Below are 57,231 nucleotides of genomic sequence, written 5' to 3'. Positions count from 1 at the left end.
CGGCGGTAATCGCATTCCCTTTGCGCGCTCGGGCAGCGCCTATGCCACTGCATCAAACCAGGACATGCTGACCGCCGCCATAGATGGGCTTGTTGCCCGGTTCGGGCTGGCCGGAGAGCGGCTCGGCGAGGTCGCGGCGGGTGCGGTGCTCAAACACAGCCGCGACTTCAACCTCACCCGCGAGTCGGTGCTCGGCTCCCGGCTCGACCCGCGCACGCCCGCCTACGACGTGCAGCAGGCCTGCGGGACCGGCCTCGAGGCCGCGATCCTGGTGGCCAACAAGATCGCGCTCGGCCAGATCGAGGTGGGCATCGCCGGCGGCGTCGACACCACCTCCGACGCGCCCCTCGGCGTCAACGAGGACATGCGCCGGATCTTCATGGAGCTCAACCGGGCCCGCTCGGTCGGCGCCCGCCTGCGCGCGGTCGGCAAGCTGCGCCCCACGCAGCTCAAGCCGGACGTCCCGCGCAACTCCGAGCCGCGCACCGGCCTGTCGATGGGCGAGTCGGCGGCGCTGACGGCGCTCGACTTCGGCATCACGCGGGCCGACCAGGACGCCCTCGCCCTCGCATCCCACCTGCAGCTCGCCGCCGCCTACGGGCGCGGGTTCTTCGACGATCTCATCACGCCGTACCTGGGGCTGGCCCGCGACCAGAACCTCCGCCCGGACACGTCCCTGGCCAAGCTGAGCTCGCTGAAGCCGGTGTTCGGCCGCGGCCCGTCGGCCACCATGACCGCCGGCAACTCGTCCCCGCTGACCGATGGTGCGGCAGTGGTACTGCTGGCGTCCGAGCAATGGGCGGCGTCGCGCAACCTGCCGGTGCTGGCGTGGTTCGAGACGGCCGAGACGGCAGCCGTCGACTTCGTGCACGGCACCGACGGCCTGCTGATGGCCCCTGCCTACGCGGTGCCGCGGATGCTCGCCCGCGCCGGCCTCAAGCTGCAGGACTTCGACTTCTACGAGATCCACGAGGCGTTCGCGTCGCAGGTGCTGGCAACGCTGAAGGCCTGGGAGGACCCGGCCTTCTGCAAGGAGCGGCTGGGCCTGGACGAGCCGCTCGGCGCGATCGACCGCTCCCGCCTCAACGTGAACGGCTCCTCGCTGGCCGCGGGTCACCCGTTCGCGGCGACCGGCGGCCGCATCGTGGCAACCCTGGCCAAGCTGCTGTCCGAGCGGGGTTCGGGCCGCGGCCTGATCTCCATCTGCGCGGCCGGTGGTCAAGGGGTGACGGCGATTCTGAGCCGCTAATGGCTTTTGTGAATATCCTCAGGGCATGACCGGCATCCAGCCCACCATGCTCCGCCCGGCGCCGCCACGACCCACCTGGCAGACGGTCCTGGGCTTCGTGCTGGCGTTGCCGGCGTTCGTGCTGCTGCTCCTCACGTACGTCGAGCCAACAATTTGGACAATTCGGTCAAGCTTCAGCTCGTTCACGGGGGTTCGCTTCAGCCCGACCGGCTCGGACGCAGGCTTCGACAACTACTCCCGAGCGTTCGACGCCGGGCTGGGCGGCGACATCCTGTTCGCCCTCAGCCTGGCCGCGCCCCAGCTGGCGCTGGTCCTGATCCTGGCCCCGGCGCTGGCCTGGGCCGCGTCCCGCGCGGGCCGGGTCGGCCGCTGGTCCACCCGGGCGGTCCTGACGATCCCGCTGGCCGCCTGCGCCCCGATGGCGATAGCCCTGGCTCTCCGGCTCTCGTACTTCGAAGACGCTTCGAGCGCCCGCGTCGCCTACTGGCTGGGCACCTTCGGCTTCGTCGTGGCCACGTCGACCCTGCTCTACCTGGCGGCCTTCCGCAGCCGCCGCCCGGTGGCGCCGCTGCTCCTAGCGGCGGTGATCCTGGTCCTGGCGATCCTGTCGGCGGCGCTGCAGGAGTTCACCTACTCCTACATCTCCGCCTTCGGCGACCGCACCGACCAGACCCCGGCGGGCGCCGCGGTCCAGCAGAGCCTGGTCTTCGTCCGCCCCGGCGTGGGCGCCGCGATGTCGGTGATCATGCTGCTGCCGCTACTCCTGTTCGGCGCGCTGGCCACGGTGCTGGTGGTCCGCTCCGGCCTCCGCCTGGAGACCGCTGTCTCGCCGGACGCCCCGCCGCGGTCCGCGGCCCCGCGGGCTGTCGTAGCGATTCTGCTGGTGGTGGTCCTGGCCGTCACCCTGTCCGCACTGTGGCCCTGGCTGTCGGACATCACCGACGAGTCGTTAAGCTCCCGCTCGACCGCGGTGAACACCTGGGTACCCCCACTGATCTCAACGACGGTGGGCGTCACCGTCGCGGCCCTGGCGGCGTTCGGCATCAGCGGCCTACGCCCGCTGGGCCGCCACAGCGAGTGGCTCCTGCTGCCCTTCGGCCTGTTCCTCTTCGTCGGGGTGGCCCCCCTCGCGTTGCGCGCCTTCGCGAGCGGCCAGACGGCACACCGCCTGAACAGTTTCCTGGCCCTGATCCCGCCGTCGCGGGTGGCGATCCCGGCCCTGTTCGTCCTGGCCCTGCTCTTCAGAGGCCAGGCAATACGCCGCGAGGTGTCGTTGCAGGAGGGACGCCCGGCACCGTGGACCTCGCTGATCCTCCCAGCGCTGCCGATGCTGGCACTGGCCTACGTGGTGACCTGGCTGGTCCAGGTCCAGAACGTCCTGTGGCCGTACATCACGTCGGCCCCACCCAACCACATGACGGCCCACGTGGAGATGATCCAGGTCCTGCAAACGCTCGACGTGGACCACCTGCCGTACGGCAAACTCCTACCGCTCCCACTCCTCATCGTGCTGCTACTGGCAGGCGCGGCAGCCCAACTCTTCTACTTGGACCGCGTGGCCCTCAGAGCCGGCCTCCCCGAACGCGACCACCCACCCCGCACCTGACCCGCGACGCCGGCGGACCAGATTGAGGGCGGAGGGCGCTACCGCCCGTTCAAGGCCAGGAGAGCTAAGGCGATGTCGCCCATGCTGGTGATCACCACGTCGGCTGAGGCGTTGGTGAAGCGTTCGATCTTGGGTGGTTTGTTGGCGTAGGCGATGACCGGCACGCCGGCCGCCTGGGCGCCCTCGATGTCGAACAGCGAGTCGCCGACCAGGACGCAGCCGGCCGGTTCGACGTCGATCGCGGTCGCCGCGCGCCATAACGGCTCTGGGTTCGGCTTCATTCGCTCGGGCTGGGTGTAGGCGCGGCCGGCGATGTACGCGATGTGCCCGGCGAGCCGATGCTTGACGAGGTACGCGTCGATCGCGCCGGCTGAGTTGTTGCTGACGATCGCCACCGGCCGGCCCGCGTCGCGGGCGGCAACGATCACCTCACGCCCGTATGGTGCGGGGATCGCGGACTGCGCGGCGAGCAGTTCGGCGCGACACAGGCCGTCCTCGACCTCGCGGAGCAGCTCGGGCTTGCCGAGCGTCGCCGACCACCGGAGTACCTCCATCGGGTCGGCTTCGTCGCGGATGTCGTCGGTGAGGTCGACGCCGCGGGACTCCACCAGGTTGAGCAGCTCGGCCGCGACCATCGGCGCCGGGTAGCCGCCGAAGATGCTGCACACCGGCCCGTCGAAGTCGAGCAGGATCGCCTGGCTGCGCGACAGCAGCTCGCCAAGGACCGGGCTCATCCCTGGTACTCCCGGGCGATGCTGTCCCACACCGAATCGGCGAGCGCGTCCGGAACCTTCACGCGCTCATGAATACCACCGAGTGGCAGCGAGTTTCGGTGAGACCGGGCGAGCCAACCAGCCGACATACCAAGACCCCATCGACCGGCGCTCCGGCTGATCTTTGGCGGAGGGCGTGGGATTCGAACCCACGGAGACGCGGAACGCCTCACCGGTTTTCAAGACCGGCGCCATCGGCCACTAGGCGAGCCCTCCCGACGAGCGTTGCTCAGTTTGCCAGACTCCCGCCATCGCCGTTCGATCACCCGGGTGGGGTTGGTCGTCGGGGTGGCTGACGTGGGCCGAGCCAGGGAACACGTACGGGTGGGATTCGCCGGACCTGGCGGTGCCGCTGCTCGACGTGGGAAGCGCCACCGGTACCACCAAGGCACCCCGCAAGGCGAAAGCCCGGCCGAAGGTCACCGAGTCCGCCGCGCGACCGGTGATTGCGGCGCCCCGTTCCACTGCCACTGGTGGCGTCAGTGGGCTCCGGCGGCAGAATGAAGCCGTGCATGCGATCACGATTGCGGAGCCCGGTGGGCCTGAGGTGCTGCGGTGGACCGAGGTTGCCCAAGCGGTGGCTGGCCCTGGTGAGGTGCTGATCGACGTCGTGGCGGCCGGGGTGAACCGGGCCGATGCGTTGCAGCGGCAAGGGGCCTATCCGCCGCCCCAGGGGTCGCCGCCGTACCCGGGCATGGAGGTCTCGGGGCGGGTCGCCGCGGTCGGTGACGGGGTGCACGCCTGGCGGGTCGGGCAGGAGGTCTGCGCGCTCATCGGTGGTGGTGGGTACGCGGAGCGGGTCGCCGCGCCCGCCGCGCAGGTGCTGCCGGTGCCCAGAGGGGTCAGCGTCACGGACGCCGCGGGGCTGCCGGAGGTGGCGGCCACCGTCTTCTCCAACGTTGTCGACCTGGCGCGGCTCAAGCCGGGGGAGACGCTGCTCGTCCACGGCGGCGGGAGCGGCATCGGGACGTTCGCCGTGCAGCTGGGCAAGGCGCTCGGCGCGTACGTCGTCGCGACGGCCCGGAAAGGCAAGCATGAGCGCCTCGAGCGGCTCGGCGCGGACCGGGTGATCGACTACACGGCGGAGGACTTCGCCGAGACGGTCAAGGCGGACGTCATCCTCGACATCATGGGGGCGGCGTACCTCAAGCAGAATGTCACAGCGCTCAACGACGGCGGCCGGCTCGTGGTGATCGGCCTGCAGGGTGGGCGGAAGGGCGAGCTGGACCTCGGCGCCCTGCTGGCCAAGCGTGGCACCGTGGCCGCCACCGCGCTGCGGTCCCGCACGGCGGCGCAGAAGGCCGCGATCATCCGGGGCGTGCGGGAAGAGGTGTGGCCGCTCGTCGAGGAGGGGCTGATCAGGCCGGTCATCGACCGGACGGTGCCGATCGAGAACGCCGCCGAGGCGCATCGGGTGCTCGAGTCCAACGAGCACTTCGGCAAGATCCTTCTTACGAAGGCTCGGTAAGGATCACCGGGCCCGGGCCCCTGGTCGCCAGGCGGTCGGCGTGGTTGGCGAGGCTGCAGCTCTTCAGCGAGAGGCAGCCGCAGCCGATGCAGTCCGTCAGCGTGTCGCGGAGGCGGCCCAGCAGCGCGATCTGCTCGTCGAGGTGGCCGCGCCAACTGCTCGACAGCCGTGCCCAGTCGGCCTTGGTGGGCGTGCGGTTGGCCGGCAGGGAGGCCAGCGCGTCCCTGATCGTCTCCAGCGGGATGCCGACCTGTGCCGAGATCCGGATGAAGGCGACGCGGCGCAGCTCGGTGCGTTCGTAGCGGCGCTGGTTGCCGGACGTGCGGGTGGCGTGGATCAGGCCGAGCTTCTCGTAGAAGCGCAGCGCGGAGGGGGCGACACCGCTGCGAGCCGAGAGTTCACCGATGGTGAGCAGCTCAGCGGGCACGCGAGGAACCGATGGTGAGCAGCTCAGCGGGCACGAGAAGACTGGTTCGGCTTGCGGACGCGCTCACGGGAGAGGATCCACAGCGCCTCGACGCCGTCCTTCCACGTGATCTTCTTGCCCTCCTCGCGGGTGCGCGCCCGGTAGCTGATCGGCACCTCGTAGGGGCGGTGCCGGTTGCGCAGCAGCTTGCCGGTCACCTCGGCCTCCATGCCGAAGCCGGCCGACTTGATGTGCAGCGAGCGGTACAGCTCGATGGGCATCAGCTTGAAGCACGTCTCCAGGTCGCCGAGGTAGCAGTTGAACAGCATGTTCGCGGCGGTGGTGACGGCCTTGTTGCCCATGACGTACCAGAACGAGAAGGAGCTGTGGCTGCCGAACGTGCGGTTGCCGTAGACCACGGTCGCGCGGCCGTCGAGCACCGGCTCCAGCAGCTTCGGAATGTCCTGCGGGTCGTACTCGAGGTCGGCGTCGAGGATGACCATGTAGTCGCCCGTGGCGCTCTCCACCGCAGTACGAATGGCGGCGCCCTTGCCCTTGTTCCTCGGGTGGATGAAGACGCGGAGGCGCTCGTCGTGCAGGCTGCCGAGGATCTCCGCCGTGCGGTCACGGCTGCCGTCGTCGACGATCACGAGCTCGATCTCGGTCGGGTAGTTGACGTCGAGCGCCTGTTTGACGGCGTCAGCGACGCGTTCTTCCTCGTTGTAGACCGGCATCAGGATCGACAGCTTCATTACGATCTCCGAAGGATTCGGGCTGGACCATCAGACTAGCCTTTCATCACCCTTGCGTGTGATGGCCCGATGGTGTGCCGTATGAGCGTGCTGGACGAACTCGGCGAGGCAGAGTACATCCTGGTGACGACATTTCGCAGGGACGGTACGCCGGTACCCACACCGGTGTGGGTCGTGCGTGACGACGACGCGCTGCTGATCTGGACGGTAGGCGCGTCCGGAAAGGTCAAGCGCATGCGCCGCGACGGTTCGGTGACCGTGGCGCCGTGCAACGTTCGTGGCGTGCCCCGAGGGCCCGCCGTCAAGGGGCAGGCGACGGTGCTCGGCCCGGAGGGCGGGCGCAGGGCGCGCGAGCTCATCAAGCGGAAGTACGGGCTCCGGGGCCGGATGTTCGTGTGGATGAGCATCCGCCGGCGCGGCGAGGCCGCGACGGTCGGGGTCCGGATCACGCTGGTGTGACCGCATACAGCAACGCGCTCGGACCGCCGGGGGGTGACGATCCGAGCGCGTTGCGGATACAAGCGTGTCGTTTGGCACCAGGGAGCGGGGCGATGTACTGTCTTGCTTCAGTCGCCCTGGCGCTGCTGAGGGATTTGGCCCTGGAGTAGGGCCCGCACCTCAGACTCGCGGTAGCGCCGGTGGCCACCGAGTGTCCGGATAGCGCTGAGCTTGCCCGCCTTCGCCCAACGGGTGACGGTCTTCGGGTCGACGCGGAACATCGACGCGACCTCAGCCGGCGTTAGCAACGGCTCAGGTTCATGCGTGCGAGATGGCATCGGTCACTCCTCCACAGGTACCCAGGAACGTCGGACGGGGTCCCGCCGGCCGACGCGTTTCCTATGGTCCGGCTAGTCCCCGATGTCCGACATGGGCCGAACGGCTGAAGGTCCCTGTATGGACGGATGATGAATAAGTGAATTTTCCCGTTTTGCTACTACGAAATGGGATAAAGGGTGACCGATTGCAACGCTGGGTGAGTGATCCGATACGAATTTAGCTCACCCATTCAGTGATGGGTAGCTCACAAAGACTGTCCAATGCGTCATAACGGACGTCGTCGGGGAGCGATTCGGTTGCTGAGGGTGACACTCGATCGGGTGTCCCGGAAACCGGACATTTACGTCCGTGGAACCCGCACTTGGCACGGTCGCCACGAGCGCTCGGCCGCTCCGGCTTATGCGTGACGATCCCCTGCGAGCCGTGCGAATTTCTCTCGCTACGCAGCGCGATCAACTCAACGAATCACCCGAATTGGTGGCGTCCGCCCTAGTTGCAGCGCTCCAGAAGTTGGACGGCACGCCAGCGCTCGACGAGCTTCTCGTACACCTCGGTGGCCGCGTCGGCGTCGCCGCGGGCCACGTTCGACAGCCCCGCCGACACCAGGCCCGGCGAGTCGTCCGTGGCGAGGGCGTCGTCCGACATCAGGTGCACGAGGCCGCCGTAGTCCAGTTCGACGATCGAGCGGGAGTGGAACTCCTCCAGCCACCGCGCCGTCTCCTCCACGGCCACCGTGATCGGCGCGTCTCCTATGGCTCTGCGCAGCACGGCATAGGCCCGGTGGGCGCGCCGGCGGGCCTTCGAGATCTCGGTGCGGTAGCGCAGCACGCGCCGGCCGGGGCGCAGCGAGAGCTCGCGCTCCTCCAGGTCGACGAAGACGAACCAGCGCAACGGGACGCCCCAGGTGGCGACCTGTTCGTGCACGCGGGGCAGGCCCCGCTCCAGGACGTGGTCGCCGCTGCGCCAGTCGTCGACGATGGTCTGCGCCAGGCCGGCCAGCACCGGCGGTACAAATGCGTCGGCAATGACGCTGGGAACACCGTCGCGGGCCGTGAGCGCCGCCTCGGCCACCCGGATGCGCAGGTTCCACGGACAGACCAGGAGCGTGTCGTCCGCCTCCAGCACGTAGGCATCGTCCGGCAGGTCGGGCAGGCGCGTCCAGCCGGCACCGAGGGCCTCCAGGACCGCGGTGCGCTGACGGCCGGGGCCGTCCGAGAGCGCGACCGCACGACCCTCCTTCACGTAGCGACGCCAGTACAACTGGTGGTCGCGGTCGAAGGCGGCCAGCGGCTCGTACACCCGCAGGTATGACGCGAAGAGCGACGGCACGCGCCGATCGTCGCACGAAACGGCCGAACGGCGCGAAGCCGCCCGCGGGGTAAGGCCGGATCCGGAGCCGACAGGCCCCGACCAAAATCATCCTGGGGTATTAGGGTCGGATCACCGCACCTCAGCCAGGCGCCGTCTCACGAGGACGGCGCGGGAACACCTCAGGAGCATCCATGGGTGTCTTCACCACCAGCCACGAGCAGGTCGTGTTCTGTCACGATCGGCAGTCCGGCCTGCGCGCCATCATCGCCGTGTACTCGACCGCCCTCGGTCCGGCGCTCGGCGGGACCCGGTTCTACCCCTACGCCTCGGAGGAGGACGCGCTCCACGACGTCCTCGAGCTGTCGCGGGGCATGGCCTACAAGAACGCCCTCGCCGGGCTCGACCTCGGCGGCGGCAAGGCCGTCATCTGGGGCGACCCGGACAAGGACAAGAGCGAGCCGCTGCTGCGGGCCTACGGGCGGTTCGTGCAGTCGCTCGGTGGGCGCTACTACACGGCGTGCGACGTCGGGACGTACGTCCAGGACATGGACGTCGTGGCCAAGGAGACCCGGTTCGTCACCGGCCGCTCGGAGTCGCACGGTGGCGCCGGCGACTCGTCGGTGCTGACCGCGTACGGCGTGTTCCAGGGCATGCGGGCCGCCGCCGAGCACCGCTGGGGCAGCCCGACGCTGGCCGGCCGCCGGGTCGGCATCGCCGGCCTGGGCAAGGTCGGCAAGCACCTCACCAAGCACCTGCTCGACGACGGCGCCTCGGTCGTGGCCACCGACGTGTCCGCGCGCGCGCTCGACTGGGCAAGCTCGACGTACCCCCAGGTCGACCTGGTCGACAGCAGCGACGAGCTGATCCGCCAGCAGCTCGACGTCTACGCCCCGTGCGCGCTGGGCGGCGCGCTGGACGACGAGACCGTCCCGCTGCTGACCGCCAAGATCGTCGCGGGAGCCGCCAACAACCAGCTGGCTCACCCCGGGGTGGAAAAGTTGCTCGCCGACCGCGATGTGCTCTATGCCCCCGACTACGTGGTGAACTCCGGCGGCGTCATTCAGGTCGCCGACGAGATCGAGGGCTTCAACTTTGCCCGAGCGAAGGAGCGGGCCGGGCGGATCTACGACACCACGAAGCAGATTCTGCAGCTCGCGACCGCTGAGGGCGTGCCTCCTGCGGTCGCCGCCGATCGGCTCGCCGAACGGCGGATGGCCGAGGTCGGACGGCTCCGTACCATCTTGGTGTGACCGTCGCGGGCCCGTGACGACCAGTGCGGGACGGTGGTGCTTACCCAACCAGACCGGTCGGGTAAGCAACGCCACCGAAATGGTCGGTAGGGGCGAGATGCCGAAAGGTGCCCGCGACATGTACCGTAAGAGCCACGAGAGATGCCTGACGTTGTCGGGGCCTGCCGGTAATGGCTGCCCCGTAATTCTGTGCGAGGGGGTCGAGCCATGGGGCGCGGCCGTGCGAAGGCCAAGCAGACTAGGGTGGCCAGGGAGTTGAAGTATCACTCCCCCAACACCGACCTCGACGCTTTGCAGCGCGAGCTCGCGTCGGGCAGCCCTAAGTCACGCGACGACTACGCCGAGTATGGCGATCAAGTCGACGAAGAGGCTGACGACGAGGACGACGGCAACTACACCGACCCCTCCAGTGACGACGATTGGCGCTCACGGGGTCGTTGACCATTGGGTCAACCCGGCTCACGGGCACGTGGACAACCACGTGCCCGAGTCGTGTCGCAAACACCCGCACGCTGCACCGTTCTCTCGACGGTCAACGTGCGGGTGTCTCGACGTAGCTGGTGACCGTCAACGGGGACGGTTGTTCCAGTTGTAGAACGTCGGGATGTTCTCGAAGTGGTTCCAGGCACAGACGGCGCTCGCGCCGTCCTCTCCGCTCGCCTCTGCGCGGGCGGCCCGTGCCGCGGCGGCCTCCTCGAGCAACACACGAAGGCCGCTCGCGGCCTCGTAGACGCGCTCGGTGACCGGGTCAGCGTGCTCCGGCATGGTCCAGCACTCCCTCCAGAAGGCGAATCTTGCTGTTCCGGCAGTGATTCGTCACGGTGGTGTCGAACCTGCCGTGCTCGAAGTAGCGGTTGGCCGCGTGGGCGCCGCCGCAGAACCCGAAGTACGGGCAGCTCGCCCGGCACGCCTCGACGCCCCGCAGATACTCCGGCACCCACGGCGCCGACGTGGCCGCCTCGGCCAGGATCGTCGCCAGCGGGGTCGTCAGCACGCTGCCGGAGGAGAAGTCGCCGTAGCGCGGGTCGGTGAACCCGGCGAGCTCGGGCGAGAGCAGGAACACCCGCCCGTCGGTGGCGACCGTCGGGATCGGGTCGAGCGTGGCCGGCAGGATGCCGTCGGCAGTGCCGTCGAGCACGGCGCCGGCGTACCGCAGCGTCCACTCGATCTCGCGCACGTGAATCCGCGGGTCGCGCCGCCAGGCCGCGACGAGCTCGGCCCAGAACGCCCGGACGGCGTCGGCGCCGAACGCGTTCGCGCGGGCGTTGACGCCCTCCTGCTCCTCGATGTTGATCCCGAGCACGTCGCAGCCCAGGTCGAGGAAGTAGGCGTAGAGCCGCTCGGCCAGCCCTTCGCGTGGTTGGCTGACCACGCAGAGTGCCGAGAACGGCACACCGTGCCGCTTGAGTGTCTCGATTCCCGTGATGATGCTCCGGTACGCCGGGGAGCCCGCACGGTTCACCCGGTCCCCGTTGAGCTCGGCCGGCCCGTCCACGCTCACGCTGACGCGCATCCGGTGCTCGGCGAAGAACTCGCACCACGCGTCGTCGATCAGCGTGGCGTTGGTCTGGACGTGGTGCTCGACGCCGGTGAACGGCGCCATGAGCTCGGCAAGGGCCGCCCGGCCGGCGGTCAGCGGCTCGCCGCCGTGCCAGACCACCGAGAAGCGCTCGTCGGCCGCCGCCCACGGGTTCACCGACTCGGCGACCGCCGCGGCGACCGCGGGGCTCATCCGGTTGTTACGCGCACGGAAGGGAAGGTAACAATACGTGCAGTCGAGATTGCACAGGGTTGTGGGCTGAAGCACGACATAACCCGGGATCGGCGAGATTCCCCGCATGCCGCTCCACGACACCGCCCCGTCCTCCTCCTGGATATAGGGACGTGTCGCTTCAGCCTAGGTCCAATGCTCTCTCGCGGTAAGCCCCGGATGATCAAACAGGCGTATCTCGCGCATTCCGGCGGGGCGGGTTGCGCCCCGCCGGTTCGCTTCGTCAGCCGCGCGTGTGGGAACCGACCATCTGGACGGTCCCGGTGCCCTCGATGACCTCGCCGACCTGCCAGGCGTCGATGCCCCGGCCGGCCAGGAAGGCCAGCGACCGGTCGGCGTCCTCGGCCGAGACGACGGTCATCATGCCGACGCCCATGTTGAAGGTGCTCTCCATCTCGGAGTCCTCGATGCGCCCCTTGGTGCGCACGAGCTCGAAGATGGGCTGCGGGCGCCAGGTCGCGCGGTCGACGACCGCGTCGAGGTGCTCGGGCAGGACGCGGACCAGGTTGCCCGGGATGCCACCGCCGGTGACGTGCGCGAACGCGTGGATGTCGGCCTCCTTGATGAGGTCGAGGCAGTCCTTCGCGTAGATGCGGGTCGGGGTGAGCAGCTCCTCGCCCAGGGTGCGCTGCTTGCCGAACTCGTCGATGACGCTGTCGAGCCGCATCCGGCCGGCGCCGAGCAGGACGTGGCGGACCAGCGAGTAGCCGTTGGAGTGCAGGCCGGTGGAGCGCAGGGCGATGACCACGTCGCCGACCTCGACCCGGTCGCGGCCGAGGATCGCGTCCTCCTCCACGACGCCGACACCGGTGCCGGAGATGTCGTACTCGTCCGGGCGCATCACGCCGGGGTGCTCGGCGGTCTCGCCACCCAGCAGCGCGCAGCCGGCGTAGCGGCAGCCGTCGGCGATGCCGGCGCCGATCTCGGCCACCCGGTCCGGCACGACCTCGCCGCAGGCGATGTAGTCGAGCAGGAACAGCGGCTCGGCGCCGCAGGCGACCAGGTCATCGACGACCATCGCCACCAGGTCGATGCCGACGGTGTCGTGGATGCCCATGGCCTGCGCGATGGCGAGCTTGGTGCCCACGCCGTCCGTCGAGGAGGCGAGGATCGGGCTCTTGTACTTCTTCAGGTCGAGCTTGAAAAGCCCGGCGAACCCGCCGATGTCGCCCATCACCTCGGGCCGGTGCGTCCGGTGCACCTTGGTGCGGAGCAACTCGACGGCCTTCTCGCCGGCGTGGATCGACACGCCCGCGTCCGCGTAGGTCACGGTGCGTCGGCGGCTCCTGCCGTTGCCGGCGGTCCACAGCTGCCGCTCGGGGGTGCTGCCCTGGCCGGTCTCACCGGCCTTCTCGGCGCGCTCATCCACGTGCGTCACGTTCTCCCCTTAGATCGGGTCCAGAGCCGAAAGGCCCCGACCAAATCAAGCTAGATTGCCTCGCGGCGGCCACCGCGCTTGCTTCGGGTGGGTGGATCACGGGCGCAGCAATGCGCCTGCGCCACCCGGACTGGCGGCGAAGCTCACCGAGCCGCCGTCGGTCGTGGTCGGCGTGGCCCCCGCGGCACGCGCGACACCTTCCAGGACGTGCTTGCCGATCACGTTGTCCGCGGGCAGCTCGATCGGGTACTCCCCGTCGAAGCAGGCGCTGCAGAGACGCGAGGCCGGCTGCTCGGTCGCCGCGACGAGGCCGCCGAGCGACACGTAACCGAGCGAGTCCGCACCGATGGACCGGCGGATGCCCTCCAGGTCGAGCCCATTGGCCAACAGCTCCGCGCGGGTGGCGAAGTCGATGCCGTAGAAGCAGGGCCATTTGACCGGCGGGGAGGAGATGCGCACGTGTACTTCGATCGCTCCAGCTTCGCGCAGCATGCGCACGATCGCGCGTTGCGTGTTGCCGCGCACGATGGAGTCGTCGACGACGATCAGCCGCTTGCCACGCACGTTGTCGCGCAGCGGGTTGAGCTTGAGCCGGATGCCCAGCTGGCGGATCGTCTGGGACGGCTGGATGAAGGTGCGTCCGACGTAGGCGTTCTTGATCAGGCCGTGGCCGAACGGGATGCCGGACTCGGTGGCGTAGCCGATCGCGGCCGGCGTGCCGGACTCCGGCACCGGGATGACCATGTCGGCCTCGACCGGGTGCTCCTTGGCCAGGGTGCGGCCGATGGCCACCCGGGCGGCGTGCACGTTGCGCCCGACGATGGTGGTGTCGGGGCGGGCGAGGTAGACGTACTCGAACAGGCAGCCCTTCGGGTCCGGGGTGCCGAACCGGCTGGACCGCAGGCCGTGCTCGTCGATGGCGATCAGCTCGCCGGGCTCGATCTCGCGCACGACGCTGGCGCCGACGATGTCGAGCGCGGCGGTCTCGCTCGCCACGACCCAGCCGCGCTCCAGGCGGCCCAGGACGAGCGGGCGGACGCCGTTGACGTCGCGGGCCGCATACAGGGTGTCCTCGTCCATGAAGACGAAGCTGAACGCGCCGCGCAGGGTGGGCAGCACCTCCAGCGCCGCGGCCTCGACCGACAGGTCGGGCCGGGCGGCCAGCAGGGCGGTCACCAGCGCTGTGTCGTTGGTCGAGCTGATCACGTCGCGGTCGCCCAGCTCGGCGACGCGGCGGGCCAGCTCGGCGGTGTTGACCAGGTTTCCGTTGTGCGCGAGCGCGATCGTGGTGCCGCCGCGGTCGTCGCCGGGGCTGGTCGAGCGCAGTGTGGGCTGCGCGTTCTCCCAGGTCGAACCGCCGGTGGTCGAGTACCGCGCGTGGCCGATCGCGATGTGGCCGCGCAGGCTCGCCAGCGTTGGCTCGTCGAAGACCTGCGACACCAGGCCGAGGTCCTTGTACACCACCACGCCGGACCCGTCGGACACCGCGATGCCGGCCGCTTCCTGACCACGGTGCTGCAGTGCATACAGCCCGTAGTAGGTCATCTTCGCGACCTCTTCGCCCGGCGCCCAGACGCCGAACACACCGCACTTGTCCTGGGGACCTGGACGCTGGGGGTCGAGCTCGTGGCTCAACCGGCCATCGCCTCGGGGCACGTGCCGCTCCTGTCGTCAGTTTGCCTGGGCTGATCTAGAGGATCCGGGGCCGTAGCGGTTGGTCGGCCTGCGGCTGATCGACGCCGCAATCTGGTCGCCGTCGCGGGAAACAGTGTACGCGAGGTTTCGGGCATGACGGAGAGCCACATTTTGCGTGCTGTTCGTAGGCAGTCTGCCGCAGGTTTTCTCCAGTTACAAGGGAAGATAGGGGGACAAATCCGCCCGAACTCCGCTCGCGCGGATCTTCCCCGCCGTGACGGCTTCGTGCCACGATTTCCGACCCGTGGCGATCTCCAGCCAGGTGATCGGATCGGTCTCGACCACGTTGGGTGGCGTACCTCTCGTGTGACGCGGACCCTCGACGCACTGAATCGCGCCGTAAGGAGGAACGCGCACCTCCACCGAACGTCCGGGCACGCGCGACCGCAGGTCGGCCAGAAGGTCGCGCACCGCATCGCGCAGTAACAGACGGTCAGGATCCTGTCCGGCATCCAGTACATCCAGGACGGCTCGTACCGTGCCGGAATATCGGGGCGCATTGGACATGACGGGACGATACGACCCGGTGTGGGACGGTCGCAACAGCGTCCGCCTTTCGCCGACCCCTGTGGACAAGGCATAGTTTGCTGCGGCGCACCATGCAAGGCGAGTCTCGCTCGCATGTTGGACCATAGACAGACATGCTCGGCAGTGAAGCTCGGGTGAAAGTCAAGATCCGGAGGGGTGTGGACGTGACTGCGCACCGACGAGCCCTGCTGTTTCGGGCAGGGGCGGTGGCTGCTCTCGCGACGGGTGGTCTGCTCACCGTCGCAACACCGGCCTTCGCGGACACAACAATGCAGGTGTCCGCCTCGTCGTTCGACATGAACCCGGGCGACGCCAAGTCGTTCGACGTCACATTCGGTGGCGATGAGAAGCCGAACATCAACGTCACCGTCACCGTGCCATCGGGCAGCGGCAACCTGACCGTGAACGCGACCAACATCCCCGGCAGCGTCGACTGCGGCGCTGGTGGCGGCACCACGATCACCTGCTCCAACATCAGCGTGACCGCGGGCAACACGGTCAAGATCACTTTCCAGATCCGGGCGAAGAGCCCCAGCTCGCTGCAGCCGGGGACCAACATGAACGGTCTGGAAGGGTCGGTGAACGCTCCCGGCGTCGGCCAGAACCGCTTCACCGTGAACCTGAAGGGCCCCGCCGCGGCGCCCACCACACAGGCCGCCAACTCGCTGACCGATGTCAACGGCTCGGTCACCGACTCCAAGACGGGCAATCCGCTCAAGGGTGCCCAGGTCGTCATGGAGGACGGCGCCGGCAAGACGCGCTCGACCCAGACCGACAACAGCGGCAAGTACCGCTTCGCCGGCTCCGAGTCCAACCCCATCGCGCCCGGCACCATCAAGGTGACCGCCGGCTTCGAGGGTTATGAGAACGGCGAGAAGTCGGCATCCGGCGCCGCCGGGCGGTCGCTGGCCATGCCGAAGATCGGCCTGGTCGAGCTGGCCCCGAGCGCCTCCGCCGAGCCGTTGCCCACCGCCGGTGAGGCGACGCCGGAGAACTCCACCAGCGGCGGTGTCGTGCCGCAGGAGAACACGACCAACACGTCCGGTGAGGGCAGTGGCGGCTTCTCCTCCTGGATCCTCATCGCACTCGGCGCGCTGCTGGTGATCTTCGGCATCGTGGCGATCGTCCTGCTGCTGCGCCGGCGGGGCGACGACGATGACGACGAGGCCGGCGACGAGCCGGGTCCGCGCCGCGGCGGCCCGGGCGTGCAGCGCCCCGCGTACGCGCAGGCCGGTGCCGACCGCACCATGGTCGGCTCGCCGACGATGGTCAACCGTGCCGCGGCCAACGACGCGACGGCGATCGTGCGGCCCGGCGGGTTCAACAACTTCGACGACGTGCCCCCGGACCCGTATGGCGCACCCCCGCCGCGCACCGGTGGCTTCGCGGCGGCGCCGCCCCCGAGCGCGGGCGGCGGCTACGGCCCGGCCTCCCGGCCGCCGGTCGACCCCTACGACCAGAACTACGGTTCGGGCGGCGGCTACGACCAGCGCGGCGGGTACGAGGACGCGACGCAGCGGTACGAGGGCCCCGGCGGTGGTGGCGGCGGCTACGGCAACAACGGCTACGACGGCCCGTCGGCCGGGCGCGGCGGCTACGGCTCCGCGGGCGGTGCGAACGGGTACGACGGCCCCTCGGCCGGCGGCGGCTACGGCGGCGGGCAGGGCCAGGGTGGCCAGGGTGGCTACGACGGCGGCCAGGGCGGTCAGGGCGGCCAGGGTGGTCAGGGTGGCTACGACGGCGGCCAGGGCGGTTACGACGGCCCGTCGGCTGGGCGCGGCGGCTACGGCTCCGCGGGCGGCGCGAACGGGTACGACGGCCCCTCGGCCGGTGGTGGCTACGGCGGCGGCGGTCAGGGCGGCTACGAGGGCGGCCAGGGCGGCGGTCAGGGTGGCTACGACGGCGGGCAGGGCGGCTACGACGGCCCGTCGGCCGGGCGCGGCGGCTACGGCCCGGCCGGTGGCCAGCAGGGCGGCTACGGCCCGCAGGCCGGCGGGTACGACAACGACGGCTACGGCCCCTCCGCGGGCAGCGGCTACGGCGCCGGCGGCCCCTCGGCCGGCAACGGCTACAACGGCGGTGGCGGCGGCGACTACGACGGTCCCTACGCCGGGCGCGGCGGCTACGAGCCGCGGGGCGGCTACGAGCCGGCGTCCGGCTACGAGCGGGACGGCTACGAGCGGGTGCCCGAGCCCCCGCGGGCCGGCAACGGCTACAACGGCGGCGGCGGGGAGTACGAGCAGCGGGGCGGCTACGGCCCGGCCGGCGGCAACAACGGCGGGGGCGACTACGACGACGCCCGCTCGCCGCGCGGCGGCAACCGCCGTTCGCTCGACTGGCTCGACGACTGACCTTCGCATCATCTCGGCTGGCCGTGGGCCGGTCGCCCGCCGTCGCACCGGCGGGCGACCGCTCCCGCGGCCAGCGTCGTTCTCGTCACGCTCCGTTGAGCAGGTGCCCGAACTCGGCGTGGAGGGTGCGGTCGGTCTCGACGGCGCGCAGGGCGAGCTCGATGCGCCGGCGCAGCGACGGGCGGAGGTCGGCCTCCATCAGGTGGGCCCATCGGACATCGGTGAGCTCGGACTCCTGGGGGCGCAGCGGCGTGTCGGCCGGGATGACGCCGCCGTCGAAGACGAACTGCACCTGATCGCTCCACGGCCCCCGGCCGGGCGTCCAGTCGACCACCAGCAGCCGATCGATCGGCAGGTCCAGACCGACCTCCTCGCGGACCTCGCGCCGGCAGCCCGTGGACGGCGCCTCGCCGGTCTCCACGATGCCGCCGGGCAGGTCGAGGTGCGGCTTGTAGTTCGGCACGACGAAGAGGATGCGGCCGTCGGGATCCCGGATCAGCGCGCCGCTGGCGACGGTCTTGTGGGCCATCCGGCGGGCGATGCCCGGATGGAACTCACGCTCGGGTTCACCCTCCAGGGCGACATCGTTGCTGAACATCTCGCGCTCCACTACTCGGCCCTCCCGTGAGCCAACCCCCATCCTGCACTGCCGCGGAAGGCCCGCCCCCGGCCGGGGCTCAGTGGCCGCGGATGCAGCAGGTGGTGCAGACCTTCGGGGTCGGCAGCGTGAAGGCCAGGCAGCAGGTGCGGCGCTGGATGTCCAGGCCGCCGCCCTGGCGGTCGGACAGGTCGACGAGCTCGTCGGCGTCCAGCGCGGTCAGCAGCCGGTGCGCGATGTCGAGCGTCGGGCCGGGCAGCGAGTCGGCCGCGCGGGAGAGGCCGTAGGCGACGCCCGAGGCGACCGAGCCCCACAGGGTGCGCCGGCCGATGTGGACGTGCCGGCGCAGGTCGTCGAGCATCGGGTCCAGGTGGGCGTCGACCAGCGAGCGGCGCAGCACCCCCAGCAGCTCCTCCTCGTCCTCGACGATGAGCAGGCCGGGCGCGTCGGTCGCGACGATCGGGTCGGTGGCCAGCACCGCCGTGACCGGCGAGCGGAGGGCCAGGGTCAGGAACGGCTGGTGGTCGGAGACGCGGACCAGGACGTGGTCGGGGGTCATGAGCGGCACCCGCCGGGACCCCGCGAAGCCGAGGACGGCCGGCAGGGCCAGCCAGTAGGAGTAGCACTTCCAGGCGAGCGCGGCCGCGGCGTGCGGCTGGGCCTGCCAGCGCCGGGCGGCGGCGGCCAGCAGGTCGGTCACCTTGAGGTCGCTCGCGCTGCACCAGCCGCCCGCGGGCTCGGGTGTCAGGGCAACGAGACCGGGCACCAGCCCCTGGAGCGAGCTCGCGCCGTGGCGGTCCTGGAGTGCGGTGAGGGTGGCGACGACCGGTGCCAGCGGCTGGTGCGCGCCGCGGCTGATCAGCGCGGTCACGTTGGGTCGCCGAACGCGACGGGGGCACGGCGACGCGAGGTGCGCGCGAGTCCGATCCTCACCACCGTCAGATACCCCCAGAAGTGCATGACAAGCGCCCACGATACAGCGATTAGGTAAGCCTAACCAGCCCTCCATTGTCCGAGATGTGGCGTAACCGTGGGTGATTTCGGACGCGACGCGTCGTGATGGGCGGGGGTTGATCAAGACCGATGAAGCGGTGTTGTCAACCATTTTGTCAGGAATCTGTCCGCCGAGCGTGGTGAACAGCTGGACTCGGGGACACTAACCGGACAGGGGCCGTCTCCCTGTAAGGGCTGGGCCGGAACATGACCACGAGCGACTCTTCTCCCGTGCAGCGGGCGTCTGAGGCGTTCGTCGCGGAGTTCGCGCGGTGGCGCGTGGATCGTGGCATGTCCAAGAAGCAGCTCGCCGCCGCTATGGGCTTCGACGCCTCGTACGTCAGCCACGTCGAGGCGCGCCGGCACCGCCCCACCGAGGACTTCGCCCGCCGGGCGGAGGCGATTCTGCAGAGCGGCGGGGCCATCTGGCAGCGGTACAAGGAGTACGACGAGCTGCGCGCCACGGCCCGCAGCCGGGTCGGGCTGCCGGGCCGTGACCCGCCCGTCCCGGACCAGTGGCTGCCGCCCGGCACGGGACTGGTCGTGGAGCGGGAGACCGCCCGGCTGTCCTACGTCGACGGCAAGTACCGGTGCACGGTCCGCCGTGCGCTCTACAACGCCGGCACGGAACCGATCACGCGGTATCTGGTCCGGATCTCGGTCGACCGCTACCCGGACGACCCCGCGCGCTCCAACCGCCACCACCGCGACCATCCGCTGTCCTGGGACGAGCTCGCGCTGGTCGCCTCGTGCGCCGGGGAGCCCATGGAGTGGCGGTCCAAGACCGACCGCGACGCGCTCAAGGAGGCTTGGCTGCTCTTCGAGAACGCGCAGGGCCGCTTCCCGCTGTACCCGGGCCAGCGGACCACGATCGCGTACTCGTGGCACATCAGCGTCGAGAAGTGGGGCCACTGGTTCCAGCGCTCGGTTCGCCTGCCCACCCGCCAGCTCACCATCGAGGTCGAGTTCCCGGCGCGGATGCGCCCGGTGGTCTGGGGCGTGCAGACGACGCTGTCGGCCGAGGAGGTGCCGCTGCGCACCCCGATCACCCAGGAACTGTCCGCGGACGGCCGGGCGGTCTTCTCGTGGCACACCGAGACGACCGCGCTGCACGACCGGTACCGCCTGGAGTGGCGGTTCCGGGGCACCCGGCCCCTCGGCGCCGTCGAGCAGCCCGACGACTGGGAGGAGCCGCCGTACGCGCAGTCGTCGTCCACCGACGCCGTGCGCGACGCCGGCGTGCTCCAGCGCGGCGAGAACGTGCTGGACCGGCCGGTCCGCCCGCTCGACCTGCCGGCCGAGTCGGGGCGCGCTGTCGACGTCGTCGAGAAGCTGGCCACGGCCCTCGACCGGGTCGAGGCGCTGCACCCTTTTGTGCGCGGGGTGGGCCTGGCGGCCCCCCAGGTCGGCGATAGCGTGGCGGTGGCGGTGGTCCGGTCCGGCGAGCCCGGCGCGGACCAGGTCGTGCTGCTCAACCCGCGGCTGGTCGACCAGTCGGACGAGACCGACGAGGAGTTCGAGGGCTGCCTGTCGTTCTACGACGTCCGCGGCCTCGTGCGCCGGTCCCGCACGGTGACGGTCGAGAGTTCACGCTCCGACGGCACGCGTTTCATCGAGGTGTACCGCGGATCGCTCGCGCGGCTCGTGGCGCACGAAATCGACCATCTCGACGGGCGGCTGTACCTGCACCGGATGGAGGTGGACGCCCCGCTGGTGCCAGCCACCGAATGACGATTCCGTTCGATTCGCATTCGAAATGAATGAATGAATAATGGAACGTCGTTCAGCCGTTATCGTGCGGAGATGACGACAGGGCGAGTAGCAGAGCCGCGACGCACCGTCGCCGGTGATCTCGCCGACGGCGCCTATCTGGTGCGGCTCATGTCCGGGCTCGGCATCCGCCAGCTGGGCGCCTCGCCCATCCTCACCCGCACCGACCATGCGCCCTACGACCTGCCGGTCGAGCGGGCCGAGGCCGAGCAGACCGTGCACAGCCTGTGCCGGATGGCCGCCCGGGTCGAGGCGCAGTACCCGTTCGGCGGCGGTATGGGCATCGCGGCGCCGCAGATCGGCATCCCGCGCCGGGTGGCCATCGTACGGCCGCCCGACGGGGCCGACCTCGTCGTACTCATCAATCCCGTCGTGCTGGCCAGCCAGCCGCTACCGGTGCGCGGCCGGAAACACTACGAGGGTTGCCTCTCCTTCTTCGGCGTACGCGGTCAGGTGCGCCGGCCGGAATGGATTCACGTCCGGCACCAGACCCTCGGCGGCGAATGCCGGAAAACGGTGTTCCGAGATGCGCTGGCGCGTCTGGTCGAACACGAGGTCGACCATCTCGACGGGGTGCTTTACCACCAGTTGCTCGACGCCGGAGACCGGCTGATCCCGGTCGGTGAGTACCGCAAGTTCACGCCGATACGCCGGCCGCCGGCAGAAATGCCGCTTCCGCGTACACCGTGACCGATCGCGTCGGCCGGACGGCCGGTGCGACACGTCCAAGGCTCCGGACCGGCGCGTCGTAGGGAAATCCATCACTCGGCACGCGTGGTCGCACATCCAGTGCGATGCGTGGTCATCGCTGGTAGTGACGCTCTTTCGCAGACGGCTCCCACGTCGAAACTGCGAAGGGCATCGATGAGCAATCTGTCGCGATCACTGAAGGAGAGCTGGACGCTCGTCGAGGAACAGCAGGACAAGCTCGCCAACTACTTCTACGCGCGCATGTTCCTCGACGACCCGCAGCTGCGGGACCTGTTCCCGATCCAGATGGACGTCCAGCGCTCCCGCCTGCTCGGCGCGATCGTGACTGCCGTGCAGACGGTCGACGATCCCGACCGCTTCGGCGAGTACCTCGAGTCGCTCGGTCGCGACCACCGCAAGTTCCACGTCCAGCCCGCGCACTACGACATCGTCGGGCGCGCGCTCCTGGAGGCGCTGCGCACGTTCGCCGGCGACCAGTGGACGCTGGAGTTCGACCAGGCCTGGCGCGACGCGTACGCGGTCATCGCGGCCCGGATGATCTCCGGCGCCGACGCCGACTCGGCCAACCCGCCGTACTGGCACGCCGAGGTCGTCCACCACGAGCGCCGCAGCCGCGACATCGCCGTGATGACGGTCCGGCCGATGCAGCCGCTGGAGTACCGCGCCGGCCAGTACCTCAGCATCGAGTGCAGGAACCAGCCGCGGCTGTGGCGGGTGTACTCGGTCGCCAACGCCCCGCGCGAGGACGGCTCCCTGGACTTCCACGTGCGCGCGGTCGGCGCCGGCTGGGTGAGCTCGGCCCTGGTCCGCCGGGTGCAGGTGGGCGACATGATCCGCCTGGGCGCCCCGATGGGCTCGATGACCCTCGACCGCGGCTCGACCCGGGACGTGGTCTGCGTCGCCGGCGGCACCGGCCTGGCCCCGGTCAAGGCCCTCATCGAGGAGATGGCCCGGGCCAACCGGACCCGCTGGGTCCACCTCTTCTTCGGCGCGAAGGACCGCGACGACCTCTACGACCTGGCGTGCCTGAACCGCCTGGCGGCGGACCACCCCTGGCTCACGGTCGTGACCGCGACGACCGACGACCCCGACTTCCCGGGCGAGCACGGCAACGTCTCGGAGATCGTCGCCCGCCACGGGCCCTGGCGCGACCACGACTTCTTCGTCTCCGGCTCCCCGCCCATGGTCCGCGCAACGCTGCGCGCGCTGGCCGAGACGCAGGTCCCCGCGATCCGGATCAAATACGACGTCTTCGGTGACTCCTGACACCGGCGCGGGCACTCGTGCGAGAGTGCTCGCGCCGGGTCGGCGGCTACAGTGGCCCGGTGATCGAGCGGCGGGCCATACGGGTCGAGATCCTGCTGGTGCTCGGCGTCTCGCTCGGGGCGTCGGCGATCTACGCCATCCTGCGGATCATCGACCGGCTGACCTTCGTCAAGCCGCTGTCCCAGCAGACCGCCACGCTCAACCCGTCCGTGACGCCCGACCGGCCGTGGCTCGACCTCGCCTACCAGCTGGCCGGGATCGGGCTCGGCGTGGTGCCCGCCCTGCTCGCCGTGCACCTGCTGCGGCGGACCGAGCCGCCGCCGACCATCGGGCTCGATCTGGGGCGGCCGGGGTTCGACCTCGGGGCCGGGGCCGGACTCGCCGCGCTGATCGGGATCCCCGGACTCGCGCTCGTGTGGGTCTCGCAGCAACTCGGGATCAGTGCGCAGATCGTGCCCGCGGCGCTCGAGCCAGTCTGGTGGGCGGTGCCGGTGCTCATCCTCGCCGCGGTCCAGAACGCGGTGCTCGAAGAAGTGGTCATGATCGGCTACCTGCTCACCCGGCTGCGGGAGCTCGGGTGGGGGAGCTGGCCGGCGATCGTCACGAGCGCCGTCGTCCGCGGGTCCTACCACCTCTACCAGGGGTTCGGGGCAGGGTTCGCCGGCAACCTCGTGATGGGGCTGGTGTTCGGGTACTTCTTCAAGCGGACCCAGCGGGTCATGCCGCTCGTCGTCGCCCACTCACTGCTCGACATCGTGGCGTTCGTCGGATATGCCCTGCTCAAGGATCATCTCGGATTCCTCACATAGGGCAGATTGCCACAATCAGCGGCGATCAGAGGGGCGACGGGGACTCGGCGCCCGGGATGAGGAGCCTGGAGACGCCCGTGCCGTCGGCCGGGACCGTCCAGACGTCCGGCTGGCCGTCGCCGCGGCGCAGGGTGTAGGCCAGCGTCGCGCTGCCCAGCCAGGCCGCCTGGTCGTCGACGCTCTCCGGCTCGGCCGTCTCGATCACCGTGCCCGACGACAGGGTCAGCACCGACAGGCGCCAGCCCTTCAGCGGGTCGCCGCCGATCGCCTGCTTGAAGGCGATCCGGGTGCCGTCGGGGGACAGCGACGGGCACTCGACGTTGTCGCGCAGGGTCTCCACGGTGCGGGCGGCCCAGTCGCCGCGGACCAGGTAGCGGTGGCCGGCCGTGGACATCGTCGCGTAGAAGGTCGTGTCGTCGGCCGCGAACGTGACGCCCCAGAAGTTCACGTCCACCGCGCGGTACGGGCGGCCGTCGCGAGTGATCGCGAAGTCCTCCAGCGTCGTCACGTAGGTCCCGCCGACCGTGTCCAGGATGCCCGTGCGGGTCGAGAAGCCCGAGCTCGTGTACGAGTCGCCGCCGACGAACGTCGTCCAGGACACCATCCGGCCCGACGCCGAGACGCGGGCCCGGTTCGGCAGGCCCGGGATGTCGATCGCCCGCCGGTCGTGCAGGTCCGCGTCCAGGACCACCACCTGGTAGGCCCACGGCGTGCTCTGCCGCAGGCAGATCCCGGTGCCGGCGGACGCGTAGGCCCGGACGCACTCGACGGCGGATACCGTGCGCTCGCCGCCGGGGTTGCCGGCCGGGACGACCGCCAGGTGGCGGTCGGTGACCGTGAGCAGCCTCGGGCCCGGGGTCAGCGAGACCGTCGCGAAGGAAGGCTGCGGCGCCGGGCGGTCGGCGGCGGAGCGCACGTAGGCGAACGCGCCACCGCCCAGCACGACGACGGCGCCGGCAAGGACGGCGACCCGGGCCCGCATGGACAGCATCGGCACACGATCGACGGCGATCCTTCCCGGCAGACGGACGTCCGGTGAACACCAGGCATCGATGTCCAACGTTCACTTCGGCTTCCGGTAGCCGTCCATCGGCGGACCTAAATTCCCGCCCATGCGTTTGCGCCAGTTCCGGCTGCCGATCGTCGTGGGTACCGCCACGACGCTCGCGGTCGCCACCGCCACGGTGCTGCTCACCGCCGCGACTCCCGCGGCGGCGGCCACCACGACGTTCACCCCGGTCGCCGACACCTACGTCCAGAGCGACGCGGCGTCCACCAACTACGGCACCGCCACCCAGATCGTGGTGGACAACTCGCCGGTCCGCCGGATGTTCCTGCGGTTCACCGTCTCCGGCGTGAGCGGTACCGTCACCGGCGCCAAGCTGCGGCTGCGCACCATCAGCGGCAACTCCGGCAGCCCGGCCGGCGGCACCTTCCGGGCGGTGTCGAACACCACCTGGTCGGAGACCGGCACCACCTGGAACAACCAGCCGGCCCTCGACGGCGCGAGCCTCGGCTCGATCGGGTCGGTGTCGAGCAACAGCTGGTACGAGGTCGACGTCTTCTCGGTCGTCAAGGGCAACGGCACCTTCAGCTTCGGTGCCTCGTCGAGCAACAGCGACGGTGCCTACTACGACACCCGCGAGACGGGCGCCGACGCACCGCAGCTGGTGCTCACGACCGGCACCACGACCCCGACGACACCGCCGACGACGACCTCGCCGCCGCCGTCGGGCGACCCGGTGCTGGTCGGGGCCGGTGACATCGCCACCTCCGGCTCCGGCGACTCGGCGACCGCCGCGCTCGTCAACGGCATCTCCGGCACGGTGTTCACCACCGGCGACAACGTCTACGACAACGGCACCACGTCGGAGTTCAACAGCTACTACGCGCCGACCTGGGGCGCGTTCAAGTCGCGGACCCGCCCGTCGCCGGGCAACCACGACTACAACACGTCCGGTGCGAGCGGCTACTACACGTACTTCGGGGCGCAGGCCGGCCCGTCGGGTCGCGGCTACTACTCGTACGACCTCGGCAACTGGCACGTCGTCTCGCTCAACTCGAACGTGAGCATGTCCGCCGGCTCGGCGCAGGAGCAGTGGCTGCGCGCCGACCTGGCCGCCAGTACCAAGCCGTGCACGCTGGCCTACTGGCACCACCCGCTGTTCACGTCGGGCGCCAACCACGCGCCGTCGACCTCGACCCGGCCGCTCTACCAGGCGCTGTACGACTACAACGCCGACGTCGTCGTCTGGGGCCACAACCACCAGTACGAGCGGTTCGCCCCGATGAACCCGACGGGCGGCCTCGACAACAGCCGCGGCCTGCGCAGCTTCGTCGCCGGCATGGGCGGCGCCGACCATTACGGCTTCGGCACCATCCAGGCCAACAGCCAGGCCCGCAACAGCGACACCTTCGGCGTCCTGAAGTTCACCCTGCACGCGAACAGCTACGACTGGCAGTTCGTCCCGCAGTCCGGCAAGACCTACAACGACAGCGGCACCGGCAGCTGTCACTGACGGGACGTCAGGAATCTTCGTTCGGCCTCGTTCGGGGAGAGGGCCGCGGCGTGTGCGTACGCCGCGGCCGCTTCCGTCGGGCGGCCCAGTCGCCGCAGGAAGTCTCCACGGACCGCGTGGAACACGTGGTACTGCTGCAAGGGGAGACCCTCGATCAGCGCGAGGCCGGCCGAGGGTCCCTCGACCTCGGCCACGGCGACGGCCCGGTGCAGGGCGACGACGGGCGTGGGCGCCAGGGCCATGAGCTGGTCGTACAGCTGAACGACCTGCCGCCAGTCCGAGGAAGGCCCATCCGTGTGTACCGCATTGATCGCCGCCTGGATCTGATACGGCCCAGGCCGGTCGCGCCGCAGGCACCGCCGGACGAGTCCGTGCCCCTCGGCGATCAGCGAACGATCCCAGAGCGTCCGGTCCTGGTCGGCGAGCAGCACCAGCGAACCGTCGCGAGCGAACCGGGCCGGTCGGCGGGCCTCGGTGAGCAGCATCAGGGCCAGCAGCCCGAGCACCTCCGGCTCGTCGGGCATCAGCTCGGCCAGCAGCCGGCCCAGCCGGATCGCCTCGGCGCACAGGTCGGCCCGGTCGGCGCCGTGGCCCTCGGTGAAGATCAGGTAGACGACGGCCAGCACGCCGCCGAGCCGGTCGGGCAGGTCGGCCTCGCGGGGCACCCGGTACGGGATGTGGGCCGCCTTGATCTTCTGCTTCGCCCGCACGATCCGCTGCGCTGTGGCCGGCTCGCTCATCAGCAGCACCCGGGCGATTTCCGGGGTGGTCAGGCCGCCGAGCAGCCGCAGGGTGAGCGCGACGCGGGCCGTCATCGACAGCGCCGGATGGCAGCAGGTGAAGATGAGCCGCAGGCGTTCGTCGTGCACCGGGCCCTCCTCCCCACCGGGCGACTGCGACAAGAACGCCTCGACGTGCTTGCCGGTCCGTTTCGCCTCGCGCCGCAGGCGGTCGATCGCGGCGTTGCGCGCGGTCGTGATGATCCAGCCGGACGGGCTCGGCGGGACGCCCGCGGCCGGCCAGCGCTGCACGGCGGCCGCGAACGCGTCCTGCACCGCCTCCTCGGCGGCGTCGAGGTCGCCGAGGAGCCGGGTCAGGACGGCCACCGCGCGGCCGTACTCCGCGCGGTAGAGCTCCTCGATCACCACCGGAACGGGCGCACCTCGACCGGTAGCGTGGTGGCGGCGACCGCCTTGCGGCCCCACTCCAGGGCGGCGTCGAGGTCGGGCACGTCGATGATCGAGAAGCCGCCCAGGTGCTCCTTGCCCTCGATGAACGGCCCGTCGCTCACCAGGACGTCCTCGCCCTTCGGGCGCAGCGTGCTGGCGGTGGCCGGCGGGTGCAGACCTCCGCTGAACACCCAGACGCCGGCCTCGCGCATCTCCCGGTCGAACCGGTCGACCTGGGCCATGATCTTCTCCAGGTCGGCGGGCGGCGGCGGGTCGCCGAAGCTCGGCTCGACGACACTCAGCAGGTAGTGCGGCATGTCAGCCTCCTTCATCCGAAGTCTTACCCGCTACACGAACGGGCCCGCCCGGATTCGACACGGGCGTCAGTATTCTTTTGGCAACCGTGTGTGTGGAGGGAGATCTCGGTGAGCAGGGAAACGCTGGAGTTTCAGGCGGAGACGCGGCAGCTCCTGCAGTTGATGGTCCACTCGATCTACTCGAACAAGGACATCTTCCTGCGCGAGCTGATCTCGAACGCGTCCGACGCGCTGGACAAGCTCCGCCTCGAGTCGCTGATCAACAAGGAGCTCCAGGTCGACACGGACGACCTGCACATCGAGCTGGAGATCGACCAGGACAAGCGCACGCTGACCGTCCGCGACAACGGCATCGGCATGTCGCACGAGGACGTGGTGTCGCTCATCGGCACGATCGCCAAGTCGGGCACCGCCGAGCTGCTGCGCAAGCTGCGCGAGACCCAGGACGCCGGCGCCTCGCAGGAGCTCATCGGCCAGTTCGGCGTCGGCTTCTACTCGACGTTCATGGTCGCCGACCGGGTCACCCTGGTCACCCGCAAGGCCGGGGAGAGCCAGGGCACCTTCTGGGAGTCCAGCGGCGAGGGCACCTACGAGATCGAGACGCTGGACGAGGCCCCGCAGGGCACCTCGGTCACCCTCCACCTCAAGCCGGAGGACAGTGAGGACCAGCTCTTCGACTACGCCGCCGACTGGAAGATCCGCGAGATCGTCAAGCGGTACTCCGACTTCATCGCCTGGCCGATCCGCCTCGGCGACTCCGCGGACCCGGTCAACTCGATGAAGGCGCTCTGGGCGCGGCCCCGCAGCGAGGTCAGCGACGCCGAGTACCACGAGTTCTACAAGCACGTCAGCCACGACTGGACCGACCCGCTCGAGACGATCCACATGAAGGCGGAAGGCACCTTCGAGTACGAGGCGCTGCTCTTCGTCCCCGCCCGCGCGCCCTTTGACCTGTTCACCCGCGACGGCAAGCGTGGAGTGCAGCTCTACGTGAAGCGGGTGTTCATCATGGACGACTGTGAGGCGTTGATCCCGCAGTACCTCCGCTTCGTGAAGGGCGTCGTGGACGCCCACGACCTGTCGCTCAACATCTCGCGCGAGATCCTCCAGCAGGACCGGCAGATCCAGGCGGTCCGGCGGCGGCTGGTCAAGAAGGTGCTCGGCACGCTCAAGGACATCAAGACCAACGACGCCGAGAAGTACGGCACATTCTGGACCGAGTTCGGCCGCCCGCTGAAGGAGGGCCTGCTCGAGGACGCCGAGAACCAGGACACCCTGCTGGAGCTGCTCCGGGTCACGTCCACGGCGGCCGAGTCGACCACGCTCGCGGAGTACGTCGGGCGGATGAAGGACGGCCAGAAGGACATCTACTACATGACCGGCGAGTCGCGGGCCATGGTGGAGAAGTCCCCGCACCTGGAGGCGTTCCTGGCCAAGGGCTACGAGGTGCTCATCCTCACCGACCCGGTCGACGAGGTGTGGGTCGAGCGGGTCACCGAGTTCGAGGGCAAGCCGCTGCAGTCGGTCGCCAAGGGCAAGGTCGACCTGGGCGAGTCGGAGATCCCCGAGGAGCAGGCCGCCGACTTCGCGCCGCTGCTGAGCTGGCTCGGCACCCGGCTCGCGGACGACGTCAAGGACGTCCGGCTGACGTCCCGGCTCACCACCTCGGCGGCGTGCATCGTCGGCGACGAGCACGACATCACGCCGACGCTGGAGAAGATGTACCGCGCGATGGGCCAGGAGCTCCCGCACACCAAGCGGATCCTGGAGCTCAACCCGGCCCACCCGCTGGTGACCGGCCTGCGCACCGCGCACACGGCCGACGCTTCTTCGGAGAAGCTCGGCGAGACGGCCGAGCTGCTCTACGGCCTGGCGCTGCTGGCCGAGGGTGGCGACCTGGCCGACCCGGCCCGCTTCACCCGCGTCCTGGCCGACCGCCTGGCGACCACGCTGTGACCGGTTCCGGGGGCCCGCGCGAGGCGGGCTCCCGGACCTCCGCTCAGTTGGCCGGGACGACGTCCTTCGGGCGCTCGACGGTGACCGGCAGGCCGTAGTCGTACAGCTCCAGCGTCGCGGTGAAGGTGCCCGTGTCCAGGCGGCCCTTCGCCGTGGACTGCCAGGTGCCGGTCATGGCCACCCTGGCGATCCGCCCGTCGGCGTTCAGGGTCACGTCGCCCTTCGTGGCGGTCGAGCCGTCGGCCGTCCGGGTCGTGTACTCGAAGTGCAGCGAGCCGTCCGCGTTCTCGGTGACCGTCGCCCCCGCCGACCGCAGCGCCGCGAACAGCGCCGCCGGGTCGGGGGACGCGGCGCCGAGCACGCCGCCGCCGTAGAGGGACAGGTGGTCGTAGACGCCCGGGTACTGGCCGTACCGGCCGTAGGTCTCACCCTGGCCCTTGTCGCTCGGCAGCGTGTCCAGCGGGGGCTCGCCGCCGATGTACCGGGTGCCGTCGACCAGCAGTTCGGTCATCACCGAGTCGTCCTGCGGCGCCCGGACGTAGCCCGTGTCGGTGCGCGGGTCGAAGGCGCCCTCGTAGCTGAGGCCGTTGGTCGTCAGCTTGAGCCGGTAGCTGATGTCGTCGCTGGCCGCGGCCGCGTTGGCCAGTCGCAGCGACGGCGGAGCGGTCGCGTCGGGGGCCGGGCCCTGGTCGAGGGCGAAGGCCACTGAGACGGCCAGCGCGGCCACGCCCAGGACGGAGCCGAGGCGGATCGCGGCGCTGCGCCGCCGGTGCCGGCGGGTGGCGCGGGTCAGGACGTCGCCGGACAGTGTGAGGCCGTCGACCTGGTGGTGCATGCTTTCGGTCAGTCGCGCTTCGAGGTCGGTGTTCATCGTCCCGTTCCGTTCGAGGTGTGTTCCCGGGTGAGTTCCAGATCCCGGTTCGCGGTGAGCTCGCGCAGCCGGGCGAGGCCCCGCGAGGCGGTCGACTTGACGGTGCCGACGGAGCAGCCGAGCGCCTCGGCGGTCTCCGCCTCGGTGAGCTGCTCCCAGTACCGCAGCACGAGCACGGTGCGCTGCCGGGGCGACAGCTGGGCCAGCGCCCGGCGCATCGCGTCCCGCAGGTCGAGGGCGTCGGTGCCGTCGGAGGCGCCCGGGGGTTCGTACGTGATGAACACCTCGGCGCGGCGCCGGCGGCTGCGCCACTGGTCGACGGCCAGGTGGTACATGGTCCGCCGCAGGTACCGCTCCCGGTCCTCGCGGACCCGGCCCCACGAGCGCATCAGGCGCTCCAGGGCCGCCTGCAGCAGGTCTTCGCCGGCCGCCCGGCCCCCGGCGAGCAGGACGGCCGTCGCGAGCAGCGCGTTGCCCCGCTCCGCGACGAGCGCGTCGAGCCCGTCGAAGCGTCGGCTCCACAACATGGCGCTCCTTTCAGTCGCGGACAAAGACGACGGCGATCCCCGAAAGGTTGATGCCTTGACACGACTTCCGCACCAGGGAAACACTGTTTCCATGATCGTGGTCGGCGCCGGACCGGCCGGGCTGGCCTGTGCGATCACCGCGGCCGACGCCGGGGCGCGGGTGCTGCTGCTGGAGAAGGCCGCCGACGTGGGCGGCGCGCTGCCGTACTCCGGCGGGCACCTCTCCGCGGCCGGCTTCGCGCTCCAGCGGGCGTCGGGCATCGCCGACTCCGTCGACGCGCACTACGCCGACATCCAGCGGATCAGCCGCGGCACCGCCCGCCCCGACCTCACCCGGGCCAGCCTCGCCGAGCAGCCCGCGGTGCTGGACTGGCTGGTCGAGCACGGCTTCCGGCCCGATCCGGCGACGCCCCGGATCGTCTACGGTCACGAGCCCTATCGCACGCCCCGCACGATCCACGCCCGTGAGGCGCCGGGCGGCCCGGCGATCCTGGCCGTCCTGCGCCGGCTCCTCGACGCGCACCGCGCCGCCGGCCGGATCGACCTGCGGCTCGGCACGGCCGTGCGGTCCCTGGTCACCGACGGCGGCCGGGTGACCGGCGTGGTGCTGGACAACGGTCTTCGACTGCTTGATGCGACGGTGGTACTGGCAACCGGCGGCTTCGGCCACGCGCCCGAGCTGTTCGCGGAGCTGGAGGGTGCCCCGCTGACGACGTCGGCGGCACCGACGGCGACCGGTGACGGCCTGCTCATGGCCCGCGCGATCGGCGCGGGGCTGCAGGGCCTCGGCCGGTACATCCCGACGTTCGGCGGGCTGCCGCCGGTCGACGGCGACCTGCGGGTCGACTGGACGCACCGCCCGCACCTGGTGGCGCCGGAGCGGCCGCCGTGGGAGATCTACGTCGACCGGCACGGCCGCCGCTGGATCGCCGAGGACGACCCGAGCATCGACCACAAGGAGCGGGTCCTCACCGGGGTCGACCGGATGACGTTCTGGATGGTGTTCGACGCGCGGGCGCTGCGGTCGTCGCACCCTATGGTGCACGGCTGGACCCCGGCCGAGCTCGACGCCGCGTGCGGCCGGCGACGCGGGGTGCACCGTGCGGCCGACCTGGCGACGCTGGCGGCGATCGCCGACATCGACGCCACTGGATTACGGGACACGGTGGCCCGCTACAACGCCTTCGTGGCCGCGGGCCGCGACGACGACTTCGGCCGCGCGCACCTGCCCGCACCGGTCGCCGAGCCGCCGTACTACGCGATCGAGAACCACCCGGTCACGCTGATCACGTTCGCGGGCGTCGACGTGGACGACCGGCTCCGGGTGCGCCGGGCCGATGGGACGACGATCCCCGGGCTCCACGCGATCGGCGAGGTCATCGGGTCGGCGGCGGTGAACGGCAACGCCTTCTGCTCCGGCATGTGCCTCACCCCCGCGCTGGCCTTCGGCCGCCTGGTCGCCCGCGACCTCGTCAGGAGTGCGTGAACGCGAACCCTTCGCCACGCAGCCGCTGCGAGGAGATGGGCACCACGGGTGTCTTGATCTCGCCGCGGTACGTCAGGTCGGGCCAGCCCTCGTCGGCGCAGATCCGGCTGAAGACGTCGCGGTTGGTCGGCGGCACCGTGGCGTCCGGCACGGCGTTGTAGACCCCGGTCAGCCCGTTGGTGACGACGAAGTCGAGCGCGGCGGCCGCATCGCGGTAGTCGATGCGGTACAGCAGGGCGTCGCCGTCGAACGGCACGCTCCCGCCGAGCAGCTCGTGGGCCAGCCGCACGCGGGCCGGGTAGTCGAGGTCGCGCGGGTGCCCGTAGACGTCGGGGATCCGCACCACGGCCCCGCCGGCCGCGAGCACGGCCTTCTCGGCGGCGATGAAGTTGCGCGGCGAGGCGTCGTCGTCGCGGGTGAGCGGGCTGCTCTCGGCGACGGTCGCGCCCTCCCCGGCGCCGTACACCGACACCGAGCTGGTGAACACCACCCGCGGGTGCACGCCGGCCGCCACCGTCGCCGACGCGGTGAGCGTGTCGGCGTACTCCTGCACCCGGTCGGCCGCGTCGAACGCCTTGCTGATCCGCGGGCTCACGGTGAGCACCACGGCGTCGACGTCGCGGGCGGCCCGGGCCATCGCGTCGGCGTCGCTGCCGCGCAGCACGGCGACGTCCGAGCACACCGCCCCGACCTCGGCCACCCGGCCGGGTGACGTGGTGGTGCCGGTGACCCGGTGCCCGGCCGCCGTCCACCGCCGCCCCAGCTCCATCCCGACGTTGCCGCACCCGACGATGAGGTATCGCATCCGCCACTCCTGACAATGGAAACGCTGTTTCCATTGTGCCGTACTTTCCGTCGCGCGTCAGGGGCGTTTCAGCGCGCTCCCGCATCCTCCGTTGGTGCCGGCGGAACACCTTCGCCGCGCCTTTCGAGACGGAGGAGTTCCACCATGAAGATCCGGACCAGGCTGATCGTGACGCTGGCCGCGGCGGCCGCCATCCTCTTCGGCGGCACCGGGGTCGCGTCCGCCGACACCATCGGGATGGCGGTACAGCTCCAGCCGCCGCGGGTCGTCACGATCACGCAGGGGAGCGGGCCGCTGTTCCTCGACGCCCACGAGATCGCGTCGCGGGACTACAACGTGGTCACCCGGCCGTTCCAGAACAACACCACCCAGCAGTGGCTGCTCACCGACGTGGGCGGCGGGCTGTACACGATCCAGCAGGTCAGCAACTGGCGGTACCTCGACGCGCACGAGATCCCCAGCCTCGACTACCGGGTGGTGACCCGGCCGCAGCAGAACAACAGCACGCAGCTGTGGCGCCTGTACGACTACGGCGGCGCGTTCTACATGATCCAGCAGGTCAGCAGCGGCCGGTACCTCGACGCCTACATCTCCAGCGCGCAGGACTTCCAGGCGGTCACCCGGCCGTTCACCGGCGCCAACAGCCAGGTGTGGCGGATTCTCTAGGGATTATCCGATTTCCGACCTGACCGGAGTACCGCCGACGCACGCTCGATAGCGTTTCCAGTCACACCGAGTGACTGGGGTACCCCATGCAGGTCAGGCTTCTCGGCACGATCGACGTGACGGTGGACGCCGTGCACCGGCCGGTGCACGGCGTGCGCCGCAAGGCGGTGCTCGCGGCCCTGGCCATCCGTCCCGGCGAGGTCGTGAGCACCGACCGGATCGCCGACGTGGTGTGGGGCGCCGACCCGCCGGCCACCGCGGTGAACACGCTCCAGCGGCACGTCTCGCACCTGCGGCAGGTGCTGGGCCGCCGGGACGCGATCCTGGCCCGCGCGCCCGGCTACGTGCTCGACCTGCTCGGCGACGGCACCGACGCGGCCGTCGCCGAGCGGCTCATCCGGCAGGCCGGCGAGGCGGCCGACCGGGCCGAGGCCGTGCGCCACCTGCGCGCGGCGCTGGCGCTGTGGCGGGGCCGGCCGCTGGAGGACGTCGTCGGCCGTGCCTGGCTCGACGTCGAGGCCGAGCGCCTGGAGAACCTGTGGCTGCTCGCCCAGCACGCGCTGGCCGAGCACCGGCTGCACCTCGGCGAGCACGCCGAGCTCATCCCCGACCTGGAGCGGCTGACCCGCGACCATCCGCACGACGAGCGGTTCCACGCCCACCTCATGCTGGCCCAGTACCGCGCGGGTCGCCCCGCCGACGCCCTCGCCACGTACCAGCGGGTCAAGCGGGCCTTCGACGACGACCTCGGCCTCGACCCCGGGCCGGCCCTGCGCGACCTGGAGGCGGCGGTCCTGCGCCAGGACGCGTCCCTGGACCTGGCCCCGCCGCCGGTCACGGTGCGGGCGACCGGCCCGGCCCAGCTCCCGTCCGCGGTGCGCGGCTTCACCGGGCACGCCGGCCTGCTCGACCGTCTCGACGTCCTGGCCGGCGAATCCGGCGGTACCGCCGTCGTCTGTACCGTCACCGGCCCGCCCGGCGCCGGCAAGACCAGCCTCGCCGTGCACTGGGCGCACCGGGCCGCGGGCGGGTTCCCCGACGGCCGGCTCTACGTCAATTTGCGCGGCTTCGACCCGCGAGCGGCGGCCGTCGATCCCGGCGAGGCGCTGCGCGGCTTCCTGGACGCGTTCCACGTGCCGGTCGACCGCCGTCCGGCGGGGCTGGACGCGCAGGCCTCGCTGTACCGGAGCATCCTCAACGGCCGGCGGGTGCTCATCGTGCTCGACAACGCGCGCGACGCCGAACAGGTCCGCCCGCTGCTGCCCGGCGCGCCCGGCTGCCTGGTCATCGTCACCAGCCGCGACCGCCTCACCCCGCTGGTGGCGGCCGAGGGGGCGCACCCGTTCCCGGTCGGCCCGCTGACCGAGGTCGAGTCGTGGGACCTGCTGGCCGCGCGCCTCGGCCCGCCCCGCGTCGCCGCCGAACCCGACGCCGTCGGCGAGATCGTTGCGCGCTGCGGCCGGCTGCCGCTGGCCCTGGCGATCGTCGCCGCGCATGCGGTGGTGAGCCCGGACGCGCCGCTCGCCGCGCAGGCCGCCCAGCTGCGCGCGGCCGCCGGCGGCCTCGACCCGTTCGACGGCGGCGACGCGGCGACGGACGTGCGGGCGGTGTTCTCCTGGTCGTACCGCGCGCTCGACGAGCCGGCCGCCCGCCTGTTCCGCCTGCTGGGCCTGCACCCCGGCGTCGACTTCGCGGCGCCGGCCGCGGCGAGCGCCGCCGGGGTCGCCTCCGTCGAGCCGCTGCTGCGGTCGCTGCTCCGCGCGAACCTGCTCACCGAGCACCGCCCGGGCCGGTACCGGCTGCACGACCTGCTCCGCAGCTACGCCTACGAGCAGTGCGTCGAGGACGAGCGCGGCCCGGCGCTGCGGCGGCTCCTCGACCATTACCTGCAGAGCGCGCGGGCCGCAGTACTGCTGCTGGATCCGGGGCGCAGTGCGGTCGACGTCCCGTCGCCCGCGGCCGGGGCGACCACGGTGGCGTTCGCCGACCGGGACCGGGCGCTGGAGTGGTTCGCGGCCGAGCACGCGGCGCTGCTCGCCGCCGTGGACCTCGGCGCGGGCCACGGCTTCGACCGCCACGTGTGGCCGCTGGCGTGGAGCCTCACGACGTACTTCGACTGGCGTGGCCACTGGGACGAGCTGATCGCCACCCAGACCGCCGCGCTGACCGCCCTGCGCCGGGTCGGCGACCGCTCGGCCGCCGCCCACACCCACCGCGACCTGGGCCGGACCTTCGCGCAGCTGGGCCGCTTCGCCGAGGCGGCCCTGCACCTGAACGCGGCCCTGAACCTGTACGGCGACCTGGACGACGTCGTCGGCCAGGCCCGCACCCACCACAACATCGGCTGGATGCTGCAGGCCCAGGGCGACCACCGCGCGGCGTTGACGCACAGCAGCGAGTCCCACCGCCTGTTCCGGTCCGCGGGCGACCGCCTGTGGCAGGCGCGCACGCTGAACGCGCGGGGATGGCTGCACGGGCAGCTGGGCGAGCACGAACACTCCCTGCGCCTGTGCGAGTCGGCGCTGGCCCTGCTCCAGGAGCTCGACGACGGCCACGGCGAGGCGGGCACCTGGGACAGCATCGCGTACGCCCACGACCAGCTGGGCGACCACGCCGCGGCCCTGGAGTGCTACCGCCGCTCGATCGACACGTTCGCCCGCCTGGGTGACCGCGGCGCGGAGGCGGACGTGCTGGTGAACCTGGGCGACAGCCACGCCGCGGCCGGCGACCACGACCGGGCGGAGCGGGCCTGGCGCACGGCACTGGCCGCGTTCGAGGCGCTGGGCCACCCGTCGGTCGAGACGGCCCGCAGCCGCCTCCGCACCCGCACCCCCGCCGTCCCGTAGCCGGAAGACGGGTGAGCAACAACGCGCTCTGCCGGGAGCATCCCCGGTTGGCGTGCGGCGCGGCGTGAGCAAGGGTGGAGGCGTGACGTACATCGCCTCGCCCGACCGCTACGGGTCCATGGAGTACCGCCGCACCGGCCGCAGCGGCCTGCGCCTGCCGGCCGTGTCGCTCGGCCTGTGGCACAACTTCGGCCACGACCGTCCGCTCGACAACCACCGCGCCGTCGTCCGCCGCGCGTTCGACCTCGGCATCACCCACTTCGACCTGGCCAACAACTACGGACCGCCCTACGGCTCGGCCGAGGAGAACTTCGGCCGGATCCTGGCCACCGACTTCCGGCCCTACCGGGACGAGCTGGTGGTGTCGACCAAGGCCGGTTACGACATGTGGCCCGGCCCATACGGTGAGTGGGGTTCTCGCAAGTACCTCATGGCGTCGCTCGACCAGTCGCTGCGGCGCATGGGCCTGGAGTACGTCGACATCTTCTACTCGCACCGCTTCGACCCGGAGACGCCGCTGGAGGAGACGATGGGCGCCCTCGACGCCGCGGTCCGCCAGGGCAAGGCGCTCTACGTCGGCATCTCGTCGTACTCCCCGGCCAAGACCCGCGAGGCCGCCGCCATCCTGCGGTCGCTCGGCACGCCGCTGCTCATCCACCAGCCGTCGTACTCGATGCTGAACCGCTGGATCGAGGACGGCCTGCTGGACGCGCTCGACGAGGCCGGCGCCGGCACGATCACGTTCTCCCCGCTCGCCCAGGGCATGCTGACCGACCGGTACCTGAAGGGCGTCCCGTCCGACTCCCGCGCCGCCGAGAACAGCTCCCTGTCCCCGGACTGGCTGACGGCGGACAACCTGGCCAAGATCCGCACCCTGAACGACATCGCGTCCCGTCGCGGCCAGACGCTGGCCCAGATGGCCCTCGCCTGGACCCTGCGTGACCCCCGGGTGACGTCGACGCTGATCGGCGTGAGCAGCGTCCGCCAGCTGGAGGACAACGTGGCGGCCCTGTCGAACACCACCTTCACGACGGATGAACTGGCCGAGATCGACCGTCATGCGACTGAGTCCGGCATCAATCTCTGGGCTCGCTCCAGCGCGGTTTAGTCATTGATGTAGCTGCTTCCGTCAATGCCGGCGGGTCGGTAGTCTCACTGTGACTACCGACCTGTCGACCTTTTTGAAGGGCGGAAACCGCATCGTGACCGAAACCCCGTTGTGGCTGCAGGGCCGCACCGCCGTTGTGGAGGCCACCGACCCGGCGCAATGGCGCGACGGTGTTCCCGACTATCACCTGTCGCACACCGTCATGCCCGGCCAGCGCACCCACCAGTTCGCCCCCGACTCGCTCGAGGCGATCGTCGAGAAGATCGTGCAGGTCTTCGAGATGGAGGTCTCGCACAAGACGGACCCGCAGACCTGGGTGTCGATGGTGACCGAGCACTTCCGGACCAACGTCAACGGCGGCCCGTGGGCGAGCGCGCAGGACATCGCCGAGATCGGCAGCTACAACATCCTCATCGGTAACAGCGCCTTCTACCGCAGCGGCCAGGAGTCGTTCGAGTCCTCCCACCACATCTTCCACCAGGCGTTCCCGGGTGGCTTCTATTGGGAGGTGCTGGAGGTCCTCAGCCCGCCGCCGGTCGTCACGTTCAAATGGCGCCACTGGGGCGCCTTCGAGGGCGAGTACCACGGCTTCCAGCCCGACGGCCGCACGATCGAGATGTTCGGCGTGAGCGTCGCGAAGGTCACCGACGACCTGAAGCTGCTCGAGGTCGAGCACTTCTACGACCCGAACGAGTTCCTGGGCCGGCTGACCGGCGGTTGCCCGGTCGCACACTGAACCAAGGGCTAGGCTGGGGTCCGTGCGGTTGAGCGTGCGGAACCGGTTCCCGGCCACGGTGACGGCCGTCGCCTCGGGTGAGGCGATGAGCACCGTGCAGGTCCGGCTGGACAGCGGTCCGGCCATGACGGCGGCGATCACCGCCGAGTCGGCCCGCGAGCTGAGCCTGGCCGCCGGCACGGCGGTGATCGTGCTGGTCAAGTCGACCGAGGTAGCCCTCGCCGCCGGCCCGGTGCCCCGGATCAGCATCCGCAACCAGCTGCCCGGCACCGTCGACGCGATCGACCACGGCGCCGTGATGACCACCGTCCGGGTCGCCCTCGACGGCGGCGACACGGCGACCGCCGTCATCACCCGGGACGCCGCCGACGACCTCGCCCTCGCGCCCGGCGCCCCGGTGACCGCGCTCGTGAAGTCCACCGAGGTGAGCGTGGCGCTGGCCTGACCGGGCGGCGCCGGGTGGATCCCGGCCACCGCCCCGGTCGCCGGCCGCTTGCGCCGGCTCGGGGAGCCTCAGCTCAGCGACCCTCAGTTCAGGGATCCTCGGCTCAGAGAGGCGAAGAACGCGCGGACGTCGGCGACCAGCAGGTCGGGGGCCTCCAGCGCCGGGAAGTGACCGCCCCGGTAGTACTCGGACCAGTGCGTGATGTTGTGGGCCTTCTCGGCGAAGCGGCGGATCGCGAAGTCGGCGTTGGCGAAGACGGCGACCCCGGTCGGCACGGTGCCCGGCGGCTTCGGCGCCCACATGCTCGCGTCGTGGAAGCGCTCGTAGTACGAGTTGGCCACGCTGCGTGCCGTGTCGGTGAACCAGTAGATGCTGATGTTGGCCAGCATCCGGTCGAGGTCCACGGCGTCCTCGGGCAGCTCCTTCGACGCGTCCGTCCACTCCTTGAACTTCTCGGCGATCCAGGCGAGCTGCCCGACCGGCGAGTCGGCCAGCGCGTGGGCCAGGGTCTGCGGGCGGGTGCCCTGCAGCTGCATGTACGCCGACATGTCGTCCTGGAAGTGCTTCATGGCCTGGAGCCGGGCCTGCTCCGCCTCGGTGAGCGCGGCTATGTCGGCCGGGTCGCCGGTGGGAAAGGTGACCAGGGCGTTGGCGTGCACGCCGATGACGTGCCCGGCGTCGGCGCGGCCGATCGCCGGCCCGATGAAGGCGCCGATGTCGCCGCCCTGGACGCCGTAGCGGTCGTACCCCAGGCGGGCCATCAGCTCGGCCAGCGCGGCGGCGATCCGGGTGTCGGTCCAGCCTGCCTCCGTGATCGGGCCGGAGAACCCGAACCCGGGCACCGACGGGATGACCAGGTGGAACGCCGGCTCGCCGGCAGCGGGGGCGGTGAGCGGCTCGATCAGGTCCAGGAACTCGACGACCGAGCCGGGCCAGCCGTGGATCAGCAGCAGCGGTGTCGCGTCGGCCCGCTCGGAGCGGACGTGCACGAAGTGGACGCGCTGCCCGTCGATCTGGGTGATGCCCTGGTCGTACCGGTTGAGCAGCGCTTCCTGGGCCCGCCAGTCGAACTTGTCGGCCCAGTAGGCGGCGAGCTCGCGCAGGTAGGCGGCCGGCACACCGCGCTCCCAGCCGGCCCCGGGCAGATCGTCGGTCCAGCGGGTCCGCCGCAGGCGGCTGCGCAGGTCGTCGAGGTCGGCCTGGGGGATCTCGATCCGGAAGGGCTTGATGTTCGTCATGCGTCCGAGCCTTCAGGTAAAGAGGCTGGTCACGAATCATGAGATCTCGTTATCTTGGGCCGGTGATCGTCCGCGGGGGTGGAACGTTCGTGGGCCGCGGCGCCGAGCTGACGGCGATGCTGGCCGCCTACGAGGACGAGCGGGTCAGCACGGTGCTGCTGTCCGGCGAGGCCGGCATCGGCAAGTCCCGCCTGCTGCACGAGTTCGCCACCCGCCTCGGCCCGGAGCCGCTGGTCCTGCCGGGCCGGTGCGTGGAGTTCGGCAACGACGGGATCCCGTTCGCGCCGTTCGTCGCACCGCTGCGGGGCCTGGTGCGCGCGGCCGAGGGCAGAGAGCCGGCGGCCACGGTGTCCGCCTGGCTGTCCGGCAGCGGGCCCGTGGACCAGATCGGGCTGCTCGGTGCGGTACTGACGCTGCTGGAGGAGACAGCGGACACCCGGCCGCTGGTGCTCGTGCTCGAAGACCTGCACTGGGCCGACGGGTCGAGCCTGCAACTGCTGTCGTTCCTGGTCGCCAACCTGGCGCACCCCGGCGTGTTCCTCGCCGGCAGTCACCGGCCGCCGACCGGCGCGTTGCGACAGCTGGTGACCGAGCTGTCCCGGGTGCCCGCAGTACTGCGGATCGAGCCCGCCCCGCTGAGCCGGCACGAGGTCGGCCGGCAGCTGGCCGGGCTGCTCGGCCGCGAGCCGGAGCCGGCCCTCGCCGCCCGGGTCGCCGAGCGCAGCCACGGCAACCCGCTCTTCGTCCAGGCGCTCGCCCGATCACCCCGGGACTCCCCGGCCGAACTGCTCGACCTGCTGTACGCCGGCCTGCCCGACCTCGACGACGACGCACGCCAGGTGCTCGCGGTGGCGTCGGTGGCCGGGACCGTCGCGGAGCACGAGCTCGTGGAGGCGGTGGCCGACCTGCCCGAGGCCCGGCTGGACGCGGCGCTCCGGCGGCTCGTCGACGAGCACGTGCTGTCCGCGACCGGGGCGGCGTACGCGTTTCGGCACGCGCTGGTCCGGCAGGCGGTGTACGAGCGCCTGCTGCCGGTCCGCCGGGCCCGGCTGCATCAGCGGCTGGCCGGTCTCGAACGGGAGCCCGCCCGGGTGGCCGCGCACGCCGAGGCGGCCGGCGACCTCCCGCGGGCGCTGGACGCGGCCTGGCGCGCGGCCGGCCGGGCCGGCCGGGCGGGCACCGAGCCGGAGCGGCTGCACCTGCTGCGGCAGGTCCTCGACCTGTGGGACCGGGTGCCCGACGCCGCGACCGTCGTCGGCGCCGACCGGCTCACCGTGCTCGACCAGGCGGTGGTGGCCGCCCACGCCACCGGCTCGGTCGCCCTCGGCCTGGACTGGTCGGCGCAGGCGATCGCCGCCGCCCCGGACGCCGCGCGGTACTACCGGCAGGCCCGGCTGAAGAACCTCAACCGGGCCGGCGGCCGCGACGACCTCCTCGCGGCGCTGGCATTGGACCCGCCGGCCGAGCTGCGCGCGGCGATCCTGGTCGACCTGGCGGCCGTCGAGGTGTTCGCCGGCGACATGGCGAGCGCCGAGCGCCGCGCGCGGGAGGCCCTCGGGCTGACGTCGAAGGGCCCGGTGCTCGCGACCGCGCATGCGTACCTCGCCCTCGCCACCGGTGCCGACGTCCACTTCGCCCAGGCCCGCGCGCTCGCCGACGCGCCCACGCTGACGACCGTCGCGACCTGGGAGGCGGCGGCGCGCATCGCCGTGGGCGGGTACGCGGCCGCGATCGAGGCGATCCGCGCCGGCATCGGCGCCGCGCACGAGACGTACGAGTACGCGCGGCACGGCCCGATCCTGGTCGTGAAGTGGGTCCAGGCGCTGACCGCGCTGGGCCGCGGGCAGGACGCGCTGGACCTGGTCGACGAGGCCCTGGGCGAGCCGTACCTGCCACCCCTGAGCCACGCCGCGCTGCTGATCAGCCGCGGCGAGATCGAGCTGGCCCGGGGCGACGGGGCCGCCGCGTCGGCGTCCGCGGCGGCCGCCCGCGACCTGGTCGGCGACGAGCCGTGGGCCCGGCCGTACCGGATCCGGCTCGGCACCCTGGAGGCCCGCCTCACCCCGTCGCGGGCGCCCGAGATCTACGCGGCGACGGCGGCCGTCGCGGACCTCTCGGCCCACCCGCACGAGGCGTGGGCGCTGCTGGCCGAGGCGCGCCCGGCCGACCGCCCGGACCTGCCGGTCGTGGGCCCGGTCGATGCGGCGTACCGCGCGATGTCCGAGGCCCGCTGGGAGGAGGCGGCCGAGGGCTGGCGCGCGCTGGGCCAGCCGTACGAGCTGTCGCGGTGCCTGTTCCAGGCCCCGCTACCGGTCGTGCGCCGCCCGTCGGCCCCGCCGGCCATGGGCCTGACCGCCCGGGAACACGACGTCCTGCGCCTGGTGGCCGAGGGCAGGACCAACCGGCAGATCGCCGCGGCCCTGTTCATCAGCGCGAACACCGCGGGCGTGCACGTGTCGCGCATCCTCACCAAGCTGGGCGCCGCCACCCGCACCGAGGCCGCCCGCCGGTACCTCGACGCCGGCTCCGCATGACGGCGATCACACGGAAACCTGTAACGACCTGACCAGCTCGCCCGTCCTCATCCTGCCAACTTCGAGGAGGACGACATGCGGGTCTTGGTCGCGGGTGCCACCGGGGTGATCGGCAGCCGGCTGGTGCCGCTGCTCGACGCGGTGGGCCACCAGGTGGTGGCGATGGTCCGGCGCGGGACGTCGGCCGGCGCCGGCGTCGAGGTGGTCGAGGCGGACGCGCTCGACCGGGAGGCGGTACGGCGGGCCGTGCGCGCGGCGGCGCCGGACGCCGTCGTGAACCTGCTGACCGCGATCCCGCCCGAGGTGAACCCGAGGCGGCTGGCCCGCGACTTCGCGGTCACCAACCGGCTGCGCACCGAGGGCACGCGCAACCTCGTCGAGGCGGCCGGCGGCGCGCGGATCGTCAGCCAGGGGCTCGCGTACGCGTACCAGCCCGGCGCCGGCCTCGCCAACGAGGACGCGCCGCTCTGGACCCGGCGGACGCCGAAGCAGTTCGTCCCGGTGCTGGCCGCCCTGGTCGAGCTCGAGCGGACGACCACCGCGGCCGGTGGGCTGGTGCTGCGCTTCGGGCACCTGCACGGCCCGGGAACGGTCTATGCGGCCGACGGGTCGTTCGCCCGGCAGGTCCGCGCCGGCAAGGTACCGCTGGTCGGCGGCGGCCACGCGGTGTTCTCGTTCACGCACACCGAGGACGCGGCGAGCGCGATCGCGGCGGCACTCGACCGGGACGCGGCCGCCGGCGTGCTGAACGTCGTCGACGACGAGCCCACCGCGCTGCGGGACTGGCTCCCGCGGTACGCGAGCATCCTCGGCGGACCGCGGCCGAAACCGGCGCCGGCCGCACTGGCCAGGCTGGCCGTCGGCGGGTGGGGCGTGGCGTTCATGAACGAGCTGCGCGGTGCGGACAACGCGCGGGCGCGGCTGGAGCTGAACTGGCGCCCGCGGTACGCCGCCTGGGACGCGGCCTGACATGGAGGAGTTCGAGCGGCTGCGCCCGCTGCTGCTGGGGCTGGCCTACCGGCTACTTGGCAGCATGTGGGACGCCGAGGACGTCGTCCAGGAGGCGTACCTGCGGTGGACGGGCACCGACCGGTCGCAGGTGCGCGAGCCGCGGGCCTTCCTGGTGACCGTGGTGTCCCGGCTGGCCCTGGACCAGCTCCGTTCGGCCCGGGTGACCAGGGAGGCCTACACCGGCCCCTGGCTGCCCGAGCCGGTCGCGGCCGACGCGGTCGGACCGGCCGACTCGGCCGAGCTGCGCGACACCCTGTCCTACGCGACGCTGCACCTGATGGAGCGCCTGTCGCCACCGGAGCGCGCGGTGTTCGTCCTGCGCGAGGCGTTCGACCTGCCGTACGACGAGATCGCCCAGATCGTCGGCAGTCCGGCCGGCACCTGCCGGCAGCTGCACCGCCGCGCGGCGCACCGGCTGGCCGAGCAGCGCGACGGACGGTTCACGCCGTCGGCGGACGAGCACCGGGCGCTGCTCGCCCGCTTCCTCGCCGCCGCGCGCGGCGGCGACCTGTCCGCGCTGACCGACCTGCTCAGCGAGGACGTGGTCGCCTACAACGACGGCGGCGGCAAGGTCCGCGCCGCGCTGCGGCCGATCACCGGCCGCGCCGACGTCGTGGCCTTCGTGGCGGGCCTGACGACCCGCTACCCGATCACCGAGGCGTACCTGACCGAGGCCAACGGCGAGCCGGCGATCTGGACCGTGATCGGCGGCCAGCGGCAGCTGGTCGCCTTCGACGTCCGGGCCGGCCGCATCCACGCCATCTACGGCGTGCTCAACCCCGACAAGCTGACCCGCCTGTCCCCGGGTGGTGTCAACAGATCGACGAGCTCCGGTAGTCAGTAGGGCGTGACGTTCGAGGAGTACGTGCTTGCGCGGGGGCCGGGGCTGCTGCGGCTCGCGCGTTTGCTCGTTGACGATGTCCATCGGGCCGACGATCTCGTGCAGGACACCCTCGTGCGGGTCTATCCGCGGTGGGCGCGGATCCTGCGGACCGACCAGCCCGACCTCTACGTGCGGCGCACGCTCATCAACGTCAACGCGTCCTGGTGGCGGCGGCGGTCCAGCCGGGAGATGCCGGCCGAGCTCGACGCCGACGCCTGGCCCGGCGCGCACGACCACGGACCGCCGACCGCCGAGCGGCTCGCCCTCTGGGAGCGGGTCCGGGCGCTGCCGAAGCGGCAGCGGGCGGTGATCGCGCTGCGCTACTACGAGGACCTCGACGACGACCGGATCGCCCAGATCCTCGGCTGCGCGCGGGCCACCGTCCGCACCCACGCCATGCGCGCGCTCGCCGCGATGCGCGTCGAGCTGCACGATCTTGAGGAGCTGCACCGATGAGCACGGACCTCAAGGCCCTGCGCGGCGCGCTGCGGGCCCGCGTGGAGGGCGACACCGACGCCGTGGCATTGCTGGCGCGGATCGGTCCGGCGTACCGCCGGCGCCGCACCCGCCGGGTCGCCGGCACGGCAACGGCGGTCGTGGCCGTCGGCGCGCTGCTGGCCATGCTCCTGCCGCGCCTGCTGCTCGGCTCGTACGCGGTGCCCGCGCCGCCGGCCGTGCCGATCCCGAGCCCCGCCGCGGGCGCGATCGGCAGCGATCCGGAGATGATCCACTTCGATGTCGGTCAGTTCCCCTACGAGGTGCGGACCGAGTGGGCGGTGCGGGACGGCATCGAACGGCTGTCGCTGCAAGGTAACGCCGCCAACGACCCGAACGGGACGGACAAGGGCTTCTTCGTCGAGTTGACGCTCGCGCCCGCGGCGTCGCCGTCGCCCACCCCCGATCCCACGCGCCTGCCGGAACCGCCGGAGCAGCTGCACTCCGCGCAGGCGACCGTCGGTGGACAGCCGGCGCTCGTCGAGACCGGCGACCGCACGACCCGCGTCACCTGGCAGCCGATCGCCGGCGTCCGGGCCGAGCTGTCCCTGCGTGGCCCCGTGTCCGCGGACAAGGTCGTCGCGTTCGCCGGCACGCTGAGCCTGGAGCGCGGCCACCGGTGCGCTCCGTACGTGCGCCCCACCGTCCTGCCGGCCGGGGCTCGCATCGCCGGCTGCTCGATCCGGCCGGCCACGGGCAACGGCGAGTGGTTCATCCGCGGCCCCGGCGGCACGATCAGTGTCATGGTGGCTCCGGGGGTCTTCGAGCAGGGCATCAGCCCGGGCCGGTACCCCGGTGCCGCGCCGACCCTCGCCAACGGCTGGCGCTACGAGGAGCTCGGCGTGGACAGCAACACCCAGCACTTCACCGCCGACATCCGCATCCCCGACCCCTACGTGCAGATCATGACCCAGGGCGCATACGGCCTGCCCGACGCGGTCCTGGTCGGCGGGGGTCTCGACCTCTCCTGACGGTGACGGCGCCACCGGAGCGGGTGCTCCGGTGACGCCGTCGAGATCGTGCGGTCGAGCGGGCCGTGCTAGCTGCGGTGCGCCGTTCCGACCGCCGGCTGTGCAACGATCGCCGAAGCGGCAGCAGGCGCGACGGGCAGTTCGAAGGTGCCGGTCACGTCCAGCGCCATGTGAACCGTGTTCGCCGGGTTGAAGACGCTGTACTTGAAGTTGTTGTCGACGCCCACGTAGGCGGCGTTCGCACGCACCTCGTGCGGGAGGAGGTTGAGGTTGCTGACCAGGGGCCGGCTGCCCTCGCCCGACCACAGGGTCAGGTAGGTCGAGTTCGACGGGTCGATACCCGTCACGTTGGTGACGAGCGAGTAGGTGTTCTCGCCGGTGACCGCCGAGGCCGGGAACGCCGTGGTGCTCGCCGGGCCGAGCGCGTGCTGGCCGGCGCTGCGCGTGTCAGTGATCCGCGTCGGGGTGATCGGGTTGAACCGGAGGCCGCCGAGCGTGCCGTCGTCGTAGTAGCCGACGACGTCCACGATGATGTGGGTGGTGCCACCGGAGCCGTTGTAGATGCCGATCATCGGCGCCGCGCCGCAGTTGTCCCAGTTGCACGGTGCGGTGGGAACGACGGCGAAGTTCGGCACGGCCACGTTCCGGCCGAAGTTGAGCGTGGACGCGGTCGGCGGGTTGCCGACCCCGTTCCATGCCGTGAGGTAGCCACCGAGGCTGCCGTTGACGGCGGTGATGTTCACGGCGAAGGCACGCACGTGGCTGTCGTTGCTGCCGTCGCCGATGGTGACGGCGACCCAGACCGGGTCGAACGGGCCGACCGGACCGAAGCCGTCCTCGCGGGTGTCGAGCACCCGTCCCGGGATGAGCTCCCGGTAGTTGCCGCCCTTCGTGGCGGCGGTCTTGGTCGCGTAGTAGCCGACGACGTCGGCGATGACGCTGATGTTCCCGGCTGGGTTGAAGATGTCGATCTTGCCACCGGTGCCGAGCGGGACCGTCACCGCGTTGGCGCCGGTCCAGCCGGCGGTGAAGTTGATGTTGGACACCACCGGCCGCGCCACGCCGGTCGGGTAGACGGTGAGGTAGCCCGACGAGGTGGGGCCCGTCGCCGTCAGGTTGAGCACGACGGCCGAGACGCCGGTCGCCGGCACGCCACCCCGGCCGCTGACCTGCAGGTGCAGCGTCTGGTTGGCGCCCAGCGGTGCCTTGGGCGCCCCGTTGCCCTCGCGGGTGTCGAGGATGCGGGTGGGGGTGAGCGCGGTGTAGGTGCCCTCAGGCGTGGACGGGTCGATGGGGTCGATGGCGGAGGCCGTGACCGGTGCGGCCGGAGCCGCGTTCGCCTGAGCCGGCAGCACGGCTGCGGTGAGCGCTACGGCTCCGAGCACGCTGCCTACTGTTCGCATGAGACGCATGTGTCTCCCCGTTGTTGGAGCAAATGGTGGGTAGAACCGTTGCACGGTAACCACTCGGTTATGCCTCCACAAGCGACTGTTCGTATCGACTGGTCACCGAGGGCCCGTTTCGTACCGACATTCACTGTGTGTTCATCCGTGAATATCGTCGGGTTAGGACGTTGGCGGCGATCCAAGTGCAATGAAGGCACTTCGCGCGCCCGATCGTTTCGCGCCAACCGGGAAAGCGGCCATTTCGGACGATCTTGCCGCGGCGTGCGCGAGCCGGCATTCCATGCCCGGCTCCAGGGTCCACAGTGGACGATATCACCGAACAACCGATTGTAGACATGCGTGAGAGTCGCTAGAGTTCGGCCGGTGTCGCACATGCGACACGACGATGACGGGGGAGTCAGATGCGCGTATTGCGCAAGCTGGGCGTCGTCCTCGGAGCGGTCTCTCTCACCCTTGCTGGACTGCCTGGCATCGCCGGCGCCGCAGCACCGACCGCTCCATATGACGCCTTCACCATGAACGGGAGCTGGAGCAACAGCTTCACTCCGGACAATGCCACGCTCAGGCTCACCATGCGGGGCGCAGAGGGCTTCTACATCACCGCACAGGCCGCCGACGGCAACAGCTACAGCGTGAACGTGGGGGCGCCGACCGGCCAGCAACTCGCCGTCGGCACCTTCCCGACCACGCGCATGGGTGACGCCACCCACTACTCGCTGGATGTCAGCGGGCAGGGCTTCGGCTGCAACGACAGCGCCGGCTCGGTGACGATCCACGAGATCACGCGGGATCCGAGCACGAACGATGTCACCACCTTCGCCGCCACCTACCACCAGCAGACCTGTCTGGAGCTCTACGGCGAGATCCGTTGGCACTCCGGCCGGGGCTATGCCGAGACCACCCAGTCGCCGACCTGGGCCGGCTTCGGCACGGTGGGCCTCGGCCACAGCGTCACCAAGACGGTGACGCTCACCTCGACCGGCAGTACGCCGATCACGCTGCAGGCGCCCAAGATCGAGGGCACCGGTGCGGCGGCGTTCAAGATCACCGGCGGCACGTGCGCCGGCGCGACCCGGTCGTACGGCCAGACCTGCACGGTGACCGTGCAGGGCACTCCGACGAAGATCGGCGACGATTTCGCGACGCTGACCATGGCCGACAACAGCGACCGTGGCAAGCGCAGCTTCTCCCTCTCCATCACCGGGCGGCTCGGCGCGGAGGGCACCTTCCAGCCGTTGACCCCGTCCCGGATCCTCGACACGCGAGAGGGTAACGGCGCGCCGAAGGCCCCGCTCGGCGCCAACCAGACGCTGCACCTGCAGGTGCTCGGTCGTGGCGGGGTGCCGCAGGGCGCCATCTCCGCGGTCGTCCTCAACGTCACGGTGGTCTCGCCGACCTCGGCCGGCTATCTCACCGTCTTCCCGACCGGCGTCGCGCGGCCGCTCGCGTCCAACCTGAACTATCAGGCGGGGTGGATCGGCGCCAACGCGGTGACGGTGCCGATCGGGACCGGCGGCAAGGTCGACATCTTCAACCCTGGTGGCAATGTCCATGTGGTCGCCGACGTCCTCGGCTACTACTACGGCTACGACCAGAGCCAGAACGACTACGCTGCCGGTCAGTACTGGCGGACCGTCCCGGAGCGCATCCTGGACAGTCGCGATCCGGGCTTCGGCGGAGCGTTCGGCGGCTTCGAGTGGATCCGGTTGCCGGTCAGCTACGGCACCAAGTACGACTCGCACATCCGCGCGCTCGCGGTCAACATCACGGCGGTCGACCCGAGCCAGGGTGGTTACATCACCACCTGGAACGGATACGGCGACGTGCCGACCGCGTCCACGCTCAACTTCACGCCGCACTCGATCGTGCCGAACTTCGCGATCGTGCCGACCGCGATGTGCTTCTACGAGTGCAGCGGCAACAGCAACATCGGATACCCATCCATCGGCATCGCCAACATGTCCAGCGGGAAGACCCACATCATCGTGGACATCTTCGGGTTCTACGACGACGGACAGGTTCCCGGGGGCCTGCGGTTCCACCCGCTGACCCCGACCCGGATCGTCGACACCCGCTCGGGCCTCGGTGCCAAGACCTTCACCGGTGCCGGCACCCAGACGGTCAAAGCGCCGGCGACCGTCGCCGGCGACAACACCGTCGCCCTGGTCTCCAACGCGACCGGCGTCAATCCGTCGAACTCGACCTACCTGAGCCTGTGGGCCAACGGTACGGCCCAGCCGACGGTGAGCAACCTCAACCTGGCGCGGAACGACCTCAGGTCGAACGCGGCGGTCATCGGCGTCGGCGGGAACAACGACTTCAACATCTTCAACGCCGCTTGGAGAGTCGATGTCGTGATCGACGTGTCCGGAACGTTCGAATACATCCCCGGTTCGGGAGGGTCCTCGGTCCAGGCCAACGGACTGCCACAGGCGCCCGCGCCGCTGACCGGGACGGTTGTGGGCACGCCACAGAAGCGCAAGATCTAGTAGCTCTTCGAACATGACCAGGCGGCGTCATCGGGCCGAAACGCTCGATGACGCCGCTTTGTCGATCCCGTGATGACGGGGAGTCAGCCTTTGCGTGCGGTACGGGATGTCTCGGCACAAGAACCGACGGTGAACATCTCGATCAATTTGAGCGGCAGAGTTTGCTCCAACCGAAAGTCCACTTGCGACCGGTTGCGCGTGATCGTACGGTTCCCCCGGACGTCGCCGCCTTCCGTGCGGCGAAATCGGGGGAATCATCGTACGCCTGCAGCGCCTCGGCACCGTCTCTGGACCATCCGGACATGTGGATGGCCCGGTCATCTGGCTGCCCCTCTATCGCTGGGCCGTTTCTGTGCGACGTGATGAGCCCGTGTGGCCGGTTTACGAGAGGGAGGACGGGAGATGAAACTCCCAAGCACAACCGGGCGGTGGTATCGCGCCGCGACCGTGGCGGTCACGGCAGTGGTGGCGGCCACGGTGACCAACGCCGGCATGGCCGCCTCCGCCCCACCACCGGTCGGGGACATTCTGCCCTCGGGCACCGCCAAGGTGGTCGCCGACAGCTACGTGGTGGTCCTCAAGGACTCAGCATCGCTGCAGCAGCACGGCGTCGACGCCACCGCCAAGGCGCTGACGGGTAGATATGGCGGCAAGGTCGGGCACCGCTACAGCCGCGCGCTCCACGGCTTCGAGATCTCGCTGAGCGAGGCCGCGGCCAAGCGGCTCGCCGGGGACAGCGCCGTCGAGTACGTGCAACGCAACGGGATCTTCCAGGCCTCAGGGACCCAGACGAACCCGCCGTCATGGGGACTGGACCGGGTCGACCAGAGCAGTCTGCCGCTGGACGGCTCGTACACCTACCCGAACACCGCGTCGACTGTGCACGCGTACGTCATCGACACGGGCATCCGCCTGACCCACAACGACTTCGGCGGGCGGGCAACCACCGGCTTCGACGCGGTCACCGCGGGCGGCACGGCTGCCGACTGCAACGGCCACGGCACGCATGTCGCGGGCACGGTCGGCGGGTCCTCCTACGGCGTCGCGAAGGGCGTCCAGCTGGTCGCCGTGCGTGTGCTCGACTGTGGTGGCAGTGGCACCACGGCACAGGTCGTGGCGGGCATCGACTGGGTGACGGCCCACGCGGTCAAGCCGGCGGTGGCGAACATGAGCCTCGGCGGCGGCGCCGATGCCACGATCGACAACGCCCTGCAGAACTCGATCAACTCCGGCATCACGTACACCGTGTCGGCCGGCAACGGCGACGCGGTGGGCAACCCGCTCAACGCCTGCAACTTCTCCCCGGCCCGGGTCCCGGCGGCGATCACGGTCGGCGCCACGGACAGCTCCGACACCCGGGCGTACTTCTCGAACTACGGCAGCTGCCTCGACATCTTCGCGCCCGGCGTCAGCATCACGTCGGCGTGGAACAGCAGCAACACGGCGAACAACACCATCGACGGCACCTCGATGGCAGCTCCGCACGTGACCGGCGCTGCCGCGCTCGTGGCGTCGGCCAACCCGAGCTGGACACCGCAGCAGATCCGGGACTATCTGGTCAGTGGCGCCGTCAACGGTGCCGTCATCGACCCGGGCACCGGCTCGCCCAACAAGCTGCTCCGCGTCGCCAACCCGGCGCCCGCCAACGACTTCTCGCTGGCGCTGACCTCCCAGAGCGGTTCGGTCACCGCGGGCGGTTCGGCAACCACGACGGCGGTCACCGGGACGGTGGCTGGTAGCGCCCAGAACGTCACGTTCTCGGCAACCGGCCTGCCCACCGGCGTCACCGTGTCCTTCAGCCCGACGTCGGTCACCAGCGGTGGCTCGTCGACGGTCTCGATCAAGACGACCGCCTCCACGCCCTCGGGCGTCTACGGCATCACCATCGTCGGCACCGGCACGTCGGCGACCCGCACGGCGCTGTTCCAGCTCGCGGTGACGGTGGCGCCGAACAGCGGGGGCAAGTACGTCCCGGTCGATGCCGCTCGGATTCTTGACACGCGCACGGGCAACGGGGCTCCCGTCGCGAAGATCGGTCCCGGTGGGACGCTGCACCTGCAGGTGACCGGCCGGGGCGGCATCCCGGCGTCCGGCGTGACGGCGGTGGTGCTCAACGTCACCGCCACGAACCCGACGACCGCGGGGTATCTGACGGTGTACCCGACCGGGGTGACGCGTCCGACGGCGTCGAACCTCAACTTCCCGGCGGGCTGGACCGGCGCGAACGCGGTGACGGTGCCGGTCGGGACCGGCGGAAAGGTCGACATCTTCAATGCCGGGGGCAGCGTGGATGTCATCGCCGACACCCTCGGCTACTACACCGCTTCCGGCACTACCGCTGGCGGTCTGTACCACCGGTTCTACCCGGAGCGGCTGATCGACACCCGGGAGTACGGGAAGGTCGGCGGCAGGCAGACCCTGCAGCTGGGGGTCGGGGTCAACGGCCTCCCGGACTCGGGCAAGCAGATCAAGGCCCTCGCGCTGAACATCACCGCGGTCAACCCGGACTCGTCCGGCTACCTGACCGCTTACGACGGGCTCAGCACGGTGCCCAACGCCTCGACCCTGAACTTCAACCGGGGTCAGATCGTGCCGAACTTCACCATCGTGGAGACCTCGGCGTGCCCCAACTCCCCCGACTACTCGTGGTGCGAGGGCGCAGCGATCTTCGGTGTCTTCAACGGGTCGGGCTATGCCACCGACATCATCGTGGACCTCGTCGGCTTCTACGACGACGGCTCGCTCGGTGACGGGTTGCAGTTCCACCCGGTCAGCCCGACCCGGATCGCGGACTCCCGGGACGGTCTGGGCGCACCGCGCAGCCTCGGCCCGAACAGCACCACCACCATCACCGCACCGTCCGCCCTGCGCGGCCCGAACACGTACGCGCTGGTCAGCAACCTCACCGGCATCCTGCCCACCACGGCCACGTACCTGACCGTCTGGGCCGCCGGCGACGCCAAGCCCGCGGTGAGCAACCTCAACCTCGTCGCCAACGAGGTCCGGCCGAACGCGGCCGTGATCAACCTCAACGAGGTCGGGGCCTACAACGTCTACAACGGCGGAGGCACCGTCCATATCGCCATTGACGTCTCCGGCACCTTCGACTACGTCGTCTTCACCGGCTCCGGCGTCAGCGCCACGAGCTCGGGCGTGGTCAAGGACTACACACCAACCGTGAAACGGCCGAACTGACAACCACGAACCACCGGACGGCGCCATCGGGGCAACCCGATGGCGCCGTCGCCGTTTCACCGGACCGTGCTCGACGTTCAGCGGTTTCGCGGATGGCCGCGGCTCGCTAGATTGTCCCGATCACCCCGTCCGGTAAGGAGCCAGCATTGGCGTCGATGACACATGACGAGTTCCGTGCGCTCCGCCGGTTTCCGGCGCTCGACGGGCTGCGCGCCATTGCGGCACTGATGGTGGTGATGTTCCACTTCGGCGGTTCCGACTGGCGCTGGCTGTCCGGCCACAGCGGGGTGCACATCTTCTTCGTGCTCTCCGGCTTCCTGATCACCACCCTCGCCCTGCGCGAGGAGGACCGGTCCGGCCGGATCTCGTTCCTCGACTTCTACGTGCGCCGGCTGTTCCGGATCGTCCCGGTCTACCTGGTGGTGCTGATCGCCATGGCGCTCTACTACGCGCCACCCGGAGCGCTGTTCAGCGACCTGAACGGTGGCATGCCCTACTACCTGACGTTCATGAACGAGTTCAGTACGTTCGGAACCTTCACCATCTCCTGGACCCTGGGGATCGAGCAGAAGTTCTACCTGGTGTGGCCGCTGGTCGCATTCGCCGCCGGGGCCATCCCGCTCGGTCGGCGGATCGGGGTGACGGTCGGGCTCATCGCCGCCGCCGTGGTGGCCGCGGTGCTCAGCCGTGACCTGTACATCCACTACGTCCCGATCCTGATCGGCTGCCTGCTGGCGATCCTGGCGCACCACCCGCGGGGCTTCGCGGTCATTCGACCGCTGACGCATCCGGTCGTCGGCACCGCGCTGGTGATCGGGTTCGTCGGGGTCCAGCTCGCCCTCGGCCCGGCCTACCACGCCTTCGGCGAGGTCAAGGTCATCCCCTGGTACGCGCTGTGCGTCGCCCTGATGCTGCCCGGCCTGCTCGCCCGCTCGCCCGGCACCCGGCTGTTGTCGACGCGGGTGCTGGGCTTCATCGGCGAGCGGTCCTACTCGCTGTACCTGCTGCAGGTGCTGGCCGGCGTGGCGGTGCTGTGGCTGGTGAAGGTCGGCAACCAGGTGCTCGGCACCGGGTTCGTGCTGAACTACGGCAACACCAGGGCGATCCTTGTCGCGATCGTCGCGCTGGCGATGGCCGATGTGCTCTACCGCCTGGTCGAGCAGCCGTTCATCAGGCTCGGCCGGCGGATCGTCACCTGGCGGCGGGCACGTCTGGAGCCGAGCGCCGGGCACCGCCCAGCGCCGGCGGCCACCCAGGCCGACCACGGCACCGAGGAGTCGCCCCGGCACCCGGCCGCGGCGCCGCCCGTGAAGGTCGTCGGCTGAGCGGTCTTCGGAAGTCCGCCAGGAAAGTTCCCGGTGGGATGTCGAGAACCGGCTCGCGGCTCCGTCCCCGAGCGAACACGGCCACAATGGGCCGTACGGGTAAGGAGCACACGATGGCCAAGTACCTGCTGCTCAAGCACTACCGCGGCGGCCCGGCCCCCACCGTTGACTGGGCGCCGATGGACCAGTGGACGCCGGAGGAGGTCGACGCGCACGTGCAGTTCATGCGCGACTTCGCGGCCCGGCTGGAGGAGACGGGCGAGTTCGTCGACGCCCAGGCGCTGGCGCCCGGTGGCGCGTTCGTGCGGTACGACGGCGAGGGGCGGCCACCGGTGACCGACGGGCCGTTCGTCGAGACCAAGGACCTGATCGCCGGGTGGTACGTCATCGACGTGGAGTCGTGGGACCGCGCGGTACAGCTGGCGGGGGAGCTGTCGGCGGCCCCCGGGCCGGGCGGCAAGCCGATCTACGAATGGCTGGAGGTCCGGCCGTTCCTGGCCGACTCGCCCACGGTCACCGAGTGAACGAGCCGCTGCTGCGGGACCTCGTACCCGCGGTGATCGGTGTCCTCGTCCGGCGCGGGGCGGACTTCGCGTCGGCCGAGGACGCCGTGCAGGACGCCCTGGTCGAGGCCGTGCGCGGGTGGCCGGATGCTCCGCCGCAGGACCCCAAGGGCTGGCTGGTCACCGTGGCCTGGCGCAAGTTCCTCGACGCCGCCCGCGCCGATACCTCCCGGCGGCGGCGCGAGGAACGCGTCGAGGGCGAGCCCGGGCCCGGACCGGTCGAGGCGGTGGACGACACGCTCCAGCTGTACTTCCTGTGCGCTCACCCCTCCTTGACGCCGGCATCGTCCGTCGCGCTCACGCTGCGCGCGGTCGGTGGCCTGACCACGCGTCAGATCGCGCAGGCCTACCTCGTGCCGGAGGCGACCATGGCCCAGCGGATCAGCCGGGCCAAGCGGACCGTCTCGGGCGTCCGGTTCAACCAGCCCGGTGACGTCGCCACGGTGGTGCGCGTGCTCTACCTGGTCTTCAACGAGGGCTACTCCGGCGACGTCGACCTCTCCGCCGAGGCGATCCGGCTCACCCGCCAGCTGGCCGCCAAGACCCACCACGAGGAGGTGGCGGGCCTGCTCGCGCTCATGCTGCTCCACCACGCGCGGCGCCCGGCCCGGACCCGCGCCGACGGCACCCTCGTGCCCCTCGCCGAGCAGGACCGCGGCCGGTGGGACACCCGCCTGATCGCCGAGGGCGTCGACGTGCTCCAGGCGGCCCTCGCCCGCGACCGATTGGGGGAGTTCCAGGCCCAGGCCGCCATCGCCGCGCTCCACGCCGACGCGCGCACGGCCGAGGAGACCGACTGGGTGCAGATCGTCGAGTGGTACGACGAACTGCTGCGGCTCACCGACAACCCGGTGGCCCGCCTCAACCGCGCCGTCGCCGTCGGCGAGGCAGACGGCCCACGGGCCGGCCTGGCCGCCCTGGCGGAGCTCGACCCCTCCCTGCCCCGTTACGCCGCGGCCGCCGCATACCTGCACGAGCGGGACGGTGACCCGGTCACCGCGGCACGGCTCTACGCCGAGGCCGCCCGGTCGGCACCCAATCTCCCCGAACGCGACCACCTCACGCGACAGGCCGCCCGGCTCAACGCGCAGCTGCGCGGTTGAGCGGCGGGCATTTTCGGGGGCCGTGCGCTGCGCATTCACGCGCTTGCCCGCCGATGGTGCGAATCATTATCTTGACTGAGCGCCGGGATCTTGCCCGGTGTTCAGTCCGATCGACGGGGAAGACATGCGCACCATTCGTGGCGTAGTGATCGGCGCCCTCGCACTCCTCCTTTCGTTCACCGCACCAGCCGGCGCCGCAAATGCCGCGCCGCCCGCAACTCCGTACACGGCCTTCACGATGCACTTCGAGGGCTGGGGCTACATCGACGGGAGCTTCTCCTACGAGGCGTCCCGCAACACGCTCGAGGTCTACCAGCAGAACGCGAACGGTTATGCGCTGGTGATGCGCGGCTTCAGCGGCAGCCACGGGCACTACCTGGACGTGTCGCCGCCGACCGGGACCCGGTTCGTCGCCGGGCAGTCGTACCAGACCGCGACCAACTTCAATCCGCTGCCCTCGACGACTGTCCTCAACATCAGTGGCGACGGGCAGGGCTGCGATTATCGGGCGCCCGGCACGCTGGCGGTCAGTCAGGCGGACTACGACGACGCGACGGGGAAGTTCACTGCCTTCGCGGCGACCTACTCGGTCCCCTGTTCGGGCAATGGGGTGGCCGTAGCCAGGGGTGAGATCCGCTTCCAGTCGAGCATCGGCTACAAGGCCACCGACAGCTGGGACTACCGGCTGCAGTTCGGGGATCAGCCGGTGGGCACGGCGGGCACGCCGCAGGACGTCGTCGTCGAGGTGAACGGAACCGAGCCGACGACGTTCGGCGCGGCCGCGCTCTCCGGGACGAACCCGGGGGCGTTCCAGATCTCGGCGAACACCTGCTCGGGCAAGACCCTCTCGTACGGTGAGACCTGCAAGCTGACCGTCACGCCGAAGGCGACGGCGTTCGGCGACCAGACGGCGCTGCTGACCCTGGCCGAGAACTCGACCGCGGGTAAGGTCGTCCGGCTGCTGTCGCTGACCGGCTTCGACGCGCGCGACGCCACGGCCTCACCGCCGTATTTCGACTTCGGCCAGGTTCCGGCATACGAAACGTCGGCGCCCAAAACGGTGACCCTGACCGGGGCGGGCATCATGCCGATCACCTTCGGCAAG

General features: G+C 70.9%; 50 protein-coding genes and 1 tRNA gene (1 of these 51 only partly in view). 30 read left to right on the top strand and 21 right to left on the bottom strand.

Annotated elements, in window-relative coordinates; all coding sequences use genetic code 11:
• Positions 1-1,249: the 3' portion of an acetyl-CoA C-acetyltransferase gene (locus ABZS66_RS13770; protein WP_354757459.1), read on the top strand. Its footprint begins 26 nt before the window's first position; the window shows 1,249 of its 1,275 coding nt (coding positions 27-1,275); its start codon lies off the left edge, out of view; the stop codon is at positions 1,247-1,249.
• 25 nt (positions 1,250-1,274) lie between these two features.
• Positions 1,275-2,855, top strand: coding sequence for a sugar ABC transporter permease (locus ABZS66_RS13765; protein WP_354757458.1), 1,581 nt, complete (start codon positions 1,275-1,277; stop codon positions 2,853-2,855).
• 38 nt (positions 2,856-2,893) lie between these two features.
• Here ABZS66_RS13765 and ABZS66_RS13760 read toward each other — a convergent pair whose 3' ends face one another.
• Positions 2,894-3,589, bottom strand: coding sequence for an HAD family phosphatase (locus ABZS66_RS13760; protein WP_354757457.1), 696 nt, complete (start codon positions 3,587-3,589; stop codon positions 2,894-2,896).
• Between the two features lie 164 nt (positions 3,590-3,753).
• Positions 3,754-3,844 (bottom strand) — tRNA-Ser (locus ABZS66_RS13755).
• A 292-nt stretch (positions 3,845-4,136) separates the two neighbouring features.
• Here ABZS66_RS13755 and ABZS66_RS13750 point away from each other — a divergent pair.
• Entirely contained in the window at positions 4,137-5,096 is a 960-nt protein-coding gene (locus tag ABZS66_RS13750; RefSeq protein ID WP_354757456.1) for an NAD(P)H-quinone oxidoreductase, read from the top strand.
• Here ABZS66_RS13750 and soxR read toward each other — a convergent pair.
• Complete coding sequence (soxR, locus tag ABZS66_RS13745; RefSeq protein ID WP_354757455.1) at positions 5,080-5,523, bottom strand: redox-sensitive transcriptional activator SoxR; 444 nt, start codon at positions 5,521-5,523, stop codon at positions 5,080-5,082. The genes ABZS66_RS13750 and soxR overlap by 17 nt on opposite strands.
• Positions 5,524-5,546: 23 nt before the next feature.
• Positions 5,547-6,254: a glycosyltransferase family 2 protein gene (locus ABZS66_RS13740; protein ID WP_354757454.1), complete on the bottom strand. Its 708-nt coding sequence runs from the start codon at positions 6,252-6,254 to the stop codon at positions 5,547-5,549.
• Positions 6,255-6,335: 81 nt separating this feature from the next.
• On the opposite strand from ABZS66_RS13740, the gene ABZS66_RS13735 reads away from it, so the two are divergent.
• A complete protein-coding gene (locus ABZS66_RS13735) occupies positions 6,336-6,713 on the top strand; it encodes a PPOX class F420-dependent oxidoreductase (RefSeq protein ID WP_354757453.1) in 378 nt (125 codons plus the stop codon).
• Positions 6,714-6,820: 107 nt separating this feature from the next.
• Here the strand turns inward: ABZS66_RS13735 and ABZS66_RS13730 are convergent, their stop codons facing one another.
• Positions 6,821-7,030: a BldC family transcriptional regulator gene (locus ABZS66_RS13730; RefSeq protein WP_033365012.1), complete on the bottom strand. Its 210-nt coding sequence runs from the start codon at positions 7,028-7,030 to the stop codon at positions 6,821-6,823.
• A gap of 490 nt (positions 7,031-7,520) precedes the next feature.
• On the bottom strand, positions 7,521-8,360 hold the full coding sequence (locus tag ABZS66_RS13725; protein WP_354757452.1) for a hypothetical protein: 840 nt from the start codon (positions 8,358-8,360) through the stop codon (positions 7,521-7,523).
• A gap of 173 nt (positions 8,361-8,533) precedes the next feature.
• On the opposite strand from ABZS66_RS13725, the gene ABZS66_RS13720 reads away from it, so the two are divergent.
• Both ABZS66_RS13720 and ABZS66_RS13715 read left to right on the top strand, forming a co-directional pair.
• Complete coding sequence (locus tag ABZS66_RS13720) at positions 8,534-9,592, top strand: Glu/Leu/Phe/Val dehydrogenase dimerization domain-containing protein (RefSeq protein WP_354757451.1); 1,059 nt, start codon at positions 8,534-8,536, stop codon at positions 9,590-9,592.
• Between the two features lie 207 nt (positions 9,593-9,799).
• On the top strand, positions 9,800-10,033 hold the full coding sequence (locus ABZS66_RS13715) for a DUF3073 domain-containing protein (RefSeq protein ID WP_354757450.1): 234 nt from the start codon (positions 9,800-9,802) through the stop codon (positions 10,031-10,033).
• A gap of 126 nt (positions 10,034-10,159) precedes the next feature.
• Here the strand turns inward: ABZS66_RS13715 and amcA are convergent, their stop codons facing one another.
• The 5 genes from amcA to ABZS66_RS13690 form a co-directional block, all read right to left on the bottom strand.
• Positions 10,160-10,357, bottom strand: a complete 198-nt coding sequence (gene amcA / locus ABZS66_RS13710; protein WP_238008284.1) for a multiple cyclophane-containing RiPP AmcA — start codon at positions 10,355-10,357, stop codon at positions 10,160-10,162.
• The gene (amcB, locus tag ABZS66_RS13705) at positions 10,341-11,432 is read right to left on the bottom strand and encodes a cyclophane-forming radical SAM peptide maturase AmcB (RefSeq protein WP_354757449.1); all 1,092 of its coding nucleotides are present in this window, start codon (positions 11,430-11,432) and stop codon (positions 10,341-10,343) included. The genes amcA and amcB overlap by 17 nt, the downstream gene beginning before the upstream one ends.
• 154 nt (positions 11,433-11,586) lie before the next feature.
• Positions 11,587-12,741 carry a phosphoribosylformylglycinamidine cyclo-ligase gene (gene purM, locus ABZS66_RS13700; RefSeq protein ID WP_354757448.1) on the bottom strand — a complete coding sequence of 385 codons (1,155 nt, stop codon included), beginning with the start codon at positions 12,739-12,741 and terminating at the stop codon, positions 11,587-11,589.
• A 96-nt stretch (positions 12,742-12,837) separates the two neighbouring features.
• Entirely contained in the window at positions 12,838-14,397 is a 1,560-nt protein-coding gene (gene purF / locus ABZS66_RS13695) for an amidophosphoribosyltransferase (protein ID WP_354757447.1), read from the bottom strand.
• A gap of 192 nt (positions 14,398-14,589) precedes the next feature.
• Entirely contained in the window at positions 14,590-14,943 is a 354-nt protein-coding gene (locus tag ABZS66_RS13690) for a sterol carrier family protein (RefSeq protein ID WP_354757446.1), read from the bottom strand.
• A 227-nt stretch (positions 14,944-15,170) separates the two neighbouring features.
• Between ABZS66_RS13690 and ABZS66_RS13685 the strand changes: the two genes are divergently transcribed.
• Entirely contained in the window at positions 15,171-17,315 is a 2,145-nt protein-coding gene (locus ABZS66_RS13685) for a carboxypeptidase-like regulatory domain-containing protein (protein ID WP_354757445.1), read from the top strand.
• 85 nt (positions 17,316-17,400) lie between these two features.
• Here the strand turns inward: ABZS66_RS13685 and ABZS66_RS13680 are convergent, their stop codons facing one another.
• Entirely contained in the window at positions 17,401-17,913 is a 513-nt protein-coding gene (locus ABZS66_RS13680) for an NUDIX hydrolase (RefSeq protein ID WP_354757444.1), read from the bottom strand.
• A 79-nt stretch (positions 17,914-17,992) separates the two neighbouring features.
• Positions 17,993-18,784 carry an IucA/IucC family C-terminal-domain containing protein gene (locus ABZS66_RS13675; protein ID WP_354757443.1) on the bottom strand — a complete coding sequence of 264 codons (792 nt, stop codon included), beginning with the start codon at positions 18,782-18,784 and terminating at the stop codon, positions 17,993-17,995.
• Positions 18,785-19,113: 329 nt separating this feature from the next.
• On the opposite strand from ABZS66_RS13675, the gene ABZS66_RS13670 reads away from it, so the two are divergent.
• The 4 genes from ABZS66_RS13670 to ABZS66_RS13655 all read left to right on the top strand — a co-directional run bounded on the left by ABZS66_RS13670 (position 19,114) and on the right by ABZS66_RS13655 (position 23,462).
• The gene (locus ABZS66_RS13670; protein WP_354757442.1) at positions 19,114-20,637 is read left to right on the top strand and encodes a peptide deformylase; all 1,524 of its coding nucleotides are present in this window, start codon (positions 19,114-19,116) and stop codon (positions 20,635-20,637) included.
• A 72-nt stretch (positions 20,638-20,709) separates the two neighbouring features.
• Positions 20,710-21,366: a peptide deformylase gene (locus ABZS66_RS13665; protein WP_354757441.1), complete on the top strand. Its 657-nt coding sequence runs from the start codon at positions 20,710-20,712 to the stop codon at positions 21,364-21,366.
• Positions 21,367-21,540: 174 nt separating this feature from the next.
• Positions 21,541-22,653: a globin domain-containing protein gene (locus tag ABZS66_RS13660; protein ID WP_354757440.1), complete on the top strand. Its 1,113-nt coding sequence runs from the start codon at positions 21,541-21,543 to the stop codon at positions 22,651-22,653.
• 59 nt (positions 22,654-22,712) lie between these two features.
• Complete coding sequence (locus ABZS66_RS13655) at positions 22,713-23,462, top strand: CPBP family intramembrane glutamic endopeptidase (RefSeq protein ID WP_354757439.1); 750 nt, start codon at positions 22,713-22,715, stop codon at positions 23,460-23,462.
• A gap of 25 nt (positions 23,463-23,487) precedes the next feature.
• Here ABZS66_RS13655 and ABZS66_RS13650 read toward each other — a convergent pair whose 3' ends face one another.
• Positions 23,488-24,453 carry a hypothetical protein gene (locus ABZS66_RS13650; RefSeq protein WP_354757438.1) on the bottom strand — a complete coding sequence of 322 codons (966 nt, stop codon included), beginning with the start codon at positions 24,451-24,453 and terminating at the stop codon, positions 23,488-23,490.
• 121 nt (positions 24,454-24,574) lie between these two features.
• Between ABZS66_RS13650 and ABZS66_RS13645 the strand changes: the two genes are divergently transcribed.
• Positions 24,575-25,981, top strand: a complete 1,407-nt coding sequence (locus ABZS66_RS13645) for a DNRLRE domain-containing protein (protein WP_354757437.1) — start codon at positions 24,575-24,577, stop codon at positions 25,979-25,981.
• Here ABZS66_RS13645 and ABZS66_RS13640 read toward each other — a convergent pair.
• Together ABZS66_RS13640 and ABZS66_RS13635 are read right to left on the bottom strand one after the other, a co-directional pair.
• Positions 25,975-27,129, bottom strand: a complete 1,155-nt coding sequence (locus ABZS66_RS13640; RefSeq protein ID WP_354757436.1) for a sigma-70 family RNA polymerase sigma factor — start codon at positions 27,127-27,129, stop codon at positions 25,975-25,977. The genes ABZS66_RS13645 and ABZS66_RS13640 overlap by 7 nt on opposite strands.
• Positions 27,123-27,467: a YciI family protein gene (locus ABZS66_RS13635; RefSeq protein WP_354757435.1), complete on the bottom strand. Its 345-nt coding sequence runs from the start codon at positions 27,465-27,467 to the stop codon at positions 27,123-27,125. The genes ABZS66_RS13640 and ABZS66_RS13635 overlap by 7 nt, the downstream gene beginning before the upstream one ends.
• A 108-nt stretch (positions 27,468-27,575) precedes the next feature.
• On the opposite strand from ABZS66_RS13635, the gene htpG reads away from it, so the two are divergent.
• A complete protein-coding gene (gene htpG, locus ABZS66_RS13630; RefSeq protein ID WP_354757434.1) occupies positions 27,576-29,423 on the top strand; it encodes a molecular chaperone HtpG in 1,848 nt (615 codons plus the stop codon).
• A gap of 43 nt (positions 29,424-29,466) precedes the next feature.
• On the opposite strand, the gene ABZS66_RS13625 is transcribed toward htpG, so the two are convergent.
• The gene (locus ABZS66_RS13625) at positions 29,467-30,294 is read right to left on the bottom strand and encodes a hypothetical protein (RefSeq protein WP_354757433.1); all 828 of its coding nucleotides are present in this window, start codon (positions 30,292-30,294) and stop codon (positions 29,467-29,469) included.
• Positions 30,291-30,821, bottom strand: a complete 531-nt coding sequence (locus ABZS66_RS13620) for a SigE family RNA polymerase sigma factor (RefSeq protein ID WP_354757432.1) — start codon at positions 30,819-30,821, stop codon at positions 30,291-30,293. Before ABZS66_RS13620 ends, ABZS66_RS13625 begins: the two co-directional genes overlap by 4 nt.
• A 91-nt stretch (positions 30,822-30,912) precedes the next feature.
• On the opposite strand from ABZS66_RS13620, the gene ABZS66_RS13615 reads away from it, so the two are divergent.
• The gene (locus ABZS66_RS13615; RefSeq protein WP_354757431.1) at positions 30,913-32,307 is read left to right on the top strand and encodes an FAD-dependent oxidoreductase; all 1,395 of its coding nucleotides are present in this window, start codon (positions 30,913-30,915) and stop codon (positions 32,305-32,307) included.
• On the opposite strand, the gene ABZS66_RS13610 is transcribed toward ABZS66_RS13615, so the two are convergent.
• Positions 32,294-33,112: an NAD-dependent epimerase/dehydratase family protein gene (locus ABZS66_RS13610; RefSeq protein ID WP_354757430.1), complete on the bottom strand. Its 819-nt coding sequence runs from the start codon at positions 33,110-33,112 to the stop codon at positions 32,294-32,296. The genes ABZS66_RS13615 and ABZS66_RS13610 overlap by 14 nt on opposite strands.
• A 144-nt stretch (positions 33,113-33,256) precedes the next feature.
• Here ABZS66_RS13610 and ABZS66_RS13605 point away from each other — a divergent pair, with 144 nt between their 5' ends.
• From ABZS66_RS13605 to ABZS66_RS13585, 5 genes are all read left to right on the top strand, one after another.
• A complete protein-coding gene (locus ABZS66_RS13605) occupies positions 33,257-33,778 on the top strand; it encodes an RICIN domain-containing protein (protein WP_354757429.1) in 522 nt (173 codons plus the stop codon).
• 86 nt (positions 33,779-33,864) lie between these two features.
• Positions 33,865-36,624: a BTAD domain-containing putative transcriptional regulator gene (locus ABZS66_RS13600; RefSeq protein WP_354757428.1), complete on the top strand. Its 2,760-nt coding sequence runs from the start codon at positions 33,865-33,867 to the stop codon at positions 36,622-36,624.
• Between the two features lie 82 nt (positions 36,625-36,706).
• Positions 36,707-37,732 carry an L-glyceraldehyde 3-phosphate reductase gene (gene mgrA, locus ABZS66_RS13595; protein WP_354757427.1) on the top strand — a complete coding sequence of 342 codons (1,026 nt, stop codon included), beginning with the start codon at positions 36,707-36,709 and terminating at the stop codon, positions 37,730-37,732.
• 94 nt (positions 37,733-37,826) lie between these two features.
• Positions 37,827-38,468: a SnoaL-like polyketide cyclase gene (locus ABZS66_RS13590; protein WP_354757426.1), complete on the top strand. Its 642-nt coding sequence runs from the start codon at positions 37,827-37,829 to the stop codon at positions 38,466-38,468.
• Between the two features lie 22 nt (positions 38,469-38,490).
• Positions 38,491-38,913, top strand: coding sequence for a TOBE domain-containing protein (locus ABZS66_RS13585; RefSeq protein WP_354757425.1), 423 nt, complete (start codon positions 38,491-38,493; stop codon positions 38,911-38,913).
• Positions 38,914-38,996: 83 nt separating this feature from the next.
• Here the strand turns inward: ABZS66_RS13585 and ABZS66_RS13580 are convergent, their stop codons facing one another.
• Positions 38,997-40,142 carry an epoxide hydrolase family protein gene (locus ABZS66_RS13580; RefSeq protein WP_354757494.1) on the bottom strand — a complete coding sequence of 382 codons (1,146 nt, stop codon included), beginning with the start codon at positions 40,140-40,142 and terminating at the stop codon, positions 38,997-38,999.
• Between the two features lie 71 nt (positions 40,143-40,213).
• Here ABZS66_RS13580 and ABZS66_RS13575 point away from each other — a divergent pair, with 71 nt between their 5' ends.
• From ABZS66_RS13575 to ABZS66_RS13555, 5 genes are all read left to right on the top strand, one after another.
• Positions 40,214-42,685 (top strand): AAA family ATPase, encoded by a 2,472-nt coding sequence (locus tag ABZS66_RS13575; protein WP_354757424.1) that lies wholly within the window; start codon positions 40,214-40,216, stop codon positions 42,683-42,685.
• A 75-nt stretch (positions 42,686-42,760) separates the two neighbouring features.
• Positions 42,761-43,654 carry an NAD(P)-dependent oxidoreductase gene (locus ABZS66_RS13570; protein WP_354757423.1) on the top strand — a complete coding sequence of 298 codons (894 nt, stop codon included), beginning with the start codon at positions 42,761-42,763 and terminating at the stop codon, positions 43,652-43,654.
• 1 nt (position 43,655) lies between these two features.
• A complete protein-coding gene (locus ABZS66_RS13565) occupies positions 43,656-44,540 on the top strand; it encodes an RNA polymerase sigma-70 factor (RefSeq protein WP_354757422.1) in 885 nt (294 codons plus the stop codon).
• A 3-nt stretch (positions 44,541-44,543) separates the two neighbouring features.
• Entirely contained in the window at positions 44,544-45,035 is a 492-nt protein-coding gene (locus tag ABZS66_RS13560) for a SigE family RNA polymerase sigma factor (RefSeq protein WP_354757421.1), read from the top strand.
• On the top strand, positions 45,032-46,045 hold the full coding sequence (locus ABZS66_RS13555; RefSeq protein WP_354757420.1) for a hypothetical protein: 1,014 nt from the start codon (positions 45,032-45,034) through the stop codon (positions 46,043-46,045). The genes ABZS66_RS13560 and ABZS66_RS13555 overlap by 4 nt, the downstream gene beginning before the upstream one ends.
• A gap of 68 nt (positions 46,046-46,113) precedes the next feature.
• Here ABZS66_RS13555 and ABZS66_RS13550 read toward each other — a convergent pair whose 3' ends face one another.
• Positions 46,114-47,430 carry a hypothetical protein gene (locus ABZS66_RS13550; protein WP_354757419.1) on the bottom strand — a complete coding sequence of 439 codons (1,317 nt, stop codon included), beginning with the start codon at positions 47,428-47,430 and terminating at the stop codon, positions 46,114-46,116.
• 593 nt (positions 47,431-48,023) lie between these two features.
• On the opposite strand from ABZS66_RS13550, the gene ABZS66_RS13545 reads away from it, so the two are divergent.
• From ABZS66_RS13545 to ABZS66_RS13520, 6 genes are all read left to right on the top strand, one after another.
• On the top strand, positions 48,024-49,940 hold the full coding sequence (locus tag ABZS66_RS13545) for a choice-of-anchor D domain-containing protein (protein ID WP_354757418.1): 1,917 nt from the start codon (positions 48,024-48,026) through the stop codon (positions 49,938-49,940).
• A 402-nt stretch (positions 49,941-50,342) separates the two neighbouring features.
• Positions 50,343-53,135 carry a S8 family serine peptidase gene (locus ABZS66_RS13540; RefSeq protein WP_354757417.1) on the top strand — a complete coding sequence of 931 codons (2,793 nt, stop codon included), beginning with the start codon at positions 50,343-50,345 and terminating at the stop codon, positions 53,133-53,135.
• Between the two features lie 155 nt (positions 53,136-53,290).
• Positions 53,291-54,460: an acyltransferase gene (locus ABZS66_RS13535; RefSeq protein WP_354757416.1), complete on the top strand. Its 1,170-nt coding sequence runs from the start codon at positions 53,291-53,293 to the stop codon at positions 54,458-54,460.
• A gap of 113 nt (positions 54,461-54,573) precedes the next feature.
• Positions 54,574-54,984 carry a YciI family protein gene (locus tag ABZS66_RS13530; RefSeq protein ID WP_354757415.1) on the top strand — a complete coding sequence of 137 codons (411 nt, stop codon included), beginning with the start codon at positions 54,574-54,576 and terminating at the stop codon, positions 54,982-54,984.
• Positions 54,981-56,126: a DUF6596 domain-containing protein gene (locus ABZS66_RS13525; RefSeq protein ID WP_354757414.1), complete on the top strand. Its 1,146-nt coding sequence runs from the start codon at positions 54,981-54,983 to the stop codon at positions 56,124-56,126. The genes ABZS66_RS13530 and ABZS66_RS13525 overlap by 4 nt, the downstream gene beginning before the upstream one ends.
• Before the next feature lie 124 nt (positions 56,127-56,250).
• Positions 56,251-57,231, top strand: a 981-nt coding sequence (locus tag ABZS66_RS13520; RefSeq protein ID WP_354757413.1) for a choice-of-anchor D domain-containing protein, incomplete at its 3' end; no start/stop codon positions are given.

The organism is Dactylosporangium sp. NPDC005572, from assembly GCF_040605515.1.
Classification (GTDB): domain Bacteria; phylum Actinomycetota; class Actinomycetes; order Mycobacteriales; family Micromonosporaceae; genus Dactylosporangium.
This window is presented reverse-complemented; position numbering and strand designations above follow the sequence as displayed.

Coding starts and splice junctions, on each gene's coding strand:
- ABZS66_RS13765 (WP_354757458.1), top strand. CDS start 1,275: ATGACCGGCATCCAGCCCACCATGCTCCGCCCGGCGCCGCCACGACCC.
- ABZS66_RS13760 (WP_354757457.1), bottom strand. CDS start 3,589: ATGAGCCCGGTCCTTGGCGAGCTGCTGTCGCGCAGCCAGGCGATCCTG.
- ABZS66_RS13740 (WP_354757454.1), bottom strand. CDS start 6,254: ATGAAGCTGTCGATCCTGATGCCGGTCTACAACGAGGAAGAACGCGTC.
- ABZS66_RS13735 (WP_354757453.1), top strand. CDS start 6,336: ATGAGCGTGCTGGACGAACTCGGCGAGGCAGAGTACATCCTGGTGACG.
- ABZS66_RS13730 (WP_033365012.1), bottom strand. CDS start 7,030: ATGCCATCTCGCACGCATGAACCTGAGCCGTTGCTAACGCCGGCTGAG.
- ABZS66_RS13720 (WP_354757451.1), top strand. CDS start 8,534: ATGGGTGTCTTCACCACCAGCCACGAGCAGGTCGTGTTCTGTCACGAT.
- ABZS66_RS13715 (WP_354757450.1), top strand. CDS start 9,800: ATGGGGCGCGGCCGTGCGAAGGCCAAGCAGACTAGGGTGGCCAGGGAG.
- amcA (WP_238008284.1), bottom strand. CDS start 10,357: ATGCCGGAGCACGCTGACCCGGTCACCGAGCGCGTCTACGAGGCCGCG.
- amcB (WP_354757449.1), bottom strand. CDS start 11,432: ATGCGGGGAATCTCGCCGATCCCGGGTTATGTCGTGCTTCAGCCCACA.
- ABZS66_RS13690 (WP_354757446.1), bottom strand. CDS start 14,943: ATGTCCAATGCGCCCCGATATTCCGGCACGGTACGAGCCGTCCTGGAT.
- ABZS66_RS13680 (WP_354757444.1), bottom strand. CDS start 17,913: ATGTTCAGCAACGATGTCGCCCTGGAGGGTGAACCCGAGCGTGAGTTC.
- ABZS66_RS13670 (WP_354757442.1), top strand. CDS start 19,114: ATGACCACGAGCGACTCTTCTCCCGTGCAGCGGGCGTCTGAGGCGTTC.
- ABZS66_RS13665 (WP_354757441.1), top strand. CDS start 20,710: ATGACGACAGGGCGAGTAGCAGAGCCGCGACGCACCGTCGCCGGTGAT.
- ABZS66_RS13660 (WP_354757440.1), top strand. CDS start 21,541: ATGAGCAATCTGTCGCGATCACTGAAGGAGAGCTGGACGCTCGTCGAG.
- ABZS66_RS13650 (WP_354757438.1), bottom strand. CDS start 24,453: ATGCTGTCCATGCGGGCCCGGGTCGCCGTCCTTGCCGGCGCCGTCGTC.
- ABZS66_RS13645 (WP_354757437.1), top strand. CDS start 24,575: ATGCGTTTGCGCCAGTTCCGGCTGCCGATCGTCGTGGGTACCGCCACG.
- ABZS66_RS13635 (WP_354757435.1), bottom strand. CDS start 27,467: ATGCCGCACTACCTGCTGAGTGTCGTCGAGCCGAGCTTCGGCGACCCG.
- ABZS66_RS13625 (WP_354757433.1), bottom strand. CDS start 30,294: ATGAACACCGACCTCGAAGCGCGACTGACCGAAAGCATGCACCACCAG.
- ABZS66_RS13620 (WP_354757432.1), bottom strand. CDS start 30,821: ATGTTGTGGAGCCGACGCTTCGACGGGCTCGACGCGCTCGTCGCGGAG.
- ABZS66_RS13615 (WP_354757431.1), top strand. CDS start 30,913: ATGATCGTGGTCGGCGCCGGACCGGCCGGGCTGGCCTGTGCGATCACC.
- ABZS66_RS13610 (WP_354757430.1), bottom strand. CDS start 33,112: ATGCGATACCTCATCGTCGGGTGCGGCAACGTCGGGATGGAGCTGGGG.
- ABZS66_RS13605 (WP_354757429.1), top strand. CDS start 33,257: ATGAAGATCCGGACCAGGCTGATCGTGACGCTGGCCGCGGCGGCCGCC.
- ABZS66_RS13600 (WP_354757428.1), top strand. CDS start 33,865: ATGCAGGTCAGGCTTCTCGGCACGATCGACGTGACGGTGGACGCCGTG.
- ABZS66_RS13570 (WP_354757423.1), top strand. CDS start 42,761: ATGCGGGTCTTGGTCGCGGGTGCCACCGGGGTGATCGGCAGCCGGCTG.
- ABZS66_RS13565 (WP_354757422.1), top strand. CDS start 43,656: ATGGAGGAGTTCGAGCGGCTGCGCCCGCTGCTGCTGGGGCTGGCCTAC.
- ABZS66_RS13555 (WP_354757420.1), top strand. CDS start 45,032: ATGAGCACGGACCTCAAGGCCCTGCGCGGCGCGCTGCGGGCCCGCGTG.
- ABZS66_RS13545 (WP_354757418.1), top strand. CDS start 48,024: ATGCGGGGCGCAGAGGGCTTCTACATCACCGCACAGGCCGCCGACGGC.
- ABZS66_RS13540 (WP_354757417.1), top strand. CDS start 50,343: ATGAAACTCCCAAGCACAACCGGGCGGTGGTATCGCGCCGCGACCGTG.
- ABZS66_RS13535 (WP_354757416.1), top strand. CDS start 53,291: ATGACACATGACGAGTTCCGTGCGCTCCGCCGGTTTCCGGCGCTCGAC.
- ABZS66_RS13530 (WP_354757415.1), top strand. CDS start 54,574: ATGGCCAAGTACCTGCTGCTCAAGCACTACCGCGGCGGCCCGGCCCCC.